The following is a 57,671-nucleotide window of genomic DNA, read 5'->3' as shown; positions in this document are numbered from 1 at the left end:
ACGTCCCGGCCTCCGCGAAGGCCGACGCGACACGCCTCCACGCCGCGCTCGTCCACGCGACGACCTGGGCGACGGCTCTCGTAGACCCCGGCGTCGCCGCGAAGGCCCGGGACGTGGCGCGCGCGGGCCTCGAGGCGTCCGTCGCGAGCGCGACGGAGATGCTCGTCCCCCTCGCACCGCTCGCGGACGACGCGGGGATCGTGGACACGCTGGAGAAGAGGATGGAAGAGCTTCGAGGGGTGAAGAGCGAGCCGGCCGCGCAGGCCGACCCGGCCGCATGACGCTGCGGCGCCCTCTTCACCTTCTAAGAGAATCTCCCGGTCATTCTTCTTTCTTCGTCCCGAGCACCACGAGGACGATCAGAAGCAGGAGGACGATGAGGCCGATGACGATCGTCGTCGTGCGCGAGGAACCGGCGGGCGGCTCGGTCGCGGTCGCGGGCGCCGGAGCGGCCGATGCGGTCGTCGCTGGAGCGGCGGCTGCCGTCATGGGGGGAGCGGCCGTTTCGGGCGCGGCGGCGGCCGTCGAGGGTGCGGCGGCCGTCGTGGCGGCAGGAGCGGCGGGGCTCGCCGTCGTCTGGGCGAAGCCGGCGGACGCGGCGAGAAGGATCACGGCGAGGACGGCGGTGAGCGTGGAGCGACGTTTCATAGTCGGCAAAACTATCGGTCGCGCCGCGGGGCGTCAAGCGGCGTGGTGCGTGGCTTGAAGGGGGCCCGCGACCTCCTGCGCCTCGACGGGGCGGTTTTCCTCTCCGGCGCCGCGCTCATGGCCCTCGAGATCGTCGGGAGCCGCGTGCTCGCGCCGGTTTTCGGGACGTCGCTCTTCGTCTGGGGCGCGCTCATCACGACGTTTCTCGCGGCCCTTGCGGTCGGCTATGCGCTCGGCGGGCGCCTCGCCGACCGCCGGCCCGAGCCGGCGCTGCTCTCCGGCGTGCTCCTCGCGGCGGGCGCGCTCGTGATCGTCCTGTTCGCCGCGCCCGACGCCGTCCTCGCGGCCGCCAGCGGTGCGCCCGTACCGGATCGCTTCCGCGCGCTGCTCGCGGCCGCCGTGCTCTTCGCTCCTCCGAGCATCCTCATGGGCGCCGTCACGCCCTTCGCCGTGCGCCTCGCGGCGAAGGACCTCGCGCTCGTCGGGTCGGCCGCGGGCCGGCTCTCGGCCGTGTCGACGGTCGGCTCGATCCTCGGCGCGTTTGCGGCGGCCTTCTTCCTGATCCCGACGTTCCCGACGCGGCCGATCCTCTTCGGCATCGGGGCCGCGCTGCTCGTGTCGGCCCTTCTCGTCCCGGCGCCGCGTCTCCTGCGCCGCGCCGCGTGGGCCGGTTTCCTCGGGGCGGCGGGCGCGCTCGTCTTCCTCGTGGGGCCCGGCATCGCGAAGGCGCCCGGGCCCGCCGGCACGCTTCTCCTCGAGAAGGAGACGGCCTACCACCGCATCCGCGTCGTGGACCAGGGACTGCGCCGCGCCCTCTACTTCGACAATCGGCTCCAGGGTTACGCGCCGGTGCGGCCCGGCGTGGACCTCGGGATCGCTTACACGGACGGGCTTGCGCTCTCCCTCGCGTTCGCGCCGGACGCCCGGCGCGTCGTCATGATCGGGCTCGGCGCCGGGATGCTGCCGACCCTCCTCGCCACGCGCGCCCCCGAAATCGCCTCGACTTCGATCGAGATCGACCCGGAGGTCGTCGCGGTCGCGCGGAATTACTTCGCTTTCGCGCCGGACGCGAACGACCGCGTGATCGTGGGCGACGGCCGCCGCGAGCTGGAACGCCAGGTGGACGGCGCCGACGTGATCGTCGTGGACGCCTACTACTCCGACAGCCTGCCGTTTCACCTCGTCACGAAGGAGTTCGACGCGCTCTGCGCAAGAAAACTCGGTCCCGGCGGCGTCCTGGCCGTGAACTTCGGTGGCGACCTCACGGGCAACCGCAATCAGCTCCTCTGGGCCGCCGTGAAGACGCTGGGCGAGGTTTTTCCCCGCGTCTATGTGTTCTCGAGCGAGCTCAAGGCCGGCGCGGGGACGTTCCGCGGCAACGCGATCGTGGTCGCGACGCGCTCGCCCGAGAGGGTGGACCCCGGCACGCTCGCCGACCGGGCGAAGGCCGTCGCGGAGCGCCTCGGGCGTCCGCCCATTTCCGAGTGGGCCGCACGCCTCTACGAAGGCGAGATCCGTACGGCCGACGTGCCCGTTCTCACGGACGCCTACAGCCCGACGGACGCCCTCCAGCACCTCGCGCGATGAGGACGACCGCCGCGGCCGCCGCGCTTGCACTCCTCGCCGCCGCGTGCGCGAAGGCACCGGCGCCCTCCCTGCAGGCCCGGCTCGCGGCGCGGGCCGAGACGTCCACCGCCATCGAGGCCGATGCGCGGGCCCTCGCGGCGCTCGGAGCGCGCGTGACCGGCAGCGCCGCGTGCGCGAAGGGAGAGGAGCTCGCGGCCGCGCGTCTCGCGTCTGCCGGCCTTTCGCCCGTCTTCGAGACGTACCCGCGTCCCGAGGGCGCGGCCGTCGACGCGCCGGCGCGCAACGTCCTCGCGGACATTCCGGGCACGGACAGGGCGCGCGGGCTCGTCCTCCTCGCGGCGCACCTCGACGGCGTCGCGGTGGGGGAGGGCGCGGCGGACGACGCCGTCAACGTGGCGGTGCTGCTCGAGGCGGCGCGCACGCTGAAGGCGCTCGCGCCCGCGCCGCGCCGGACGATCCGCTTTGCGTTCTTCACGGGGGAGGAACAGAAGATGGCGGGCTCGTCGGCGTACGTGGCGGCACACGCCGCCGAGCCGCACGCCCTCGCCGCGGTCTTCGACCTTGGCTCGGGTCGCACGAAGGGTTTCTACATGAACGGGCGCAAGCAGGAGATGCGCGCCCTCTTCCAGCGCGCCCTCGCCCCCGACGATCGCTGGCGGGCCATTTTCGGGACGTACCAGATCTGGGCGGGCTGCGACGCCTTCCCGTTCGTGAAGGCGGGCATCCCGGTGCTCACCGCGTTCCAGATCGACCCCGGCTACGCCGCCCTGCACCACACGGCGGCCGACACGGCCGGCCGGCTCGATTTCGCGGCCGCGCGCGAAACCGCGGCGCTCGCGACGGCGCTGGCATGGGGGGCCGCGGACGACGCCGGGCCGGACCTCCCGCGGCACACGCCGGACGAGGTCCGGGAGCTGCTGGCGAGGCACCGGATCGCGCCTTAGTGCGTCGTTTCGCCCATCCGGGTGGCCCGGAGCTGCACGAGCTCGGCCTTGAGGCTCTCGAGGTCGCCGAGAAGGCTTTCGAGGTCGGCGGGCGGGATGCCGCTCAGCGCCGGAGAAGTCAGGAGTCCCTGGACCTCGTCCAGCTTCGCCTCGGCCAGGGAGAGGGCCTCCGCGACGTCCTTGCCGGACATGTCGAGGAAGGCCTCCCCGACAAGGGAAGGCACGGAAACTGCTGCTTTTCTCAGGCGGGTGCCTGCGTCCGTCCCCTTGGCCCCAGCCGCCTCCACGGCCGCGTAGACCGTGTGGGCGAGGGTCATTCCCCTCTTCCAGAGCGGGAGGTTCTTGTATTCGCCGGCCATCCTGCCCCTTTATACGCCCGGGGGCTCCCGGACGTTCCCCCCGGACTGATGGGTTTGCTTCATATGAGGTCGATTTGACCCGGTGCTAGGCTGCCTCGCCGACGGCTCCGCCGCAAAATTGAGAGGCGCCGGGGAAGGAACCATTCATGCGACGCAAAGTGACCGTGATCGGGGCAGGAAACGTGGGCGCGACCGTCGCCCAGCGCATCGTGGAGCAGAACCTGGCCGACGTCGTCCTCGTGGACGTGGTCGAGGGCGTCCCGCAGGGCAAGGGACTGGACATGTTCCAGTCGGGCGCCGTCGAAGGGTTCGACATGAAGATCGTCGGCACGAACGGCTACGACGAGACCGAGGGCTCCGACCTCGTGATCGTCACGGCCGGCCTCGCCCGCAAGCCGGGCATGTCGCGCGACGACCTGCTGAAGAAGAACGAGGAGATCGTCAGCTCGTGCATCGCGAAGACGACGCGCGGCTCGCGCGACCTCAAGGTCATCGTCGTGACGAACCCGCTCGACGCGATGTGCGAGGTCGTCCGCCGCGTCACGAAGCTCCCGAAGCAGAACGTGATCGGCATGGCCGGCATCCTCGACAGCGCCCGCATGCGCGCGTTCATCTCGATGGAGCTCGGCGTCTCGATGTCGAACATCCACGCGACCGTTCTCGGCGGCCACGGCGACACGATGGTCCCGCTTCCGCGGTACTCCACCGTCGCGGGCGTCCCGATCACCGAGCTCATGACCCCCGAGCGCGTCGCGGCGATCGTCAAGCGCACCGCGGGCGGCGGCGCCGAGATCGTCAACTTCCTCAAGACCGGCTCGGCCTACTACGCGCCGTCGTCGGCGGCCGTCGAGATGGCCGAAGCCATCTTCAACGACCGCAAGAAGATCCTCCCGTGCGCCGCGTACCTCGAGGGCGAGTACGGGATCAAGGGCCTCTTCGTGGGCGTGCCCTGCGTGCTGGGCGCCGGCGGCATCGAGAAGATCGTCGAGCTCAAGCTCACCCCGGAGGAGTCCGCCGCTCTCCAGAAGTCCGCCGCCTCCGTCCAGGAACTCGTCGGACTGCTGACCGTCTGATCCGTCGCCCGAATCCGAGGGGAGGAGAACCGCTCGAATGGCTGCGCCCACACCCTTCCTGAATTCCTCGGTTGGAAAGAAGATCGTCATGGCGATCACCGGGATCGTCCTGTCGGGCTTCGTTCTCGGCCACATGGCCGGCAACCTCCAGGCCTTCCTGCCGAACGGGCCGGAGGCGCTGGACCACTACGGCGCGTTCCTGCGGGAGCTGCTGCACGGCACGGGCATCTGGTTCGTCCGGGGCGGTCTCCTCCTGGCGGTCGGGCTCCACATCTGGGCGTACCTGACGCTCACGCAGAAGAGCTGGGCCGCCCGCCCGAAGGGCTACAAGGTGAACGACTTCGAGGAAGCGACCTTCGCCTCGCGCTCGATGCGCTGGACGGGGCCCATCCTCGGCGCCTTCATCGTGTTCCACCTCATGCACCTGACGATCGGCAACGTGCACCCGCGCTTCGTCGAGGGCAAGGTTTACCAGAACCTCGTCACGGGCCTGGCGCCGGTGCCGGTCGCGCTCTTCTACGTTCTCGCGATGGGCTGCCTCTCGTTCCACCTCTGGCACGGCGCGTGGTCGATGCTCCAGACCCTCGGCCTCTCGCACCCGAAGTACCTCGGGGCGCGGAAGGCCTTCGCCGTCGTCTTCACGATTCTCGTCGCGGGCGGGTTCGTTCTCGTGCCACTCGCGGTTCTGGCGGGGGTGCTGAAATGATCGAACTGAAGTCGAACGTCCCCGACGGCCCCCTCGAGAACAAGTGGGACAAGCACCGCTTCGACATGAAGCTCATCAACCCGGCGAACAAGCGGAAGTACTCCGTCATCGTCGTCGGGTCGGGCCTCGCGGGTGGAGCGGGCGCCGCGTCCCTCGCCGAGCTTGGCTACAACGTCTCCTGCTTCTGCTACCAGGACAGCCCGCGCCGCGCCCACTCCATCGCCGCGCAGGGCGGCATCAACGGCGCCAAGAACTACCAGAACGACGGCGACAGCATCCGCCGGCTCTTCTACGACACGGTCAAGGGCGGCGACTTCCGCGCACGGGAAGCGAACGTCTACCGCCTCGCGCAGGTCTCCGTGGACATCATCGACCAGTGCGTCGCGCAGGGCGTGCCCTTCGGCCGCGAGTACGGCGGCCTCCTCGCGAACCGCTCCTTCGGCGGCGCGCAGGTCTCGCGCACCTTTTACGCGCGGGGCCAGACCGGGCAGCAGCTCCTCCTCGGCGCCTATCAGGCCCTCGAGCGCCAGATCGGGCTCGGGAAGGTCAAGATGTACAACCGGCACGAGATGCTCGAGCTCGTCGTGATCGACGGGCGCGCACGCGGCATCGTGACGCGCGACATGGTCACGGGCGCCGTCGAGTCGCACATCGCGGATGCCGTCGTCCTCGCGACCGGCGGCTACGGCAGCGTCTTCTACCTCGCGACGTACGCGAAGGGCTGCAACGCGACGGCCATCTGGCGCGCCTACAAGAAGGGCGCCGCGTTCGGGAACCCCTGCTACACGCAGATCCACCCGACGTGCATCCCCGTCACGGGCGACCATCAGTCCAAGCTGACCCTCATGTCCGAGTCGCTCCGCAACGACGGGCGCATCTGGGTCCCGCTCAAGAAGGGCGACAAGCGCGCCGCCGGCGACATCCCCGAAGCCGAGCGTGACTACTACCTCGAGAGGAAGTACCCCTCGTTCGGCAACCTCGCGCCCCGCGACATCGCGTCGCGTGCCGCCAAGCAGGTCTGCGACGAGGGCCGCGGCATCGGCGAGACGGGCTTCGGCGTCTACCTCGACTTCGCGGACGCGATCGGCCGCCTCGGCGAGGACACGATCCGCGAGCGCTACGGCAACCTCTTCGACATGTACGAGCGCATCACGGACGACAACCCCTACAAGGTCCCGATGCGCATCTACCCGGCCTCGCACTACACGATGGGCGGGCTCTGGGTGGACTACAACCTCATGTCCACGATCCCGGGCCTCCACGTGGCGGGCGAGGCGAACTTCTCCGATCACGGGGCAAATCGTCTTGGAGCCAGCGCGCTCATGCAGGGCCTCGCGGACGGCTACTTCGTCCTCCCGTACACGATCGGCAACTACCTCGCCTCGACGAAGAAGGACTCCATCGACACGAAGCACGCGGCGTTCCGGGACGCCGAGGCCGCCGTGAAGGCGAGGACGGACCGGCTGCTCGCCGTGAAGGGCAAGCGCACGGTCGACAACCTCCACCGCGAGCTCGGCAAGATCATGTGGGAAGGCTGCGGTATGGCCCGCAACGAGGCCGGCCTGAAGGCGGCGCTCCAGAAGATCCCCGCATTGCGCGAGGAGTTCTGGAAGAACGTCACGGTCGTCGGCAGCGCTGGCGAGCTCAACCAGACTCTCGAGAAGGCGGGCCGCGTGGCGGACTTCCTCGAGCTCGGCGAGCTCATGTGCCGGGACGCCCTCGCGCGCGAGGAGTCCTGCGGCGGCCACTTCCGCGAGGAATACCAGACGGCGGACGGCGAGGCCCTCCGCAACGACGAGAAGTTCTGCCACGTGGCCGCCTGGGAGTACGCCGGAGAGGGCAAGACTCCGATCCGCCACGTCGAGCAGCTCGAATTCCAGAACGTCCACCTCGCCACGAGGAGCTACAAGTGAAGCTCACGCTCAACGTCTGGCGGCAGAAAGACGCGAAGTCCGAAGGGAAGTTCGTCACCTACGACGCCGCGAACATCAGCCCCGACATGTCCTTCCTCGAGATGCTCGACGTCGTCAACGAGGGCATGATCCTCAAGGGCGAAGACCCCATCGCGTTCGACCACGACTGCCGCGAGGGCATCTGCGGCATGTGCGGGATCGTCGTGAACGGCAATCCGCACGGCCCGCGGCGCGGCACGACGGCCTGCCAGCTCCACATGCGCACCTTCAAGGACGGCGACACGATCACGCTCGAGCCCTGGCGCGCGACGCCGTTCCCGATCGTCAAGGACCTCATCGTCGACCGCTCGTCGTACGACCGCATCATCCAGGCGGGCGGCTTCATCTCCGTGTCGACGGGCAGCGCGCCCGACGGCAACGCTGTGCCGGTCAAGAAGAGCTGCTCGGACCGCGCGATGGACGCAGCCGCGTGCATCGGCTGCGGCGCCTGCGCGGCTGCCTGCCCGAACGGGTCGGCGATGCTCTTCGTGGCCGCGAAGGTCTCGCACCTCGCGCTGCTGCCGCAGGGCCAGCCCGAGCGCTACGAACGCGTGCTCTCGATGGTCGCGCAGATGGACGCCGAGGGCTTCGGCACCTGCACGAACCACGGCGAGTGCTCGCGCGCCTGCCCGAAGGAGATCAAGCAGGAGTTCATCGCCCAGCTGAACCGCGACTTTCTCAAGGCCAGCCTCATGTCGCGGCCGAAGGTCGCGGAGAGCGGTTCCGGCTAGACCGTCCCTGGAAACCCGACGACCCACGCGCGGCGGGCGGCTTCGGCCGCCCGCCGCTTTTCGTTCTCGGCCGGCGCTATTCGAGCCGGCAGTCGTGCAGGCTGTAGCAGCAGTACTGGCCGCCCGTGCCGTCCGGCGTGCACACCTTGCCGCCCGGCGGGATCGGGTTCTTCGGCTGCGTCTTCTTGACCGGCTTCTTCTTCGGGGGAGCGATGAGCCCCGGAGGCGGCGTGGGTTCGGGCTCTGCGACCTCGACGACCTCGGCGAAAGGCGCAGACGCCTTTTCCTGCATCTGCCTCGTGACGACGAAGAGCTTCTGTCCCGGCGGGCACTTGAACCCCGCGGGCGGCGGCGTCAGGACGACCTTGACCGGACCCAGTTTCGGGCTCGCGAGGCAGGCGTATCCGGCTGCCTGCGAAGGGTCCCCGGACGCGAGCAACGGTCCGGCGGAGCTGGCGATGAGGACGAAGGTGGCGGCGGTCGAGAGGTTCATTCCCATGGCTGGTGTCTCCTTCATCCGGGAACGCGCAGCCGGGGTCGGACCGGGGTCACGGCCGTGAGGGAAGGAACGCCCGGATTGCGCTTCTCCTCCACAGAGCCCCCTTCGAGGAGGAGTCCATGTCAATCCGTCGCGCGACCAGCGTCCCCCTGTTGGCGTTTCTCGTCCTGTTGGCCGCGCTGGCCGGGGCGCGGCCGGCCGCCGGGCAGACGTACACGGTCCTCTATCCCTTCCGGGCCTCCGTGAGGATCACCTCGAGCCTCGTCGAGGTGGCTCCGGGGGAGTTCTACGGGACGACGGACCGAGGTGGCGCCTGGTCGCAGGGCTCCGTCGTCAAGGTGACGACGGCCGGAGTCGTGACGACCCTCCACTCGTTCGACAGCAACACGGACGGCGAGAGGCCCCTGGCAGGCCTCGTGTACGACGCCGCGGGCGACTTCCTCTACGGGACGACGACCTCCGGGGGCTTGAACGGGTTCGGAACCGTCTTCCGGATCAGTCCCGACGGGATCACGTTCGAGAAGGTCCTCGACTTCGCCGGCGTCACGGGTCCCACGTCTCCCGAGGCGGCCCTCATCAAGGGGAGCAGCGGGCTGTTCTACGGGACGACGCGCTACGGGGGCGCGGACGGCTTCGGGACGGTCTTCTCGCTCGACGTCTCCGCGTCGCCGGCCACGCTGACAACGCTCTACTCGTTCTCCGGAGGCGTGACGGACGGAGCCGGCCCGGTCGCGAGCCTCCTCGAAAACAGAGGCTTCCTGTACGGGACCACCGCCGAGGGGGGAACGGCCGGATTCGGGACGGTCTTCAAGCTCTCCACTTCGGGTTCGATGGAGTGGGTCGCGTCGTTCGACGGGACGAACGGCAGTTCCCCGCGGGGAGACGTCGTCGAAAAAGGAGTCGACTTCTTCGGAGCGGCCGGGAGCGCCATGTTCAAGGTGACGAACGCCGGCGTGCTCACGAAGGTCCACGACCTCGCGAGCGGCCAGGTTTCGCACGCCGGACTCACCCTGGGCACGGACGGGTTCCTTTACGGGACGTCGCCTGTCGGGGGGGCGAATTCCCGCGGGTCGGTCTTCCGGTTCGACCCCTCCACGATGCCCGTCGTCCACCAGATACTCCATTCCTTCAACGGAACGAACGGCTCGTCCCCCACGACCGGTCTCGTGAAGGGAGCCGGCGGGAAGCTCTATGGGACCACGTCGGAAGGCGGCGCGGGCGGCTACGGTGCGTCGTACGCCGTCGATCCCGCCGAGGCGCCTCCTCTGAACTTCACGGTCTTCTACGCCGACGCGGGAACAGAGGGAGCGGGCCCGTTCTCGCCGCTCTACCGGGACGGGAGCGGCTTCCTCTATGGCACGGCGTCCGTCGGCGGCAAAAGCGTCGGTGGCGCGATCTACAAGCTCGACTGCGCGACGCCCCCGTGCACGCTGGCGACGCTCCGGGCCACGCAGGACCTCGGCATGGGTCAGGACTTCTCGGGCGTCGTGCCGGGCCTCGGCGGCTTCCTTTACGGGACGGCCAAGGACAGCAACAGCGTCTACAGGATCGACACGCTGAACGGCTCCGGCTTCCAGAAGCTCTACACCTTCACCGGGTCACCGGGAAACTTCCCGAACGGGAGCTTCCCGATCGGAGTCATGGAGCGCGGCGGAATCCTCTACGGCGCGACGGCCTCGGGCGGCGCCTCCGACAAGGGAACGCTCTTCGCCCTCGATCCCGTGAGCCCCTCAAACCTCGGCTGGTCGACGCCCTTGTCCGGCACCGACGGCCGCTATCCGACGTCCCAGCTCGTCGCCGGCGCCGACGGGAAGCTCTACGGCGTGACCAACGGGGGCGGTGCTTCCGACAAGGGGACCCTCTTCCGGGTGACGACCGGTGGCACGCACGAGCTGCTCCATTCCTTCTCGGGACCGAACGGCGCCGGCCCGTGGGCCGCGCTCACGGCGGCGGGGCCGGGGGTCTTCTTCGGGACCACGTCGGCCGGCGGCGCCAACGGCGTCGGAACGTTCTTCCGGCTCGACGCGACGACGACGCCGGTTGGCATCACGACGCTGCGCGACTTTGCGTCGGGCGAAGTGGAAGGGGTTTCCGTCCTGACGCTGGGGAGCGACGGGAACTTCTACGGGACCTCGCAGGGATGGGGCGCCAACAACTTCGGCTCGGTCATCCAGCTGGCCCCCAGCGGCGCGCTCCGGATCCTCCACTCCTTTTCGGGGGCCGACGGGGCTTTCCCGCGTGGCGGCGTCCTCAGGCTGGGCGACGGGACGCTCCTCGGCACGGCGGAGATGGCGGGACCGAATGACGGCGGCGTCGTCTTCCATCTCAATCCCGCCTCCTCGACGGCCACGGCCGTCGTCTCGGGCGGCGGCACGACGTGCTCCGGCGGCAACGTGACGCTCTCGGCGACCCTCACGGGAACGGCGCCCTGGAGCCTGACCTGGTCCGACGGCTTCCCTCAGGTGGTGTCCGTCAGCCCGGCGACGCGGGTGGTGGCGCCGGCCGTCTCGACGATCTACACGCTGACCGCCTTCTCCGACGCGTTCGGTGAGGGAACCGTCTCGGGGAGCGCGACGATCACCGTTTCCGGCGTCGCGCCTTCGGCCGTCATCACGGCGCCGGCCTCGGCCCCGCCGAACACGGCCGGCCTCGTCGCCTCCGTGCCCGACGCCGGCTTCGGCGCCACGTACGCGTGGACGGTCACGAACGGCACGCCCGTCAGCGGGCAGAACGCCCGGATCTTCACGTTCACCGCCGGGAGCGGCGGGTTCGTCGCGCTCTCCGTCACGGTCACCACCGGCCCGACGTGCGTGGCGACCGGCTCGGCCGCTACGGCGGTGGGCCTCACCCCCTCTCCGTCCCTGACGTTCACGCATTTCTCCGGAACGACGGGTGGCGTGGGCGCAACGGACGCAACGGGCACGGCGTCGCGCCTGCAAAACCCGAAGGGCCTCGCTTTCGACGGATCGGGAAACCTCTACGTCGCCGACGCCAACGCGATCCGGAAAGTCTCGCCGACCCTCGAGGTGACGACCTTCGCGGGCCGCACGCGATTCGCGGGCGCCGTGGACGGGTCGAGGGGCGACGCAAGGTTTTTCGAGACCCGCGGCCTCGCCGTGGATACAACCGGGGGGTACGTCTACGTGGCCGACGCCGGGAACCACACGATCCGGAGAATTACCCTGACGGGCGCCGTCACGACGTACGCGGGCCTCGCCGGCGCGTACGGCGGGGCGGACGGAACAGGCACGTCGGCGCGCTTCAGCGGTCCGAGCGGGCTCGCGCTCGACAAACCGCGGGACCTCCTTTTCGTTTCCGACTCTCTCAACCACACGATCCGGAGGATCGACCTTTCGACCGGGGCCGTCTCGACGTACGCCGGCGTGGCGGGCTCCACCGGGAGCAGTGACGGCACCGGAGCGGACGCACGCTTCCTGTATCCGTACGGCCTCGCGGTGGACGCGGCGGGAAACCTCTACGTGACCGATTCGGGAAACGCCACGATCCGGAAGATCGTTCCGGCCCCGGGCAACGTCGGAGCGGTCACGACGCTGGCGGGAAGCGCGGGCGCCTATGGGTTCGCGGACGGCACTCTTACGTCCGCGAGGTTCCAGGAGCCGAGCGGAGTCGTTTCGAACGCCGCCGGCAGCGTGCTTCACGTGGCCGACGTCTGGCACCGGACGATCCGCCGAATCGACGTTCAGGGCAACCTCGTCTCCACGATCGCCGGCAAGGCCAATGCCCCCGGGGGCGGCGGCTTCGAGGGAAGCGACGACGGCACCGGAGACGTGGCGCGCTTCGTCACGCCGGGGGCCCTCGCGCTGGACGCCGCCGGGAACGTCTGGGTCGCCGACACCGGCGGCCCGGCCCTGCGCAAGCTCACGACCCCTGCCGGCGTCGTGACGACGCCGGTCGCCCTCGCGGCCGCGCTCGGCATCACGGATAGTCCGGCGCGGTTCCGGAGGCCGGGGGGCGTCGTTGCGGACCCGTCCGGAAACATCTACGTCGCCGACACGTGGAATCACACGATCCGCAGGATCGATTCGGGTGGCGGCGTCACGACGCTGGCCGGCCTCGCGGGGACGTACGGAAGCGCGGACGGGTCCGGGAGCACGGCGCGGTTCCTCTACCCGCGGTCCCTCGCTCTTCACGGCGGAGATCTCTACGTCGCCGACATGAACGCAAACACGATCCGGAAGGTGACGGCCGGGGGCAACGTGGTGACGCTGGCCGGCGCCTACCTCGAGGTCGGAAGCGTCGACGGGCAGGGAAGCCTCGCGCGTTTCGCCAGCCCGAGGGGCGTCACGGTCGACGCCTCGGGCAACGTCTTCGTTGCGGATTCGGGGAACTCCACGATCCGGATGGTGACGTCGTCGGGCATGGTGTCGACGCTCGCGGGCAAGGCCCTCGAGTTGGGATCGAACGACGGCGGGCCGGCGAGCGCCCGGTTCAACGGGGCTCGCGGTGTCGCCGCCGACGCGTCCGGCGCCGTCTACGTGGCGGACACGTACAACTGCACGATCCGCAGGATCGTCCGGAGCCCTTCGGTCAACGTCTCGACGTACGCGGGCCAGGCCGGTGTCTGCGGCGGAGCGGACGGCGCGGCGGGCGCCGCCACGTTCACGTACCCGGAGGCCCTCGCGGTGGATCCCTCCGGGAACGTGTGGGTCGCGGACACGGGCGGCCTGAGGATCCGGCGGATCGACGCGAACACTCGTGAGGTGACGACGCCCGGGAGCCTCTGGAGCACGGCCGAGAACACCCTCGGCGCCGACGACGGGACGGGGGTCTTCGCCCGGTTCCTCTCCCCGCAGGGCATCGCCGTCGACCCGTCGGGGAACCTCCTGATCGCGGACGCCGGGAACCACGCGATCCGGATCGGCCGGCCGGCGCTCGCCGTCGCGGCGACGATCGACTCGGCCACCGGCAGCGTCGGCGCCGTGCGGCTGCTCGGCTCTTCGGCCGCGGCGACGACGTACGCGTGGGAGGTCATCCGCCGGCCTTCGGGCTCGACGGCGGCGCTTTCCTCGACCTCCAGCCGCACCCCGACGTTCACGCCGGACATCGCGGACCTCTACGTCTTCCGCCTCACGGCGAGCGACGGGACGAATGCGAGCATCACGCTCGTCTCGCTCACGGCGTCGTCCGGCGGCGGATGCACGCCGCCGCCGGCGCCCGTCATCACGGCGCCGCCGATCGTCGGCGAGGACTCGCCGAACCGCACGGCGAGCGTCGCGAATCACGGGGGCTCGACGTACGCCTGGAGCGTCACGAACGGGACGATCACGGCGGGGCAGGGCACGAGCCAGATCACGTTCCGGTCGGGCGCGGCGGGGACGCTCGTCCTGACCGTCGTCGAGACGAATGCCGGCTGCTCGTCGCCCCCGGCGACGGCGAACGTGACGGTCGCGCCGGCCGGGCAGGCGCTGCTCTTCTACCCCGTGTACCCGTGCCGCATGTACACCACCTTCGGCGCGAACGGGCCACCGCTCGCACCGGGCGAGATCCGGACGATCGCGCCGGCCGGCGCCTGCGGGATCCCGGCCTCAGCGAAGGCGCTCGCGGCCAACGCAACGGTGGTTGGGCCGACGGCGTCCGGGCACCTCGTGGTCTGGCCGGTCGGAACGGCGATGCCGCTGACGTCCAACCTGAACTTCAACGGGGGAAGAGCGCGGGCCAACAACGCGATCGTCACGATGCCGGGCACGGCGGCCTCGGGATTCTCGATCTTCAATGGCTCGACGGGGGCGACGCCGCTCATCCTGGACGTGTCGGGTTATTTCGAATGACGAGCCGGTCGAGCGAATCGCAATCCGCACCGACCAGGAGTTCAGGGGCAGGTGAGCTGGGCCGTGCCGGGGCCGGACGGGGACTTGAACGTCTTGAACGTGCAGGCTTTCTTCTCGACGGTCTGGCCGTTGTTCTGCAGCTCGACGAGAACCGGGCGGCCGAGACTGAAGCTGTGGTCCGCGTCCATCTGGCGCTTCCGGTTGGAGCGCTCGGCGCCCTTGGCGGCGGGATTGTCCCCGGGGAAGCTGCCGACGGCGACGCGCGGGAAGGTGAGGGTGTCGCCCGACGCGGGGAACGGGAGCGTGTAGGAACCCACGATCGTCGACCACGGCGTGATGTTGTTGTGCTGCTCCGAGACCAGGATCGTGATGGCCCTGCCGGCGAGGCTCGCGGCCGAGGTCTTCTTCAGCCGCACGCTCCCGATGCCGCAGAAGCCGTTCGCGCCGAGCAGGTTCCCGCTTCCGGGAACCTGCGTGTAGCCCGGCAGGGGCGCGCAGGGCGTCCACGACGAGACGAACGTCACGGCGTCGATCTTTAGCGGGAGCACGTACAGGTCGTGGCGCTTGTTCGTGGCCTGGGCTTCCTTGGTGGCCACCGGCGCGGCCGGCGCGACGCGCGCGGACCCGAGCAGCGCAAACGCGGCGCACGCGAGAAGAGATTTCCTCATCTGGACTCCATTCCGCGCCGCAGGCGCCCGCCGAAGTTTCTCGAGGGTTTCGCGCATCATAGGCGGAAACCTTGAGACAGGGAATCAATCCGCGACCGACTAGACTTCTGCGCATGAGAGCGGTGATCTCCCGCGACTCGAAACGGGCCGCGCTCCTCATCGCCGCGCTCGCGGCCGTGCCGTTCGCGGCGGCGCTCGGGGCGCCGTTCGTCTTCGACGACGAGGGCGAGGTCGTCGGGAGCGTCACTCCCCTCGCGACGTTCGGGGAGCGCCTCGTGAGTTTCGGCAGGCCGCTTCTGAAAGTCACGTACGCACTCGGCGCGTGGGCGCACGGTTCGTCGCCGCTCGGCTTCCGCCTCGTGAACGTCGCGCTGCATGCCGCGTCGGCCGTCCTCGTCTTCCTTCTCGCCGAGCGGTGGCTCGCGATGCGGCGCCCCGGCGAACCCGGCGCGGCACGGACGGCCGCGTTCGCGGGCGCCGCGCTCTGGGCGCTGCACCCGCTCGCCGCCGAGACCGTGACGTACGTCTCGGGCCGGTCGATGGGCCTGTCGACGCTTCTCGTCATGGCGTGTCTGGCACTCGTTGCCACGGACGGCGTCCCGTCACGCGGCCGCGCGCTGGGCGCGGCCCTCCTCGCATTCCTCGCGCCGCTCGCGAAGGAGACGGCGCTCGTCCTGCCGCTCCTCCTCGTCTGGTGGGAAGCGACGCTCGGCCCGCGGGACGTGCCGTGGCGCGACCGCGCGCGAAGCCTTGCGCCCGTCTTTGCGGGCACCGCCGGGGCGGCGTTCGTTCTCGCCCTCCTGCCGCGGCACCGCGAGCTCCTCGGATTCAGCCTCGCCGTCCGCCCGCCTCTCGAGGCGCTGCGCGGCAACGTGCAGGCCGCGCCCGCGATGCTCGGCCTCTGGGCTTTCCCGTGGCGCCTCAGCATCGACCCGGCGAAGCCGCTGGAGTGGGCCTGGACCGAAGCGCCGACGCTTCTCGGGCTCGCCTTCCTCGGAGCGCTCGCCGCGGTCGCGCTCTTGACGCGAAGACGCGCGCCGTTCCTCGCGTTCGCGGTCGGGTGGACGCTTCTCGCGCTCGCGCCGAGCAATTCCTTCGTGTGGAGGCTGGACCCGGTCGGCGTGCGGCCGCTCTACCTCGCGTCGGTCGGGCCGGCGCTCTTCGCCGCGGCTCTCGTCGGCGCCGCGCTCTCGGCCCGTCCGCCGGCCTTCGGCCGCGCGGTCCTCGCAAGCGCCCTCGCCCTCGCGTGCGCGCTCGGCGCGGGTCTCGCCGTGCGCAACGCGCGGTACCGCTCGCCCGCGGCGTTGTGGGAGGATGCCGTGCAAAAGGCACCCCGGAACGCGCGCGCGAAAAACAACCTGGGCTTCGCATACCTCGCCGCCGGAAGACTCGACGACGCCGAGCGGCTCCTCGAGGCGGCGCGGGAGGCGGATCCCGGAATGAGTCAGCCGGAATGCGGCCTCGCGGCCATTCGAATCCAGAGAGGGACGAAATGACAGGAATTCGACGTCTCCCGATCACTCCCGTCCTCGCCGTTCTTGCCTTCCTCGCGTTGGCTCCCTTTGCCGCGCAGGCGGCCACCCCCTGCACCGACTGCTGCCAGCTGCCGTGCGTCGAGGCCGAGATCCGCTACGCGCTGGAAATGAAGGAGTGGTACCGCTCGCAGACCGGCGCGGGCCGAATGACGTACGAGGCGTACGAGGCTGCCGAGAGGGCGAAGGCCGGGGAGCTGGCGAGGAAGCGCGCGAAGAGCGTCGGCGTACTGCCGGCGTGCAGCTGGAACGTCCCGGACCCCAGGGACCCGGTCGCCATGAGGTACTGGGCCGCGGTGGGCTGGACGATCAAGAGCGACGCGAACGGGAACATCGACTATGGCTATGGGCTCAAGACGAACCTGAAGGAGTGCACGCTGCGCGATGACCAGGTGAAAAAATACCGCGAGGTCACGCCCTGCAGTGGGATCGCGGACGCCGCCGAGAAGCACGAGAAGTTTCACGTGACGTCGTGCAAGCCGGGCCAGAACCGGACGGTCGCCCAGATCGCCCAGGACGAGGTAAAGGCATACGACGTGGAGCTGACGGAGCTCGACAACCTCAAGAAAGCCCTCGAGCAGGCCTGCAGCAAGCGCTCGTGCGAGACGAAACACGAGGGAGGGGACGTCAAGAAGCGGCTCGAGGAGGAGCTCGAGACGCTGAAACAACAGCTCGCGAGGAGAGGGGGCCGGAAGTGAAAGCCGCCCGCGCGATTGCAGTCCTACTCGTCCTTTCGTCGTCGCTCCCCGCTTTGGCGTCCGAGCGCGCGGTCTGGATTCCCGCGAAGGCCGGCACCGTCGCGACCTCGTGCGGTGACGTGAATTCTGCTCCCTGCACGGCGGCGCTCGAGGCGCTGGCGCGGAAGGCCGCCGACGACCTGACGCTCCTCGCGAACTCGGGCAAGCCCGAGTACCGGCCCTTGGCGCGCGACGCCGCGAAGATGCCGTTCCCGTCGCTGCGCGCTTCGGCAGCCTCCGCCCTCGGGCGACTCTCGCCCGGGCCGGAGGACACGCCGCTCCTCTCGTCTCTCCTCAACGACCCTGTCCCCGCCGTCCGGCGCTCGGCGAAGCGTGCACTCGACTTCAGCTCCGATCCGGCCGCGCGCCCGCTCGCGCAGCGCGCCCAGGGGCACGAAAGCGACGGACTGCGTCCCCAGGCGATCCCGACGGCCGAGCAGCTCAAGACGCCGCTCTACGCGGGCGCGCAGTACCTCTACTACGCGAGCAACAGGCCGTACGGGCAGAGCGAGTTCTCGACGGGCGACGCGGTCGACAAGGTCGCCGCGTTCTACGCGGGCAAGTACGGAAACGCGATGACGCTCGAACAGTTCCAGGCTGCCGCGAAAGGCAGCAAGAACGCGATGCCGGACATGGGATCGCAGGCGTTCCAGGACCAGATGCAGGCCGCGATGGACGCGCAGAAAGCCTACGAGGCGGCGATCAAGGCGGGCAAGTCGCAGCAGGACGCGTCGATGGCCATGGTGAACGCGATGCAGGCGAAGGCGCCCGCGGACTCGTCGAGGATCCGGAGCGCGCTCGAGAAGAAGGACATCTACGGCTCGCCCAGACTCTTCGTCGTCGAGAAGGGAATGATGCCGGGCGCCCCGAACCGGGTCGTCGCCGTGTACAAGGACCTTCTCCTCGGCAAGACCGGCATCGCGGTCTTCACGGCGCCGCTGCCGGAGGAGTGAGATGAAGAAAGCCGCTCTCGCCCTGCTTGCAGCCACGCTCTCGCTCCCGGCGCTCGCCGACGACGCCCTCGGAACGCTCACCGTGAAGGAGAAGACGACGATCCTCAAGGCGGTCGCCGCCACCGAAGAGACGGGCGCGGACGGCGAGAAGTGGCTCGTGATCCTCGCCTCCGATCGCAAGGTCGAGGGTGACCGCTCGGTCACGCGCCTCGCCGCGCTGGCGAAGGACGGCCAGCTCCACGCCGTGCGGATCCTCTGGCACGTCGGGAGCGACACGGTGCGCGCCGTTCCCTACGACGCGAACCTGCCCGAGAGCGGGCGGATGGGCCTCGAGCGCCCGACGCTCGACCTGAAGCGGTACGGGTCCGGCCGCGTCGAGGCCGAGTTCCAGTCGAAGATGGTCGGCCAGGAGTGGCACTTCCACGCGAACGTGAAGGCGGCCGTCGCGCCGGGCGGCACGCTCGAGCTCGAGCCCGAGGCCGAAGGGTTCGGCGCGGCGGCCCCCGGCGGCGACAAGAAGCTGGTCCTCGGGAAGCTCGGCTACGCCTTCAACGAAGAATCGTTCGGTCACGCGATCTCGGACGCGAACCTCGACGCCGTGCGCCTCTTCCTCGAGATCGGAATGTCGCCGAACGCGCACGCGAAGGGCGGGATCCACCCGATGCTGCTGGCGTCGATGGGCTGCGGCAACCCGGGGGGCGGCAAGCCGCGTTCCGAGGTCCTCGAGGCGCTCGTCCTCGCGCGCGGCGACGTGAAGGCGAAGGACGAGAACGGGTCGACCGCGCTCCTGTGGGCCGTCCAGGGCGGCTGCTCCGTCTCGTGCGTGCAGGCTCTTCTGAAGGCGGGCTCCGACCCGAACGTCCGCGCCAAGGGCGGCGCCACGCCGCTCATGTACGCGGAGATCTTCCAGCGCACGGAGATCGCGGAGGCTCTGAAGAAGGCGGGCGCGAAGAAGCAGGAGTGATGCGCGCCCCCGTCCTCGTCAACGGCGGGGGAGGGAACTGGCCTCCAGGTAAGCCCGGAACTGCTCCTTCTTCGCGACGACGTCGTCGTGCGGGAGCGGGGAGTCGATGAAAACCAGCCTGTTCTTCCGGAGGAGATCCGGCGTGACGGCGCTCTCCGGGACCGCGACGAACGGGAGGTCCCACGCGCGGAGATCGTCCATGAAGTCGAGCGACGGATCCCGCGTTCCGCCGTCCGCGGTGTAGATGTCGATCAGCTTGCCGGGGAAACGGTCGATCCAGTGCGCGAACTTCTCCGCCTGGCCGTAGAGCGCGTCGAACAGATAGACCTCGCGGACGTTCGCCGTCAGCCCGCCGCGCGTCAGGATGAACGCCATGACCCGGTACGCGCCGCTGTGGCCGGCGAGGACGATCGACCCGGGCTTCGTGTTCGCGACGACGCCGTGCGCCTTCAGCGCCCCGAGCACGTCGGAGACGAGGCTCGCGAAGACGCCCGTCTCCTCGAGCCTGCCGCCGAAGGAGTCGGGCGCGTTCCTCGGCCCCTCGGGGAGGACGAGGACCGCGTTCACGCCGCTCGCGGCGACCTGCTCGGCAACCTTGAACTGCTTGAACGTGTCGTCCACGTTGTTGCGCCAGCCGTGGAAGTAGAAGACGAGATCGGTGGCGTCTCCGGCGCGGAAGCCCTTCGGGACGAAGATCGCCACCGTGCGGTCGCTGTAGTGGACGTCGGCGGGGTACGCCTTCCCCTCGTACGTGTGGCCCGCCGCGCGCCTCTCGTGCGGGAACATCGTGTGGTCCGACGTCGTCACGATCGTCGTGCCGATGTCGGCGTAGCGCTCGGTCAGCGGCTGGGCGGTAGCGCCGCCCGCGAGCCCCGCGGCGAGGGCGAAGGCGAGGCGGATCCGGCTCAAGGTCCTTACCGCACCGGCATCGCCGGCCGCTTCGGCTTGACCGGTGGGTTCTTCTTCAGCTCCTCCATCACGATCGCGATCGCCCTTTCGAGCTGCGGGTCTCGGCCGGCGATGACGTCCGCGGGTGTCTGCTCGACCTCGACGTCCGGCGGGACGCCGACGTTCTCGACGCCGAAGCCTTCCTCCGGCGACCAGAACGCGAGGTTCGGCGCCGTGACGACGGCTCCGTCCATGAGCGTCGGGAACCCGAGAACGCCGACGAGGCCGCCCCACGTGCGCTGGCCCACGATCGTCCCGACCTTGAACTTCCGGAACATCCACGGCAGGAGGTCGCCGCCTGAGCCGGCCGTCTCGTCGATGAGCATGACCTTCGGCCCCTGGATGGACGCGCTCGGCGTCTTCATGTCCTCGCCGTAGCGGAACGTCCACCACGCGATCGGCTGCCGGAGCAGCGCCTCGATGTAGTAGTCCGCGACGCTTCCGCCGCCGTTGAACCGCTCGTCCACGATGACCGCGTCCCGGGACGCCTGCGGGTAGAAGTAGCGCTTGAAGTACGTGTGCCCGAGGCCCGCCGTGTTCGGGACGTAAACGTACGCGACGCGCCCGCCCGTCGCGGCGTCGACGTTCTTCAGGTTGCCCTCCACCCAGTCGCGGTTGCGGAGGGCGTTCTCCTCCGCCACGGGCACGACGTTGACGCTGCGCGAGCCCTTGCCGTCGGGCGACGGCCCGACCGTGATCTCCACGATCTTCCCGGACGTGGCCTCGAAGCGCGCGTAGAGGTTCTCGGGGGGCGCGAGGTCCCTGCCGTTCACGGCCAGGAGGTACTCGCCCGCCTTCACCTCGACGCCCGGCTCCGAGAGCGGCGCGCGGAGCTCGGGGTTCCAGTTCAGGCCGCCGAAGACCTTCTTGAAGCGGTAGCGCCCGTTCGCGATCTCGTAGTCCGCGCCGAGGAGGCCGCCCGGCACGGGCGTGGCCTCGGCGAACGAGTCGCCCGGCGTGTTCCGGTGATGGCCGACGGCGAGCTCCGAGCACATCCACTGGATGAGGCGGTTGAGGTCGCCGCGCGAGGAGAGATAGGGAAGAAAACCCGCGTACTTCGCCTTCATCGCGGCCCAGTCCCGGCCGTGCATCTTCGGGTCGTAGAAGTAGTCGCGGTTCACGCGCCAGGCCTCGTCGAAGATCTCGGGCCACTCGGCGCGCGGGTCGACGCGCACCGCGATCGCGTCGAGCTTGAGTTTGCCGTCGCCGGCGTCCTTGGCGTCCTTCGCGTCGGGCTTCTTGCCGGAGGAGGCGGCGATCGACCAGGCCTCCTTGAGCTTGGAGAGGATCTTCTTGCCGTCGAACGAGACGAAATAGTCGTCGGCCTCGGGGACCACGGTCTCGGTCTTGCGGTCCTTGAAGTCGAAGCGCTGGACGGACGTCTTGCCGTCGCTGCGGCGCTCGAAGAACAGCTGTCCCGCGCTGCCGGCCTGCAGGTTCGAGATCTCGGCCGGGTGGACGGGGAGGTCGACGATGCGGGACCCCAGGCCGTCGTGGTCGATCACGACGGGCTCGGGCTTCTTCGCTTTCGCGCCCTTCTCCTCTCCCTTTCCGGCCGCGTCGCCATCTTTGGAATCGGCGGGCCTCCCGCCCTCTTTACCTTTCAAAGAATCTTCTTCTTTGTCTTTCCCTTCTGTCTTCGCGTCCTTCGCGTCGCCCTTCTCCTCGTCGCTCTCTTTCGCCAGAGGAGAAGGGGTTCCTTTCTTCAACGTCGCGACGTAGATCGCATTCGTGACCCTCGCGTCGGCGTTCTGGAGCGAGAACCAGTTGCGTTGCGGGCCGGCGTCGGTCGAGGCGAGGAAGTAGATGAACTTACCGCCGCGGTCGAACACCGGGTCCGACACGTCCGAGAGGCCGTCCGTGAGCGCGAACGACTTGTTCTCGTCCACCGAGTAGACGAACGCCGCCCGGATGTACGTGGGACCCGACAGCGTGTAGGCCACCCAGCGCGAGTCGGGCGACCACGAGCCGCGCAGCATCTTGTAACGGGTGGGCGCGTAGAGGCGCTCGCTGGCGATCTTCTTCGGCGAGCCGCTTGCGATGTCGACGAGCCAGAGCGTGAGGGAATTGTCCGTGAGGACGATCTTCTTTCCGTCGGGGGAGAAGACGAGGTCGGAGTAGAAGCCGGCGCCTGGGACCTTGAGCGCCTTCGGTGCGCCCTTGCCGTCCTGCGCGCGCACGACGATCTCGTTCTCGCCGCTCTCGTCGGAGACGTACGCGATCGACTTTCCGTCCGGCGACCAGGCCGGCGCGGACTCGTGGACGGAGGCCGAGTTCGTGAGGTTGCGCGGGTCGCCCTTCTCGGCGGGCACGGTCACGATCTCGCCGCGGAAGTCGAACGCGGCGCGCGCGCCGGAAGGGGAGAGGGCCGCACCGCGGATCCACTTCGCGCCCCTGGCCCAGCGCGGGCGAGTCCCCAGGAGGTCGCCGGCAACCGCGATCGACAGGTCGGTCGTCTTCTTCGCGGCGGGGTCGAGGAGATGGAGCGTGCCGGCCTGCTCGTAGACGAGGCGCCCGGCGGCAGCCGCGACGTTCAGGACGGGGAAGTCCCTGTGGTCGGTGACCTTCGTGAGCGCGCCCGTCTTCGGGTCGAACGCGTAGAGGTTGAACTCGCCGTCTCGGTCCGAGCGGAGGTACACGGTGCCGCCGAGCCAGACGGGGTCCGCGTCGTTGCAGCGTGACGCGGGCTGCGCGACGCGCTGGATCGCGTTCGTCGCGACGTCGAGGAGCCACACGGTCGAAACCGTGCCGCCGCGATAGCGCTTCCACTGCAGGTGCGCCGGGGCGTTCGGGTTGTAGGCGATCGTCCGGCCGTCGGGCGAGTACGCCGCGCGGTTCGCGTACGGGATCGGCAGGGCGGTTTCGAGGCCGCCGCCGACGGGCACGGTGTAGAGCTGCGTGTGACGGTTGTTCGAGGCGGCGCGCGGCGAGGAGAAGAGGACGGACGCGCCGTCGGACGTGAAGCCCTGCACGACGTCGCGGCCGGGGTGCCACGTGAGGCGCTTCGGCACGCCGCCCGCGGCCGGCACGACGTAGACGTCGAGGTTGCCGTCCAGCTCGGCGCTGAACGCGAGCAGCGAGCCGTCCGGGCTGAACGCGGGGCGCAGCTTGACGCCCGGGCCGGACGTGATGCGCTGGACGGCGCTGCCGTCGTGGCGACAGGTCCAGACGTCGTTTCCGTAGACGAATGCGATGCGGTCGGCCGAGAGCGCCGGGTCCGTGAGCATCTTCGACGGACCCGCGGGAGGGGCCGCGAACGCGGCGGACGACAGCAGGAGAGACAGGCCGGCGGCGGCGAGACGGACGCGCATGGGGAACCCCCTCAGCGACGGTTCAATCGCGGGTGAGGGATTCTGGCACGCCGCGCTCAGTGGGCGGGCAGGCCGAGAGGCGCGGGCGCCGGAGCCTCGGCGCCGGAGGCGACGGCCTCGAACGCGGCGCCGAGCGCCGCGGCGACGTGGCGCGCGTCCATCGTCTGGATCTCGCGCCGCTCGAGCATGAAGACGAGCTTCCCGTCGCGGAGGATCGCGATCGACGGCGAGGACGGGGGATAGCCCGTGAAGTACGCGCGGGCGCGCGCGGTGGCCTCGACGTCCGCCCCGGCGAAGACCGTGAGGAGCGTTTCCGGAGCCTTCGGGTGACGGGCGGCGAGCGCGACGCCGGGCCGCGCCTGCCCGGCCGCGCAGCCGCACACCGAGTTCACGACGACGAGGGCGGCGCCCTTCGCGGTCAGGGCGGCGTCCACGTCGCCGGGCGTGCGCAGCTCGGCGAAGCCGGCGCGGGTCAGCTCGTCGCGGAAGGGCTGAATGGCGATGGGGTCGTACATGGGCCCACCATACGATATTTTGCGACCGCGTCTCAGTTTGATGCAGCCGCATCATGGCAGCGGCCTCTCTGCGACCCGACACTTGGTCCCGCGAAAGCGATTGAGACTCGATCTCAAATACGCTAGAGTCGGATCAGGAGGCCCCATGACACCGCGCGTTCCCGCCCTCGTCCTCGCCCTGCTCGGCGCCACCGCAAGCCCCGTCCTTGCCGGTGGCGGGTCGGTCGAGTCCGCTCCAGCCGTCGAAGTTGGCGCGGCAGCCGCCGGGGATCCCGGGGATTCGAGCATCCGCGCGAAGGGGGCGGTCACCGTGACGGCGCCGCCCGAGGGATACGCCGTCGGGGAGACGGCGACCGCCACGAAGACCGACACGCCCCTCCTCGACGTCCCGCAATCCGTCACGATCGTGGCCCGGCCGCTCATGCAGGACCAGCTCATGACGTCGATCGGCGACGTCGTGCGGTACGTCCCGGGCGTCACGCTCCACCAGGGGGAGAACAACCGCGACCAGATCGTCATGCGCGGCAACAGCTCGTCGGCCGACTTCTTCGTGGACGGTGTCCGCGACGACGTCCAGTACTACCGCGACCTCTACAACCTCGAGCGCGTCGAGGCGCTGAAAGGGCCGAACGCGATGATCTTCGGCCGCGGGGGTGCGGGCGGCGTGATCAACCGCGTCACGAAACAGGCCGGCTTCACGGCGCTCCGGGAAGTGGACCTTCAGGGCGGCTCCTACGGGAACAAGCGGGCGAACGCGGATTTCGATGCGCCGCTCTCGAACGCGGTCGCCCTGCGGCTGAACGGCCTCTACGAGGACTCGGGAAGCTTTCGCAACAACGTGGACCTCACGCGCTGGGGCTTCGCGCCGTCGCTCGCGATCCTCGCCGGGGAGGCGACGTCCGTCACCGTCTCCTACGAGCGGTTTCACGACGGGCGGACGGCCGACCGTGGGATCACGTCGTACCGGGGCGCGCCGGCCGATGTCCCCGTCGCGACGTACTACGGCAACCCGGACGACAGCAGCGTGCGCGCGGACGTCAACCTCCTCTCGGCCGCCGTCGAGCACCGGGCCGCGGGTTTCACCCTCCGCAACCGCACGCTCTACGGCGACTACGACCGCGGCTACCAGAACTACGTGCCCGGCGCCGCGTCGTCCGACATGAGCGCCGTTCTTCTCACGGCCTACAACAACGCCACGAAGCGGCAGAACCTCTTCAACCAGACCGACCTCACGTCGTCTTTCGCGACCGGGCCGATGAAACACACGCTCCTCGTCGGCGCGGAGCTCGGCCGGCAGCTCACGGACAATTTCCGCAACACGGGCTACTTCAACAACACGTCTCTCTCGATCTCCGTTCCCTTCGCGAGCCCGCAGACGACCGTGCCCGTCACGTGGCGCCAGAGCGCGACGGACGCCGACAACCACCTCGTGACGAAGCTCTTCGGCGCCTACGTGCAGGACCAGGTCGAGCTGACTCCGGCGCTCCAGCTCCTCGGCGGCGTGCGGTTCGACCGCTTCGACCTGACGTACACGAACAACCGCAACGGAGACGAGATCGGCCGCGTGGACAACCTCGTCTCCCCGCGCTTCGGGGTCGTCGTGAAGCCCGCGGCGCCGGTCTCGCTCTATGCGGGGTGGACCGTGTCGTGGGTGCCGGGCTCGGGCGACCAGTTCTCGTCCCTCACGAACGTCACGCAGCAGCTCGAGCCGGAGAAGATCGTCAACTACGAGGTCGGTGCGAAGTGGGACCCGTCATCCGTCCTCGCCCTCACGCTCGCCGTCTACCGCCTCGACCGGACGAACACGCGCTCGACCGACCCGAACGATCCGACGCGCATCGTCCAGACGGGCAGTCAGCGGACGAACGGGATCGAGATCGGCGCGACCGGGCGGATCACCGGCGCGTGGAGCATCGCGGGCGGCTACGCGTTTCAGGACGCGTTCGTGACGAGCGCGACCGTGGCCGCGCGGGAGGGCGCGATCGTGGCGCAGGTGCCGCGCCACACATTCTCGCTCTGGAACCAGGTGCAGGTCCACCCGAAGGTCGGCGCGGCGCTCGGCGTCGTGGCGCGCTCGGCGATGTACGCGGCGATCGACGACGCCGTGACGCTGCCCGGCTGCGCCAGGCTCGACGCCGCGGTCTTCGTGACGGTCGCGACGGGCGTGCGCGTCCAGCTGAATGTCGAGAACCTCCTCGACCGGCGTTACTACGCGAACGCGGACAGCAACACGAACATCTCCCCCGGCTCGCCGCGCGCCGCGCGCCTCGGGCTCATGGCGCGGTTCTGAAAGTCCCCCGGCCTCAGAATCCCTTCGGGCGCTCGCCGCGCACGCCGAACGCGCGCTCCAGCGCGAGGCCGGCGCGGCCGATCGTCCCTTCGTCGAAGAGCCGTCCGACGAGCGTCACCCCGTGCGGGACGCGGCGCTTCGGCGAGAACTTCGGGAGCGGCCGGGCCGGGTCCGGCGCCCAGTCGCTGCGGGCCTGGTCGACCTGGACGAAGCCGGCGGGCAGCGTGAGCGACGGGTGGCCCGTGAAGTTCGAGATGGTCATCATCTCGTCGCGCAGCGACGGGACGAAAAGGACGTCCACCTTCTCGAACAGGCGGGCCATCTCCTCGGCGACCTTGCGGCGCAGCCGGTCCGCCTGCACGTAGTCGACGGCCGAGAGGAAGCGGGCCTGCCGGAACGTGTTCGGCCAGGCGTCCGGCACCTGCATCTTCAGCTGGTCGAGGCCGCCCGAAAGCGTGAGCTCCTCGAACGCGGCCGCGGCCTCCGCGAAGAGGATCGTGTTGAGCGACCCGTAGGGCCAGTCGGGCAGGCTCACCTCGACGCCCGTCATCCCGATCAGCCTCGCCGTGCCGAGCGCCGCGCGGTCCACGTCGGTGGCCTCTTTCATCCAGCCGGGGAAGTAGCCGACCTTGAGCCCCGCGACCGGCCCGTCGGCTTCGAAGTCCAGCCGGCTCGGAATTCCCGAGACGTCTCCCGGGTCGGTGCCCGAGATCGCGGCGAGGACGAGGAGCGTGTCCTCCACGCCGCGCGCCATCGGGCCGAGCTTGTCCATGGACCACGAGAGCGTCATGGCGCCGGTGCGCGCGACGCGCCCGAACGTGGGCCTGAGGCCCGTGACGCCGCAGCGCATGGACGGGTCGATGATGGAACCCTCCGTCTCGCTGCCGATCGCGAAGCCCACGAGGCCCGCGGCCGTCGCGGCGCCCGGGCCCGCGCTGCTGCCGCCCGAGCCCTCCTCGGGCGCCCACGGGTTCTTCGTCTCGCCGCCGAACCACACGTCGTTCAGCGCGAGCGCGCCGAGGCTCAGCTTCGCGACGAGGACGGCGCCCGCCTCGTGGAGGCGCCGGACGACGAACGCGTCCGCTTCGGGCACGCGGTCCCTGTAGGGCTCGGCGCCCCAGGTCGTCCGGATTCCCTTCGTGTCGAGGAGATCCTTCACGCCCCACGGAATCCCGTGGAGCGGGCCGCGGTATCTCCCGGCCGAGATCTCGGCATCGGCGCGCTGCGCCTGCTCGAGCGCGAGCTCGGGCGTCAGCGTGATGACGCACTTGAGCTGCGGGTCGTAGCGCCGCAGGCGGTCGAGGTAGATCTTCGTCAGCCGCTCGGAAGAAAGCGCCTTCGACTCGATCCAGCGCGAGAGCGCGGAGACCGGCGCGAACGCGATGTCCTCGTCCCGCTTCGGGAGCGGGCCGGGGACGGACGCGCTGCGCACGAAGACGCCGCGCGCGGGGCCGGCGGACCGGCCGGGCAGCACCGGGTTCCACTGCGAGGCGGGAGCGAGGGACGGCTCGAGGACGACTTTCCGGGGGCCCGTGCGCCGCTCCATCGTGCCGGCCATTGCGGCGGGCCAGTTGCCCGCCGCCTGAGCGCGGTCCTTCGGCGAGAGCGTCACGCGAACGAGTTTTTCCGCCTCGGCGATCGTCGTGGGCGTGATCTCGGGGCCCACCGGGGGCGCCGTGCCGAACGCGGGCGGCGTGCCGGCGGCAGGCGTGGTGGCGGGAGGCGGCGTCTGGGCGTCGGCGCGCGCGCCCACGGCGAGGCCGGCGACTCCGGTGGCGGCGGCGGCGAGGAAATCGCGGCGGGATTTCGACATGCCCGTACTTTACGCGGGACTCGGTCGGCGCCGGCCGGGCCGGTAACATGGGCCATCGATTCAGAGCGCATTGACCCGCCTCCGGCGCCCTTCCGCCCACGCGAGCTGGTGCTGCCGCTCGGAATCGTGCTCGTCCTCGGCGCCGCGGCGCTGCGCGGCGGGCCGCGCGCCGTGGACGACGCGTACATCACGTTCCGCTACGCGCGGAACCTCGTCGAAGGCGCCGGGCTCGTCTACAACGCAGGGGAGCGAGTTCTCGGCACGTCGGCGCCGCTCTTCGCGCTGATCCTCGCGGCTCTCCGGACCCTCACGGGCGCCGCGATCCCGGCGCTCGCGTTCGTCCTCGGCGCCGCGTGCCTTCCGGCGTGCGCCGTCGTCGGCTACCGCCTCGCGCGGCGCGCCGCCGGCCCGCTCCTCGCGGCACTCTTCGTCGTCGCCGCTTTCTCGCCACACGCCTCTCTCGAAGTCTTCGCGTCCGGAATGGAGACGCCGCTCTACCTTCTCGGCCTTCTCGGCGCCGTCGAGCTCGCGTGCCGCAGGCGGGACGCGGCGGCGTTCGCGGTGGCTTCCGGGCTCTTCTTCCTGCACCCCGACGGCGCCGCCCTCGTTCCGGCTCTCCTCCTCGCCCTTCGCGCGGCGCGCGGGCGCTGGCCGTGGCGGGGTGTCGCGCTCGGGCTCGCGCCGGCGGCCGCGGGCGCCGCCGCCCTGTGGGTCGCCTTCGGCTCGCCGCTGCCGCACAGCGTGACGGCCAAGCGCCTCGCGTACGCGATGCCCCCGGGCCACGCTCTCCTTCGCCTCGAGGAGACGGTTCTGGACACGCTCGTCGCGTACGCGACGCCGCTGGCGCCCGTCGCGATCGTGCTCCTGGCCGTGGGCGTGCTCGCGCTTCTCCTCGCGTTCGGGCGGCGGGCCCTCGCGAATCCGCCCGTCCTCGCGCTGGCGCTCTTCGCGGGCGCTTACGTCGCGGCCTTCGCGCTCGCGAACCCTCTCGTCTTCCCCTGGTACCGCCCGCCGCTCGCCCTCGCGACGGCGTTCGTGGCGATCGCCTGCGCGGCCCGGCTGCCGCGGCCGGCGCGCGCGGGCGCTGCCGCGCTTCTCGCGGCGGCCGCGTGCGTCCACGTCGCGACGTTCCGGCCCTACGATCCCTCGGGGCGCGAGGCGGTCTACACGCGCGCGGCCGCGCTCCTCGCCCTCGGGCCCGGGGACACGGTCGCCGCGCCGGAGATCGGCGCCCTCGGCTGGGCGACTCCCGCGCGCGTTCTCGACACGGTCGGGCTCGTCTCTCCTTCGGCCCTGCGATGGCTCGACCGGCCGCTCGCGGAGGGCGGGTCAGTCCCGCCGCGGCTGCTCCGCGAGACGGACGCGGCCGCGCTCGTCGCGCTCGACCGCTTTCTCGATCCCGCGCTCGCGGCCGACCCCGGCGCGCTCGCGCGCTGGACCGAGGTCGCCCGCCTCCCGGCGCACGCGTTCGGATCGCCGGGAACGGTGCGCGTGTTCCGCCGGGTGCGCTGACTCAGCCCCTGACGATCGCGAAGACCGTGTTCCCGAACGGCGCGAAGCCGGCGGCCTCGTAGACGCGACCCGCGCGCGCGTCGGCCGCCGAGAGGAACGCCACGGAGACCCCGCGGAGGAACGCCTCGCGGAGGGCCGCGTGCGTGAGCGCTCCTGCGAGGCCGCGGCGCCGGTGGGATTCGAGCGTGCAGATTCCGGCGAGCTCGGTGAGGCCGTCCTGCGGATCGAGAAACATCGAGACCGCCACCCCCTCGCCGGCAAGGCGCCCCACGAAACACAGTCCCCGGCCGAGGCCGTCGCGCAGCCAGAGCGCGTCCTGGTCGGAGACCGCGGCCGCGTCGCCAAGGCCGAATGCGCGCCGCTGGATGGAGATGAACACCCGGAACGCGTCGAGCGGCGACGTTCCCGAGAGCGTCTCGACCTCGAGCCCGGCGGCCGGAGGAACGTCGCGGAGTGTTTCGGGCGTCGCGACCATGAGCTGCGGGCGGGCCTCGATCTCGAAGCCCGAGGCTTCCAGGGCGCCTGCGAGCGCGGGAAAGACCGCGCCGACGAACTCGAAGCGCGGCTTGCGCCCCCGCTTCGCGAACTCGGCCTTCAGCTCGGCGAGCGGCGCCGCGAGGGAGGCGGCGTCGCCGGGCGCTTCGTCCGGGATCGCGTAGTTCAGGTAGGGGAGAGCGTCCGACGGGTGGAAGTAGAGCGTGAACGGCGGCACCGGGACGGCGTCGTACTGCTGCCGCGCGACGGCTCGCATGTGCGCCTGCAGGCGTTCGGGCGTCGCGGTGCGGGGACCGGCTTCCATGTCGTCATTCTAGGGACACTCGTCGGCGGGCCTCGCGGCTGGTAAGGTTCGCGCGGTTCCACGAGGAGGTCCCGTGACGAAGCTCCGAATCCCGCGACTCGCTCCGGCCGCCGCCGCGCTCTTCGCGATGGCCGCCCTGCGGGCCGAGACGCCCGCTCCGAAGCCGCCCGCGCCTAAGAAGATCGTCCTCGTGAGGACCGGCGCGCTCGTCGACGTCCTCGCGGGACGCGTCCTTTCCGGTCAGAACGTGCTGATCGAGGACGGGATCGTGAAGCAGGTCGGCCCCGGGATCGCGGCCCCCGCGGGCGCGTCCGTCGTGGATCTGACGAAGAAGACCGTCCTGCCGGGCCTGATCGACGTCCACACCCACATCACGTCGCAGCCCGAGGACTACTACGCCGACCGCTTCCGCAAGTCGCCGATCGACGTCGCCGTCACGGCGCACGTCTACGCGAAGCGGACGCTCGAGGCGGGCTTCACGACCCTCCGCGTCGTCGGCAGCGCGGAGTACGTCGACGTCGCGCTCAAGAACGCGATCGACAAGGGCCAGGTTGCCGGGCCGCGCCTGAGGGTCGCGGGCCTCTCCATCGGGTCGACGGGCGGACACGGGGACCTCACGGGCTTTTCGCCGTACCTGAAGTTCGAGCGCTTCTCGGGCGTCGCCGACGGCGTCGACGCCGTCCGCAAGCTCGTCCGCCAGAACGTGAAGTTCGGAGCGGACGTCATCAAGTTGATCGCCTCGGCGGGAGTCCTCTCCGAGGAAGAATCCGTCGGCGCGCCGCAGTACTCCCTCGAGGAGATGAAGGCGATCTGCGAGGAGGCCGCCATGTGGGGCCGTAAGGTCGCGGCGCACGCGCACGGAACCGAGGCGATCAAGCGCGCCATCTCGGCGGGCGTCGCGTCGATCGAGCACGGGAGCCTGATCGACGACGAGGGCATCCGCATGATGAAGGAGCGCGGGACGTTCCTCGTCGCGGACGTCTACAACGACGACTGGATCCTCGCGGAGTTTGCGAAGATGGGCTATCCCGAGAAGATCATCGAGAAGGAGCGGTCGGTCGGGCGCCTCCAGCGCGAGAACTTCGCGAAGGCCGTGAAGGCGGGCGTGAAACAGGCTTTTGGGACGGACGCGGGCGTCTACCCGCACGGCCTGAACGCGCGCCAGTTCCGTTACATGGTCGCGGGCGGCCTCACGCCGATGCAGGCCATCCAGGCCGCCACGACGAACGCGGCCGAGCTGCTCGGCTGGGAGAAGGTCGGCGCGATCGCGCCCGGACGATTCGCGGACCTCGTCGCGGTGGACGGCGATCCGCTGAAGGACGTGACCGTCCTCGAACGCGTGTCCTTCGTGATGAAGGGCGGAGAGGTCGTGGTGTCGCGATGAACCGGATCGCCCCGCTTGCCGTGCTGCTCGCGCTCTCGGGCCGTGCCCTTGCCGCCGATCCCGCGCCCACGCCGCTGCCCGTGCCGGCTCCGGACGCCGGGACGGTCTTCCGCGGAGCGTCGGTCTACACGGCGTGGGACGAGACGCCGCGGAAGCTCGCGATCCTCGTGAAGGACGGAAAGGTCGTCTCCGTCGGTTACGAGGCCGACGTCCGCGCCGCCGCGCCCGCGGCGGGCGTCGTCGACCTCGCGGGCGCCGTCCTCGTCCCCGGCCTCACGGACGCGCACGGCCACCTGCGCTCGCTGGGCGCGCTTCACCGGATGATCGACTGCCGCGGCCTCGCCAAGGAGGAGATCCTCCTGCGCGTCCGCGCGCTCTCGGCCTCGACGGCCCCCGGGGCGTGGATCCGCGGCCGCGCGTGGGACCAGAATCGCTGGACGGACAACGCGTTCCCGACCGCGGCCGACCTCGAGCCCGCCGCGCCGAAAACGCCCGTCGTCCTCGCGCGCGTGGACGGGCACGCGCTCTGGGTGAACGCCGCCGCGCTGAAGGCCGCTGGAATCACGAAGGCGACGCCGGACCCGCCGGGCGGACGCATCGAGCGCCTGAAGGACGGGTCGCCCGCGGGCGTCCTCGTCGACAACGCGATGAGCCTGGTCTGGAAGGCGATTCCCCGGCCCGGTCCCGACGAGGCGCGCAAGGACTTCGTCGCCGGGCTCGAGGCCTGCGCGAAGGCCGGGCTCACGGGCATCGGGGAAGCCTCGGGCTCCTCGCTCGCCGACCTCGCGATCCTCGAGGGCCTCGCGAAGGAGGGCAAGCTGCCGGTCCGCGTCTACGCGACGGTCGGCCCGGAGGCCCTCGACGCCGCGCTCGCTCGCGGGCCCGTCTCCGCGGGGCGGTTCACCCTGCGGGCCGTCAAGCTCTACGCCGACGGCGCGCTCGGCTCGCGTGGAGCGGCTCTCCTCGCCGACTATTCCGATTCGCCGGGCAACCGCGGCCTCGACGTCACGCCGCCCGAGGCGGTCGCGAAGCTCGTCGAGAAGGCGCTCCGCGGCGGCTTCCAGGTGTGGACGCACGCGATCGGCGACCGGGCGAACCGCACGACGCTCGACGCATACGAGAAGGGCCTCGAGGCCGTGAAGAGCGCCGACGCGCGCCTGCGCATCGAGCACGCGCAGATCCTCGCTCCCGGCGACGCGGAGCGCTTCGGAAAGCTCGGGGTGATCGCGTCGGTCGAGCCGACGCACGCGACCTCCGACTGGGTCTGGGCCGAGGGCCGCCTCGGGAAGGAGCGCGTGAAGGGCGCGTACGCGTGGCGCACGCTCCTGAAGGCGGGGACGAAGCTCGCGGGCGGCAGCGACTTCCCGGTCGAGTCGGAGGACCCGCTGCTCGGGATCTTCGCCGCGGTCACGCGGCAGGAGACAAACGGCAAGCCGCCCGGCGGCTGGCACCCGGAGGAAGGCCTCGGGCGCGCGGAGGCGCTGCGCCTCTTCACGTCCGACGCCGCGTACGCGGAGTTCGCCGAGAAGCGCCGCGGGCGGATCGAGCCCGGCTTCGACGCGGACTTCACGGTCCTCGACCGCGAGATCTTCGCGCCGGGCACGCCCGCCGGCGAGATCCTCAAGGCGAAGGTCGTGATGACCGTCGTCGGCGGGGAGATCGTCTACCGGGCGAACTAGGCCGCGGGCGCCGCGGGCGGAGCCGGAGCCGGCGGCGCGGGAGGCGCAGGGGCCGGAGCCGGCGGTTTCGGCGGCTCGCCGTTCGGGTACGCCTCGGTCGCGCAGTAGTAGCACTTGATCTTCGGCTGCGCGACGTCGTCGAGCACCCAGTACCAGAACTTCTTGCCGCACTTTGCGCAGGTGAAGAGTTTCCGATCGCCGTTCATGCCGCCGATCCTACCCGTTCGGCAGGCGCTTCGCGCTGCGCCGGATCAGGAACCCGAGGGCGGCGGCAAGCGCTGCCGTGAGCACGAGCGACCCCTCGGGCCCGAACGCGCCGCCGGAGAGCAGCGGACGCCCCGCGCCGGCGAAGCCGGTCGCGACGAGCGGCGTCGCGAGCGACAGGCCACTGACGGGCAGTCCGAGAGCCGAGAGCGAAAAGTTCCAGAGCGCGTGGAAGGCCCACGCGCCGGCGAGGCCGCCGCCGGACCAGTAGAGCCAGCCGAGGATCGCGCCGGCGAGGCCGATGTTCACGAGCGCGAGCGGCGTCACGTGCGGGTTGCCGGTGTGCAGCACGGCGAAGCCGGCGGCCTGCACCGCGTTCGCGGCGAGGCCCGTGGCGAGCCAGCGCCGCCCGAAGCGGGGAAGGCCGGCGGCGTCACCGCGGCCCGGGAGCGCACCGCGCGCGAGGCGCATGGCGCCGAGGACGAGCGCCGCGAGAAGCGTCATCAACGCTCCGCGGAAAAGGAGCTCCTCGACGAGGGACTGGACGGCGAAGAAGGCGACCGATGCGGGAGCGGCAGCCGGGTTCGCGGGCGGCGGCGTCGGCGCGAACGCCGTCCAGTCCGGGGTCCCGGGCCGGAACGCCCCGGCCGCGAGCGGCGGCAGGAGCGCGGCTGCGAGAAGCACGAGCGCGACGGCGATCCCGGCGGCGGCGCCGCGCCACGCGGGGCGCGCGGGCTCGGGCAGGGCGCGCCCCGGGCCGCGGAGCAGGCCGAGGCGCAGCGCGAGAAGCCCCGCGAGGCCGAGGGGCAGCGCAAAGTAGAGGTCCCGCGACGCGAGGACGGCGTCCGGGAGAAGCGGGACCGGCGAGAAAAGCGTCAACCCGTGCGCGCTACTTCTTTTCGGCGGGCTTCTCGGCGGGTTTGGCCTTCGGCTGCGACCACGGCGGGACGATGCCGTTCATTCGGGCGTAGGCGATGGACTGGCCGAGGTGCTCGTGCTCGTGGTTCGCGACGGTCAGGTAGAGCCCGCGCACGGTCGAATCGCGGCCGAAGAACTTCACGGGCTTGTCGAGATCGGCGTCCTTCGTCGACGCGATGGCCGAACGCAGGTGCTCGAACGACTTCTTCATCTCCGCGATGACGGCCGCTTTTTCCGTGACGGACTTCTCCATGCCCGGCGAGATGCCCTCCGGGGCCTTCACGCCGTTGAAGCTCGGGAGCATGTAGTTCGCGCCGACGAGGTGCATGTAGACCTCGCTGACGGACCGGACTCCCTCGGCCGGCCGCCAGCCGAACTTCTCGGGCGGAGTCGCCTCGGCGAGCCCGAGGAGCTCCTTCTCGACGCCGTCCTGCTGGGCGTAGAACTCGGCGCGGAAGCCGGTGACAACGGTCTGAGCGGCGGCAAAGGACGTGGCCAGGACGAGGGCCGTGAGGACGAGGGCCGACGCGGTTCTTTTCATGGCGGGGTCTCCTTTGAGACGGCATCTTATCCATCCGCGTAGAATTCGCGGACTCGAGGCATTCCGCCCGAAAAACGAACCGTGGAGGACTCACCGATGTCGAAGATCCGGTTTTCCGCCGCCGCCCTCGCGCTCGCGGCCGCTCCGGCGCTCGCGCAGCTCGCGACGCCGATGCCCAGCCCGAACGCCTCCGTCACCCAGACGATCGGAGTCACGAAGGCCGAGGTCGTCTACAGCCGCCCGTCCGTCAAGGGCCGCACGATCTGGGGCGACCTCGTCCCGTACGACAAGGTCTGGCGCACCGGTGCGAACGCGGTCACGAAGATCTCGTTCGACACGGACGTGACGGTCGAGGGCCAGAAGCTCCCGGCCGGCGCCTACGGCCTCTTCACGATCCCGGGCAAGGCCGAATGGACCGTCATTTTCAACAAGCAGTCGACGGGCTCGCCGGCCGACTACGCGGCGGACAAGGACGTCCTGCGCGTCAAGGTGAAGCCGACGGCGCTGGCCGAGAACAAGGAGTTCCTCACGATCTCCTTCCCGTCCGCGACCAACAGCGGCGCGACGCTCACCATCGCGTGGGAGAAGCTCAAGCTCTCCCTCGCGATCGGCGTCGACACGAACGCCGCGTTCCTCCACAAGGCGAAGGTGGCCGTCGCGGACGCGAAGGTGGACGACTGGCGCACGTCGCTGACCGCCGCCCGCGGCCTCTACGACATGAAGTACGCCCCCGAGGACGCCGCGAAGTTCCTCGAGCGGTCGATCTCGACGAAGGAGACGTTCTCGAACCTCTCGCTGAAGGCGAACGTCCTCGCCGGGCAGGGCGACAAGAAGGGCGCGATCGCGGCGGGAGAGAAGGCGCTCGCGGCCGGCAAGGCCGCCGAGCAGAAGCCCTCGCCCGAGGCAGTCGCCGACCTCGAGAAGTCGATCGCGGGCTGGAAGAAATAGGGAGCTAGCGCGACGCGGGCGCTCCCGGCGCCCGCGTCGCGAGGTCGGCGCCCGCGCCCGCAGAAACCAGATTGACGAAGAGTCTGTAGGCGCCGGGCACTCCCGCCGGCAGCTGCCGGAAGAACGCGTAGCCCGTGTACACCCAGGCGCCCTTCCCGACGCGGCCGTAGAGGAGCCCGCCGGGCTTGTCGCTCTCGCCCGGGTCGTGCGTCGCGAGGACCGTCTCGTACTTCGGGTCCCACGACCCCGCGAAGTAGAGCCCGCGCTCCTGAACCCAGCCGTCGAAATCGGCGGGGGCGAGCTTGTTCGGGAAGTTCAGGAGCGGGCTGTCCGGCTTCGTGAACGTGACGGGGGCTTCCTCCACCGTCACGCGGTCGCGCGAGAGCTTGATCGGCCAGGGCCCGAGCTCGTCCGTGACGAGGTCGCCGGTCGTGTTGTACTGGACGACGACCGTTCCGCCGCCTTCCGCGTACGCCTCGAGGCGTTTGACCGCCTGCTTGAGGCGCGGGCGCGTGTTGAATGCGCGGATGCCGGCGACGACCGCCGAGTAGCGCGAGAGGTCGCCCGTCTCCAGCTCGTCGTCCGAGAGAAGCGTCACGGCGTAGCCCATCTGTCTGAGCGCATCGGGGCCGGCGTCGCCCGAGCCCATGACGTAGCCGACCGGGAGGCGCGGCGCCTTGACGTCGATCCGGAGGACGCGCGCCTCCGCCGCTGGGAACAACGTCTGCACGGGAATGTGCGGATAGTCCACGCGGACGATCGCGCGCGAGCCGGATTTCCCGGCGACGGTCGTCTCGGCGGTCAGCGTTCCGGCGGCGTGGCCGGACGGAGGGGTCAGGGTGAACGCGACCGCCTTCTCCTCCCCGCGGGCGGCGAGCTCGAAGGGGACCTCCGAGGGGGAGACGTGGAACCCTGCGGGAGCCTTCAGGCGAAGCGAGCCCGAGACCTTCGGCGCCCCGGCGACGAGCGTCACGCGCACGGTCTTGGCGGCGCCGCTCCCGAACGCGTAGACCTTGTCGTCGAAGTTCGCGGTGACGGGCGGCGTGATCTCGAACGGGCGGTAGACCTCGCCCTTGACAGGATCCGTGCGCCGGAAGACGACAGGCGTCTCGAACGGGATCGAAGCCCCTGCGACCTGGACGGTGAACCGCGCGACGAGAGGCGGCGCGTTCTCGGGGCGGCCGACGAGCGTCGGGTCCGGGACGGCGTAGAGGCCCTTGCCCGCCGGCGCGCTCAGCCAGTACGGCTGCGTGATCGCGGCGTCCGGGGGCAGCGCGACCGTCGCCGTCCCGCGCACGGGCCCGTTCGGCGCGAGGGCACCGCCGGCGAGCGGCGAGGCGGCGTGCGTGACTTCGACCTTCTCGAGCGTCGCGGGGACGCTCGAGCGGTTCAGGATCATCGTCGCGACCTTGACCTCGGCGCCCGGCGCGGCCGACACGTCGGCCGCGATCGCCTCAGTCCACAACCCGAGACACGCCCGGATCGCCTCGACGACCTCGGCGCGCTTCGCGGCGAGGAGCGGATCCAGAGAGGAAGACGAAGATTCGGATTTCTTAGAAGGTGAATTGGGCGGCTCACTTGCCGCTTCGCTCATCCGCCCGAGGGCGGTCCAGGCCTGAACCAGCGCCGGGACGGAGGCGGCCGGATCCGTTTCGCGGAACCCCTCTTCCACCTTTCTAAGAATCTCTCCGACCTCTTCTCCCCTCTCTCCGTATCTCTTCCAGCTGAGATCCACGCCTTCGAAGAGGTCGCTCGTCGCGGGTTCGCCCGCCGTCAGCTTGAAGTCGTTCATCCACGTGCCGCGGCGCTCGGCGGCGCCGAAGCCCTGGCTCTTGTGCATGGAGCGGCTCTGGCCGGCGATCTCCGTGTACGAGCGGCCGAGGAGCGCGTTGTAGGCGCCGAGGTCGATCGCGATCTGCCCGGCCGCGGCGGTGCGGGGCGCGTCGGCGCCGAAGCGGAAGACGTTCCAGAAGATCCGCCTCGCCTGCCAGGTTCGGACCCACTTGAGCTGTTCGGGGAAGCGCTTCGGATCTGCGGCGGCCGCGAACGCCTCGCCCGCGAGGATCGCGGATGCCGTGTGGTTTCCGTGCCCGCCCTCGCCGGTCGACGGGAAGCGCGTCACGATCACGTCGGGCCGGAAGGACCGGATGATCCAGACGACGTCCGAAAGGACCTGTTCGTGCCCCCAGATCGCGAACGTCTCCTCGGGGTTCTTCGAGTAGCCGAAGTCGATCGCGCGCGTGAAGAACTGCCGGGCGCCGTCGATCCGGCGCGCCGCGAGGAGCTCCTGCGTGCGCAGGACGCCGACGAGCTCGCCGGTCTCGTTGCCGATGAGATTCTGGCCGCCGTCGCCGCGCGTGACCGAGAGGTAGCCCGTCTCGAGGAGGCGGCCCTTCGCGCCCCACGCGAGAAACGCCGTGTTCTCGTCGTCCGGGTGGGCCGCGACGTAGAGGACGCTGCCGACGACGTTCAGCTTCTTCAGCTGGAGGGCGATCTCCGCGGCCGAGAGCGTCTCGGAGGGCGCGGCGGCTCGGGCCGCTCCGGAGGCGAGGAAGAGGACGGCGGCGGCGAGGAAGCGGAGCGGGCGGCGCGTCATGCGCCGCATTCTAGAGGGGGAGTCTCAATCCGCCTCGTGCTTCCCGAAGGTTTCCTGAACGAAGAGCGTCCCGGCACAGGCCACGAGGAGCGTCCCGAGCGCAGCGAGGAACGCGGCGTGATAGCCCGCCGCCGGGTAGCGCCGGGCGCCCTGCTCGATGACTCCGAGCCAGTGGGCGTCCAGGATGCGGCCGAGCACGCTCTGCATGACGGCCGCCCCGAGAAAGCCGCCGGCGTTCACCGTGGCCGTGGCGATTCCGGAGAAGCGCGGCGGGTTGACCTCCCGCGCGAGAACCCACGTGAGCGTGAAGCTGCTCGCCGTGAGGCCGACGAGGAAGCAGAGCGGGCCGAGGAGGACGCGCGGAGGGCCGCCGGCCGGGACGGCGATCGCGGCCCAGACGGCCGTGTAGGCGAACGTGAAGAGGACGTACGGCAGCCGGCGCGCGCGGAGGACGCGATCCGACAGGTACCCGGCGGCCGGCGCGCCGAAGACGACGCCGAGCCCGACGAGGGAGACGAGCTGCGCGGCCTCCTTCGCCGAGAGCCCGTAGACGTCGCGCATCCACGGGACGGCCCAGAGACCCGAGAACGAGATGAGCGTCCCGTACTGGCAGAAGAAGACGAGGAACATCGGCCACGTCTTACGGTTGCCCCAGACGGTGCGGTAGCCCTGCGCGACGCTCAGCTTCGGCACGGGGCCGCGCGGCACGGGCGGAGGGAAGCCCGCCTCCTCGGGCCGGTCGCGGACGACCAAGAGCGTGAGGAGCGCCAGGGCGACGGACAGCGCCGCGACGCCGCCGAACGTCGTGCGCCAGCCCGCGAGCGACACGACGAGGGCGAGAGGCGCGGCGGCGAGTAGGCCGCCGAGGTTGCCGGCGACCTGCGTCAGGCCCGACCACGTGCCGAACTCGTCGGGCCGGAACCACGCCCCGATCTGCTTCAACGTCCCGATGAAGACGACCGAGGCCCCTACACCGACGACGACGCGCGCGCCGTAGGCGAGCGGCAGCGCGTGCGCGGCGGCGAAGACCGCGCCGCCCGCGCCCATGACGAGCGCGCCCGCCGCGACGGCCCTGCGCGGCCCCCACGCGTCGACGGCCGCGCCGACGACGAACTGCATCGCGGCGAACGCGTAGAGGTAGAGCGCCGCCATCGTCGCGACCTCCACGCCCGTCGCCGTGAAACTCCGCATGAGGTCCTTCGCGAGGACCGCGGGCGCGATCCGGTGGAAGTACGACACGACGTACACGAGGGCGAGGACGCCCCAGACGAGGAGGCGGCGCGAGCGAAAAGCCGCGGAGATGGCGATCCTCCTTGGCGTCAGGGCATCCAGTCGAAGCGGACCGGCGGGGCGATTCTCCTCCGTCCATCGGCGGCACGGAACGTGACCTTGAGATCGTGAGCGCCCGCGGCGACGCCCGAAGCGTCGAGCCGGGCCGCGTAGCCCGCGCGTGAGGCGTCCCCGACCTCGGGAATCGCGGCCGCGACGTCCGGGCGTGGCGTGCGCTCGAGCGCGAGAACGCGCGCGAGAACCCCGTCCACGCGGAACTCGACGGGCTCGACCGCGCCGCCGCCGCGGAGCTGGCACCAGCCGCGGACGTCGAGCGTCCCTTTCAGGGCCGCCCCGTCCGTCGGCGCGTCGACCGCCACGGGGATCGACGCGTCGTACCGGACGACCTCGTCGTCGCCGCCGCCCGGCCGCGTTCCGACCGAGAGCCTCTTCGGCGCAACGCCGATCCGGGTCTCGAGGAGAAACCCGAGCGAGATGCGGGCGAGAAGCGGGTCCGGGCGGCCGAAGGCCCTCTCGTACGCGAGCCCACCCACGCGCCGGTCTGCCGTCAGCACGACGTCGCCTTCCGCCGCTGCGACGGCGCGGTCCGGCGCGATCTCGCTCTGCGCGCGTCCCGGCAGGAAACGCGAAACGTGCATCCGGAGCTCGGGGTCGTGGACGAGCGTCCCGCGGTCGTACGGGGGACGGGCGGCGGCGCGGACGACGGAGGCGGAGGGGCTCGGCGCCGCCGCGGCGACGACAGGTGGAATCGCCACCCAGGCGCACGCGGCGACGAGGGCCGTGGAAGCTGTCGCGCCGAGGCGCGGGGCGCGGAGGGCGAGCGCCGCGAGTCCGCACGCGGCGAGCCCCGCGACGCCCCCGAGCAGCAGCGCCCCGTAACGGGGAGCGCCAAAGAGCGTGGAGACGGGCACGTTCACGAGAGCCCACGGGAGGACGAGAAGGAGTATCCGCGACGCGGTGCGCCGGCGAAGCAGGGCTCCCGCGGCCGCCGCCGCGCCGACCGCGGCGAAGAGCGCATTCGAGCCGAACGGGTCCACGAGCCAGCGCCTCCAGAGGGCGAACGACAGAAGATCCTCCGCCGAGAGGGCCGAGCTGCGACGGAGGTCGGCCGCCTGGATGAGGAGCTGTTCGCGGAACGGCGCGAATCCACCCGATCCGCGGACCGCTGGCAGCCAGACGGCGGCGCTCAGGAGGGCGGCGGCGCCGAAACCCGTGAGGAGCAGCGCGCGGGCGCGCGGCCCGGACTTCACGCATGAAAGAGCCGCCCAGACTCCGAGCGGCACGAGGGCGACGGCGCTCTGGGGCCTCAGGCCCGCGGCTGCCGCGGCGACGACGAAACCGGCGGCGGCGCTGCCGGCCGAGCGCCGCTCGGCTGAGGAGAGGAGCAGGGCGGCCGACGCGAAGACGGCCGCCGCGGCTGGGGCGTCGCTGAATCCACGCACCCCGAAGAGCCACACCGACGGAATGACGGCGTAGAGGAGCCCGCCGAGACACGCGAAGTCGGCGTCGAGACCGGCGGCGGCGAGAAACGCCGCGAGCGCGGCGGCCGCGAGGATGCCTGCGGCCGTGCCCACGAGCGCGAGGGATCGGTACGGATCGACGCCCACGCCGTGGATGAGCGCGGCTGTTTCCACGAGCAGCGGGTAGCCCGGTGGGTGCGGCCGGTGGACGCGCAGGTCGATCCCGTGCGCGACCGCGTCCGAGAGGAGCACCTCGTCCCAGTGCCACGCGTCCGTCGCGATCGTCGCGAACCGGGCGGCGGCGAGGAGCGCGAAGACCGCGAGCCACGCGCGCGCCCGGAAATGCGGTGCGAAGGACGTCACACGCGCAGTCTATTTCGAGTCCGCGGGGCCGAGCGGCGGTGCTTTCTTCTCCCGGCGGAACTCGCTATCGTGAGGCAGGCATTTCGTGTCGGGCTTTCGCTACTGGCAGGCGCGCGTTCGCAACGGACTGCGCAAAGTCGCTTCGGGCCTCAGGCCTTTCAACGAATCGGTCTGGCCGGGAGTCCGCAACGACCTCTTCCTGGCCCACGAGTCGCTCTACAGGCTCGCCTCGCCGTTTGCCGCGGGCGCCCGCGTCCTCGATGCGGGCTGTGGCACCGGCTACGGTGCGGCGGTGTTCGCGGAAGCGGGCGCGAAATCGGTGCTCGCGATCGACCTCGACCCGTTCAGCGTGCGGTTCGCGCGCCGCCGGTTTTCGCACCCGGCGATCTCGTTCGAGAGGGCGGACTGCGAGCGCCTTTCGCTCCCGCCCCGGTCGTTCGACCTCGTCTTCAGCTCGAACGTGCTCGAGCACCTCGAGCATCCCGAGTCGTTTCTGGAATCCGCCGTCGGTGCCCTCTCGACGGATGGCGTGGCCGTCATCGCGGTCCCGCCGATCACGACCGAAGGCGTCCTCGAGGAGAACCGCGGGATCCACTACCACCGCTCGAACTTCACGCTCGCCGAGTGGGCCGCGCTCCTGGCGCGCTTCCCGTGGTCGCTAACGCTCTACCACCATCGCTTCGTCGGGTCGGGCCCGCCTCCCGACTTCACGTCCCCGTTTCCGTCCCCGCGTTCGGCGTCCGACTACGCGCTGGTCGAGGGGACGGTTGAGGAGGCGTACCGGGACTGCCCGTACACGGCGGTCTTCGTCGGCCGGCGGGGCTCCGGGTAGCGGCGCGCCGGAAACCCGGGAATCACGTCATTTCATCGCGGCCCGCACGTCTTCGAGGTAGTGGTCGATCGACTCGATCCGGATGAGGCCGATGCGCGGGTACTCGAAGTCGGCGATCACGTAGATGATGAAAGCGACGCCGACGGCATACGCGAGGACGTGCAGCCAGCTGCGAGCCTCGCTCGCGCCCATCTCGTAGCCCGCGAGGAGCGCACACCCGAACGAGACGACGAAGAGGACCGCGTATACGATCTTCGGCGGGTGCATCTCCGTGGCGGCAAGGCGCGTCGTCGTGATGTCGATCATCGCGTTGAGCGCGGGGAGGAGGACGATCGTGGCCTGCGAGGGGGCTTCGCGGCACGCGGCCACGGCCCCCGCCCAGATCTCGTTCTGGATCGCGGTCGAGCGTGCGAACTCGGCGCGGGCGCCGTCGAGATCCAGGTCGGCGACCTTCCGGTACATGAGGATGCGCGAGTCCGTGTAGCGCCGGAACGCGTCGCGCAGCGCGGGCTGGAAGGCGGGCGGCAGGACGTCGAGCCGAAGCCACGCGGTCCCGATGTCGTTCGCCTCCTCGACGATGAGCGCCCGGCGGGCGTCGAACCGGGATGCGGCGCCCGAGAACGTGAACGCGAGGAGGAGGCCGAGGACGCCGAACGCGACGGTCTCGACCGTGCCGAGGCCCGCGGGCCGGTGCGCGTCGGGTCCGGAAAGGGCGCGGCGCCCGATCCGGATGCCCGCCTCGAGGCAGCCCAGGGTCAGGAGGAAGGCGGCGCCGAAGAAGAGGAGCGCTCCCATGGTGTTGCTCATCCTACGAGAATACCGGGGAGGAGCGCGAGGGCGCCGCGCGTGCGGAACACCCAGCCTAAAAGGAGAAGGCCGATCGCGGCGATCCAGCTCCCGGCCACGCGCACGGCAATGCGCGCCGCGGGGGCCTCCAGCGACACGACGAGCGCCGACGCGAGCGCGATCATCACGAACCCCACGGCGGAGATGCCGATGAGACCGAGGGCGCCGGGGCCGGTGCCCGCGAGCGCGGGCCCGTTCAGGAACCCGTGAGCGAGGCCGAGGCCGGCCGCGAGCGCCGCGACCGCGCCGTCGGGGAGCTTCGCATCGGCCGCGACGAGGATGCCGAGGAGAATGAACGAGAGCGCCGGTAGCGGTGCGGCGGCCGCGGCCGCGCCGCCGAGCCTCAGGCCGAGGAGGCCGCCGGCGAGCCACGCGACCGGCAGGACGAAGAGCGCGAGGCGGCCCGCGCGCGCGCCCCGAAGCCCGGCGTAGAGAGCGAGCGCGAGGATCGGGACGAGGTCCTCGGGCGTCAGCAGCAGGTGGCCGATCCCGTCGTACACGGGCCCGAGACCCGTCGTCACGAGGTGGGCGTCCGCGCGTGCCGGGATCAAGAGAGCGGCGAGGAGCGCGAGCGCTCCCGCGCCCGGTACACGCGTCCTCATCGAATCGCCTTCCAGAGAAATCCGAATCCGGCGATCGTCACCAGAGTTCCCGCAACACGCAGCGCGATGCGGCCCCAGGACCAGCGGTGGATGAGGCCGACGGCGATGCCCGAGAGGTGGAGCAGGCCGGTCGCGACGACGAACCCGATGCTGTAGAGGATCCCGCTCTGCCCGGGCGGCAGCTCGGTGCCGTGCGCGTGCCCGTGGAAGATCGCGAAGAAGCCGACGAGCGCCGCGGCGACCGCGAGGGGCGGCCGGGCTTCGCGGGCGACGGCGAGACCGAGGAGGACCGCAGAGAGCGCGATCGCGATCTCGACGCCCGGGAGCGGCACGCCCGCGAGGCCGAGGAACCCGCCGAACGCCATGACCATCGGGAAGACGACGGGCAGGAGCCAGACGGCGGGGGCGCCGAGCTGCGCGCCCCAGAGGCCGACGGAGACCATCGCGAGGACGTGGTCGAGGCCCGAGACGGGGTGGCGGAAGCCGGAAAAGAATCCGGCCGCCTCGCCCGCCTGGATGTGCGCGCGGGCGGGGGCCATCGCGAGAGCGAGGACGAGGAGCGCGAGGAGGCCCTCCGGCGACGGCCGGCGCCGGGCGCTCATCGCGCGCCTCCGAAGAGCATGACGGTGCGCTGGATCGTCCAGTACGCGCCGAGCGACCCGACGGCGTACCCCGGCAGCGCCTCGGCCCAGCGCGGCCAGCGGATGGCGAGCGTCCGGAACGAGCGCTCGAGGAGGAGGATCACGGCGACGAAGAACATCTGCCCGATCTCGACGCCGACGTTGAAGAGAAGGAGGGCGAGCGGGATCTCCGCCTTCGGGAGGCCCATGGCCGTCAGGCCGCTTGCGAATCCGAACCCGTGCAGGAGGCCGAACGCGAACGCGACGACCCAGGGGTGGCGGATCGTGAAGCTCGTCTCGCCGCGCCACGTCCGCACGATCTCGGGCCCGAGGAAGAGGATCGAGAGCGCGATGGCGGCGTTCAGCGGCGGGAGGGGCGCCGACGCGAAGCCGAGCGTCGCCACCGCGAGCGTGAGGCTGTGGGCGATCGTGAAGGACGTGATCGTCTTCACGAGCATCCAGCGGTCCGAGACGATGAGGAGGAGGCCAAGGACGAAGAGCAGGTGGTCGACGCCCATGAGGATGTGCTCGACGCCCAGCTTCAGGTACGAAAGCGCGCGCTGCGTGCCGGTGGTCGATCCCCCGAGCGTGACGGACGGCGCCGCGGGGCCGACGAGGTGGCTCTCGAGGCGGCCGTCCGCGTGCCGCACGCGCACGAGGACGTCGGTGGCCGTGGACGCGAGGCCGTCGATCGCGATCGTCTTGCCGGCGACGCCGCCCTCGCAGCGCAGCGTGCCGCGCACGAGGATCGCGCTCGTCGTGAGCTGCTGGCCGCCGGAAGTCGCGAGCGCGCAGCCCGGCGGCAGGACCGGCGCGATGTGGATCTCGGTCTCGCCGCCGTAGGGCGCCTTCCAGAGGAACGCGTAGACGCCGGGCGACTTCTCCTCCATCTCGAGGAAGCCGGGGCGGTTCTCGTGGCTGTGGGCGGGCAGCGCCGCCGCGAGCACGGCCGCGAGGACGAGGCCGGCGCGCGCCCTCACTTCTTCTCCGGCGCCGTTTCGATCACGACCTTCGTCTTCGCCAGAAGGCGCGCGTAGAGGGCCTCGAGTTCCTTCGTCCTGCGGTCGGCGGTGTAGTCGCGCTCGACGGCCGTGCGCACGTCCGCGAGCGCGGGCGCGCGTCCGGCGGTCCTTTCGAGGACGAGGACGGCGTGGACTCCGAAGCCCGACGGGACGGGCGCTGTCCAGTGCCCCGGCTCGATCCTCACGACGGCGTCCGCGAACTCGCTCCCGAAGACGCGCGCGATCTCGCCCTTCGGCGCGAGCGGCATGTCGGGGGGAAGGAGCAGGCTGTCGCCCTCGGCCTCGGCGCCGGGGCCCTTCTTCTCGAGAGCGGTCGCGAGGCGCTTCGCCTCGGCTTCCGCGGCGGCGGGTCCGCCGCGCTTCTCCGGCGTCAGGCAGACCTGCCGGAACGCGACGCGCTCCTCGGCGCGGTAGAGGTCGGGGTGGGCGGCCAGCCACGCGGAGAGTTCGGCCTCGCTCGGGGGAGAAGCGTCGATGCGGTCTTCGGCCAGGAAGTCGACCTTCTGCTTCAGGCGCCGGCGGATGATCGTGTCGTCGCGGTCGAGGCCGGTCGCCATGGCCTCCCTCACGGCGATCTCCTCGCGGACGTAGCCGTCGACGAGGCCCTTCAGCTCCACGGCGGTCGGCGGCCGCTGCCACGTGCGCGCGAAGCCGGCGGCGAGGGACTCGAGCCGCGCGCGCGTCACGACGATGCGGCCGGACGCGGCACCGGCGCCGCCCTTCCACGCGAAGAACAGGAACAGCGCGGCGCCGATCGCCAGGAAGTGCGCGAGGGGCTCGCGCAGCAGGCGATTCACGCTATTTCTTTGCGACACCCTTGAGGAAGATCGTCTCGGTAGACGCGTCCTCCGTCGTGAGCGCGCCGTCCTCGCGGAGCTTGATCTTCGCCGCCGGGGTGATCTCGCCATCCCCCTTGCCGTCCGCGTCGAGGATGAGGACGGCGAGCGTGAGGTCGTAGCCGGGCTTGGGCTGCTTCCCCGAGAAGTCCGACTTGAGCGCCGCCAGCGGCTCCGCGGCGACGACGGTCAGGAGCCGGCCCGAGCCCATGGGGCGGGCGAACGCGTATTTCACCTTGACCGTGTTCTTGGGGGCCTCGATCACGCCGATGTCCTTCATGCCGAGGAGGACCTTGCGCGCGGCTTCGTGGCCTCCGCTCTTCAGCGCGGCGGCGATCGCGTCGCGCTCGGCAGGCGTCGAAAAGCTCGTGTACGAGATCGTGACCGGCGCCTTGAGCACGCTGCCGCCGGCGCTCTTCGATTCGGCGCTGGCGGTGAAGGTCTCGGCGGCGGAGGCGGAGCCCGCGAGGGCGAGGAGGAGGAAGCTGGTGATCGTCTTCATGTCGTGATTCTCCCTTATGTGCGGTTTACTTCTTCGGCGGGTAGTTCGCGAACATCTGCGCCGCGACGTCGCGCAGCTTCTTCTCGCGGTCTTCGGCGGTGCGGTTCGGGTCGGTGTTCAGCGTGTCGCTCGCGACGCCGCGCCAGACGAGCTCCTTCTTCTTCGCGTCCACGAGGTCGATCATGAGCGTGCCGACGGGGATCTCGGTCACGGTGGTGGTCGCCATCCCCATGCCGCCGTAGCCGTACCAGCCGTAGCCGTAGCCCCAGCCGGTGTTGTACGTGTTGATCTGCGTCTCCTTCGAGAGGCGCGGGTGCGCCGCGACCCAGAGATCGCCGCCGGAATCGACCTTCTTCAGGCCTTTCGCCGCGAGCGTGTCCGAGAACACGCCCTCGATCCGCTTGCTCCAGAGCGAGTCCTTGAGCTCGCCGGTGTCCTTCCACGTGAACGTCTTGTAGGACGAGAAGTCGGCGGTCTTGTCGTAGTCCGTCGAAACCGAGAGGGTCGAGCAGCCGGCGGCCGCGAGGACCGCGACGGCGAGCAGGGCGAGCGTGCGTTTCATCGTTTCGTCTCCTTCATCCAGTGTTCGAGGATCTCACGGACGTCCACGCCGGTGGCGCTTTGGAAGATTACGGGAAGGTCTTCGGTTCGGAAAGGGTGCGGCGCCCGCAGGAGAGCACGGAGACCGTCCTTGAGGCTCTTCGCCCCGCCCGATGCCGCGCGGATTTTGTCGTCCATCTCGGCGGCCATGAGCGCGCCCCGCGAGAACGTGCTCCTGCCGATCCGGAAGTCGGCCGAGTAGAGGAACGAGGCGGATCTCGAGAGTTCGACGAGCGGCATCCGGCGGATGAACGGCGGCGCCTCGTCGAGGATCGCCCTCAGCCGCCCGAGCGTTCGCGTGCGGAACGCGGCGCCCTCGGCGGGCGGCATCCCGTCCGCGAGCGCCTGGACCGCGGCGTACCGGCCGAAGCCCTCGTTGAACCAGATCGTGTCGAGGACGGGCGGCGCCTCCCACGTGTGCGGGGAGTAGCCAGCGCCGTACGCGCGCTTCGGGATCCAGCTGTGCGCCATGTGGTGCGCGTAGTTCACGAGCGTCTGGTCGCGCTCGTCCGCGCTCGTCTTCGCCGTCGTCGCGCGCTCAGGGGACAGGCTGAACGTTCCGCTGTCGACGTGCTCCTGGCTGAAGCCGTAGCCGTGGCCCGCGAGGGGCTCAAGGAGTTCGAGCTGGACCGTGTACTGGCGGAACGGCGCGTCGCCGAAGTACGCCTGGACGCGATCCAGCGCCGTCCGGGCGAGCGCGCTCTCGAGGGAGAGGTCGGCCTCGCACTCGACGTAGGCCGCGAAGACGAGCGGGATCACGCCCAAAAGGCGGGAGAGCTTCATGTCCGGACCCATGAGGACCTGCGAATCCGCGAGCGTGTCGTAGTCGGGAGCCCGGCCGGAGGCCTTGCCGGCGAGCGCGGGCACGGCGGGCGCGAGCGTCGTGAGGACGGCCCAGCCCTCGGGCGCGCGGATCTCGAGAGACGCGGGCCGCCGCTCCTCGCCGTCGACGTACCCGAAGATGGAGTAGCCGAGGAACCCCGCGTAGCGCGGCCTGACCTTCGAGGTCGCGACGGCGTCGTGGATCTCGCGTTCCATCCGCGCAACGTCGATCTCGTAAACCACGCGCGCGACGCGCTGGCCGGCCTTCCCGAGGGACCAGCGTGGGCCGTACGGGTCGCGCGCGACGACAAGCGTAGTCCCGTCCGGCGAGACGCCCCTCACGTTCTCGATGGTGCCGTCGTACAGCACGAAGGCGTAGCCGCCCGGGTAGTTGCGGGGCACGACGAGTGCGGCCGGGGCCGGGACGGGAACGGGGAGCGCGATCTCGACGCGGATCCGGCCCGAGGCGACAATGTCCGTCGCGTCGAGGACGTACGCGACGGCGTCCTCCGCCCTCATGGAATGGGGAGAGGCGCCGAGGAAAAGGGCGATGCCGAACGCGACGCCGAGCGTGCGGGCGCTCAAACGGGCGGCCTCTTCCGATGCCACTCGGTTCGCTCCTGCACGGCGGCGCCGAGAGACACGAGCCTCTCGTCCGAGAACGCGCGGCCCGTGAACTGGAACGCCGTCGGAAGGCCGTTCTCGCCGAAGCCGTTCGGCACCACGAGCGCAGGCTGGCCCGCGAGGTTGCCGGCGCCGATGACGCCCGGCCCGCCGCTGATGCCGGGGTAGACCTTTTCGAAGTCGGGCCCGATCGGGTACGAGACGCTCGCGCGTGCCGGCGAGACGAGCGCGTCGTACTTCGCATAGAGCGCGTCGAGCGCCTTCTTCACCGGCGCCCGGAGGCGCATGGCCTGGATGTAGTCGACGGCGAGCGTCATCGAGGCCGCATAGCCGCCCCACCGGTCGTTCGGGACCTTCAGCTCCTTCGCGCGGCCGCTCTCGACGAGATCGCGAAAGGCGCTCGCGCCCTCGGCCGAGACGATCGTGCCGACGGCGGGGCCGTACGGGAAGTCGGGGAACTCGACGTCCGGGACGACGTCGCAGAACGTTCCGAGAACCTTGAGCGACTCCTCGAAGTTCTTCCGCACCTCGGGCTGCGTCTTCTCGAACGAACCCTTGATGACGCCGATCCGCGGACGTTTTCCCTTCAGCGCCGGTGCCGCGGGCCGGAACGGGCGGTTCACGGACGTGGCGTCCATCGGGTCCCGGCCCGCGATCGCCGCCAGCACGAGGCCGCAGTCCTCGGCGCTCCGGCACATCGGGCCGAGCTTGTCGAGCGTCCAGCAGAGCGCCATCGCCCCGTGCCGGCTCACGCGTCCGTACGTGGGCCTGAGCCCCGTCACGCCCGAGAACGCCGCGGGCGTGACGATGGAGCCGGACGTCTCCGAGCCGATCGAGAACGCGACGAGGCCCGCCGCCGTCGCGGCCCCCGGACCCGAGGAAGAGCCGCCCGACCAGAACTGCGTGTTCCAGGGCGTCCGGCCCGGACCGGTGAACGACGCGTCGGCGTTGTTGTAGCCGAAGCCGCCCGCGAGCTCGACCATCGCCAGCTTGGCGACGAGGACGGCGCCGGCGTCCCGGAGTCTCGTGACGACGGTGGCGTCGAAATCGAAGACCTGGTCGCGGAAGGGCTGCGCGCCCCACGTCGTCGGGATGCCCTTGGTCGCGAGGAGGTCCTTGGCGCCGTACGGGATCCCGTGCAAGGGCCCGCGCCACTTCCCGGCCGCGATCTCGGCTTCGGCGGCCTTCGCTTCTTTCAGGGCGAGGTCGCGCGTGACGGTCACGACGGCTCCGAGCTTCGGCCCGATGCGCTCGAGCCGGTCGAGGTATCCCTCCGCCAGCGCGACGGGCGAGAGCTGCTTTGCCTTGATGCGCTTCGAGAGGTCGGCGACGGAGAGGAAGAAGACGTCGTCGGCGAGGGGCGCCATCAGCGGCCGCCTTCCAGGTGCGGCGACGAACACGACGTCGGGCTCGTCCGCGTTCGTGAGCTTCACCTTCTTCATCGCCTCGGCGCCTTTGAGCCTTCCGTCGATGGCCTTTGCGACGTCCCCGAGCTGCTCGCCGGACAGGTGCTTGCCCCAGCGGATCCGGACGACCTCCGTGAGCGCCTCGGCCACGGAGGACGGGGCTTCGGGGGTCGGGACGGGCGTCGGCAAGGGCGTCGCCGCGGGCGGAGGCGCCGCGGTCTGGCCGAGGGCGGCGGCCGGGAGGAGGGCGGGGGCCGCGGCCGCCACCGCGAGAGTCTTCGCAAACGCTCGTCGCGAGCTCGTACGGGGACGTTCGGGCATCTTTTTCCCCTCCTTCGCAGAAAATCTTCTCTTCTGAATCTATCTTGATTCGGAGGGTCCCGCTCCCCATACTCCGCGCGTCATGACGTCCATCGCCCTGGCCCTCATCGCGTCGATCCTTACCGGGAATGAGGCCATTGGCCTCGTTCTCGTCAAGCGCACGCGGGCGAGTGGGCGAGGGGATTAGCCGAGAAAGGCGAACGGAACCCCCCAAGCCCGCTCATCCGAGCGGGCTTTTTCGTTTCAGGGGCACTAAGAATGAAGGAAAGGAGCCGGGATGCCCGAGGGCGCCGAGGGAGGACGGAGACGCTGGACGGACGGGGTCGACGCCGGTCGAAACCCGTACCGCGAATACGACGCCTGCGGCGTCGGCTTCGTCGCGCACCCGCGCCAGTCCTCGCACCGCGTCCTGCGCCTCGCGCTCGGCGGCCTCTCCCGTGTGGCCCACCGCGGCGCCACGGGCAGCGACCGGACGGGCGACGGCGCTGGAATTCTGACGCGCATCCCCGAGCCGATCTTCCGGCGCGACGCGGCGCGACGCGGGATTTTCCTGGCCGAGGGCGCCCCGATCGGCGTCGGGACGTTCTTCTTCCCTCGCGGCGGAGAGGTGAAAGCGGCCGCTCTCGTCGAGAAGACCTTCGCGGACGAGGGACTGCCGTTCGCGGGCTGGCGCGACGTGCCGGTCCGGACGGGCCGCCTCGGGGGCTGGGCCGGGACGTCGCGGCCGTCCGTCGTGCACGCGCTCCTGACGCCGCCGCCTCTCGCCGACGCGGACGAGTGGGAGCGCCGCCTGTACCTCGCGGGCCGCGTCGCCGCGCGCCACGCCCGGGCCGAGGGGCTCGACGGTTTCTGGGTCGTGTCGCTCTCGCACCGGACGCTCGTCTACAAGGCGCTTCTCACCGGGACGGAGCTGAAGGCGTTCTACCCGGACCTCGAGGATCCCGACTACGCGACGAGCGTCGCCGTCTTCCACCAGCGCTACTCGACGAACACGCTTCCGAGCTGGGCGCTCGCGCAGCCGTTCCACCTCCTCGCGCACAACGGCGAGATCAACACGCTCTGGGGCAACCGCAACGCGATGCGCGCGCGCGAGCCCGAGCTGTCCTCGCCGCTCTGGGGCGACCGCCTCCGGCGCTTGCTCCCGGTTCTCACGGACGAGGGCAGCGACTCGACGAGCCTCGACGAGGCGCTCGAGCTCCTCGTGCGCTCGGGGCGCGACCCGCTGCACGCCCTCACGATGCTGATCCCGGACGCGCCGCAGGGGCACCTGCCGGAGGCGCTCCGCGCGTTCTACGACTTTCACGCCGGTCTTATCGAGCCGTGGGACGGCCCGGCGGCCGTCGCGTTCACGGACGGCATCGTCGCGGGCGCGCACCTCGACCGCTCCGGCCTCAGGCCCCTGCGCTGGAAGATCGCGGACGACGGCCACGTCGCCGCCGCGTCCGAGGCGGGAATCGTGGATCTCGACCACGAGCACGTCGTCGCGAGCGGCCGCCTCGGCCCCGGCGAGACGATCGCGGTCGACACGGCGACCGGCGAGATCCTCCTCGACGCGGACGTGAAGTCGCGCCTCGCGCTGCGCCGTCCGTGGGGGGAGTGGGCCGGGCGCCACGTGAGGCACGTGACCCCTTCGCCGCGCCCCCGGGAGGCCCTGCCGGAACCCGAGCTTCTCCTCCGGCAGGCGGCGCACGGGTGGGGCGTGGAGGATCTGCGCTACGTCCTCGCGCCTTCGGCGGCCGGGCAGGAGCCCGTCTTCTCGATGGGCGACGACGCGCCGATCCCGCCGCTCTCGAAGTCGCCCCAGCCGCTCTACGCGTTCTTCCGCCAGCGCTTCGCCCAGGTCACGAACCCGCCCATCGACTCGCTGCGCGAGACGGCGGTCATGTCGCTGCGCATGGACCTCGGGAGGGGCGGCTCGCTCCTCCTCGAGGAGCCGGGCGACGCGCACTTCCTGAGTCTCGAGCACCCCGTCCTCCTCGAGGACGACGCCGCAGCGATCCGCGCGGCCGCCGAGTTCGGGCCGGTCGTCCTCGACGCGACGTGGGAGGCGGCCTCCGGCGCCGAGGGCCTCGTCGCCGCGCTCGACGCGCTCGCGGTGCGTGCGGAGGAAGCCGTGCGCGCGGGCGCGGAGATCCTCGTCATCACGGACAAGGGTATGACCCGGGAGCGCGCGGCGATCCCGGCGCTCCTCGCGCTCGGCGCCGTACGCGAACACCTGCTGCGCGCCGGCCTCCGCTACCGCGTCGGCCTCGTCGTCGAGGCCGGCGACGCGCGCGACGTCCACCACCTGGCGGTCCTGCACGGCTTCGGCGCCGAGGCGGTGCACCCGTGGCTCGCGCTCGCCTCCGTCCGCGCGCTCGCGGCGAAGGACGGAATCGAAGGCGACGCGGCGGCCGCATTTCGCGCGTCGGCGGAGAAGGGCCTGAGGAAGGTCCTCGCGAAGATGGGGATCTCGGCTCTGTCGTCCTACTGCGGCGGGCAGGTGTACGACGCGCTCGGCCTCGGTCCCGAGGTCATGGAGAAGTGCTTCCGAGGGACGGCGTCGCCGCTGGGCGGCCTCGGCTTCGCCGAGATCGCCGAGGACGCTCTATCCGCGCACCGGGCCGCGTTCGAGGGCGTCGCGCTGCCGGACCACGGCCGCGTGCGGTACCGCAAGGACGCCGAGGAGCACGCGTGGGCGCCGCCCGTCGTCGTCTCGCTGCAGAAGGCCGCGAAGGGCTCGGAGGAGGCGTGGGCGGAATTCCGGACGAAGGCGGACGCCCGCGCCCCGTCCGTCCCTCGGGATCTGGTCGGCTTCGCCCCGGCGGCTCCCGTCGGCGTCGAGGAGGTCGAGTCCGCTTCCGAGATCGCAAAGCGCTTCATCGTCTCGGCGATGTCGCTCGGGGCGCTCTCGCCCGAGGCGCACGAGACGCTCGCGATCGCGATGAACCGCCTCGGCGCGCGCTCGAACTCCGGCGAGGGCGGCGAGGACCCCGCCACGTGGACGGGCTCGGGCGCCGAGCGGCGGGACAACAAGATCAAGCAGGTGGCCTCGGCGCGCTTCGGCGTGACGGCGGAGTACCTGGTCCGCGCCGACGAGCTGGAGATCAAGGTCGCGCAGGGCGCCAAGCCGGGCGAGGGCGGCCAGCTGCCCGCGCACAAGAACTCGCCCCTCATCGCGCGCCTGAGGCACGCGGTGCCGGGCATCGCCCTCATCTCGCCGCCGCCGCACCACGACATCTACTCGATCGAGGACCTCGCGCAGCTCATCCACGACCTGAAGGAGGTCAACCCGAAGGCGCGAATCGGCGTGAAGCTCGTGTCGGAGGCCGGCGTCGGGCGTGTTGCGGCCGGCGTCGCCAAGGCGTTCGCCGACTACGTCCTCATCGCGGGCCATTCGGGCGGCACGGGAGCCTCGCCGCTCTCCTCCATCAAGCACGCCGGCTCGCCGTGGGAGCTCGGCCTCGCCGAAACGCAGCAGGCGCTCGTCGAGAACGGCCTCAGGCGCCGGATCGAGGTGCGCGTGGACGGCGGCCTGCGCACGGCGAAGGACGTCGTGATCGCCGCCTGCCTCGGCGCCGAGGCTTTCGGCTTCGGGACGGCGCCGCTCGTGGCGGCCGGTTGCGCGATGGCGCGCCAGTGCCACCTCAACACGTGCCCGACGGGCGTCGCGACGCAGCGCGAGGACCTCCGGAAGAAGTACCGCGGGACGCCCGAGATGGTCATGGCGTACTTCCTTCACCTCGCGGAGGACGTGCGCGAGCTCCTCGCGTCGCTCGGCGCGCGGACGATCGACGAGATCGTGGGCCGCGCGGACCTCCTGACGCGCATCGAACGCCCCGAGTCGCCCCGGTCGCGGCTCCTCGACCTGTCGCTGCTCCTCCAGAGGGCCGGCGACGAGGCATCCCCTCGCCGCCGGATGCAGCTGCGCAACGACCGGCCGCGCACGGGGCCGCAGTTCCCGTCCCTCGACAGCGAGCTCGCGCCGCACGTCGCCGTCAGCCTCGGCACGGGCCGCGCCTACTCCGGGACGTTCGAGGTGCGCAATCACAACCTCTCGGTCGGCACGCACCTCTCCGGCGAGCTCGTCCGGACGTTCGGGTCGCTGCCGCCCGGCGCCGTGCGCCTCAAGTTCCGCGGCCCGGCGGGGCAGAGCTTCGGGGCGTTCGCGATCCGCGGCCTGACGCTCGAGCTCGAGGGCGAGGCGAACGACGGCGTCGGCAAGGGCCTCTCGGGCGCCGAGATCGTGATCCGCCCGTACCCGCGCGCGGGGTACATCGCGCGGGCGCGGGAGCAGGCCCTTCTCGGCAATGCGGCGCTCTACGGCGCGACGGCGGGGCGCCTCTTCGCCGCGGGCCGGGCGGGCGACCGCTTCGCCGTGCGGAACTCCGGCGCCGTCGCCGTCGTCGAGGGCGTCGGCGCGCACGGCTGCGAGTACATGACGGGCGGGACGGTCGTCGTCCTCGGAAGGACGGGCGCGAACTTCGGCGCCGGGATGACGAACGGCCTCGCCTACGTCCTCGACGAGGACGCGCTCTTTTCGACGCGCTGCAACACGGAGCTCGTCACGGTCGACGCGCTCTCGCCCGCGGACGACGCGGCGCTCGTGCCGCTCCTCGTCGCGCACGCCGAGCGGACCGGCAGCGGGATCGCGCAGGCGATCCTCTCCGGCTGGCCAGCCGCCCGCTCGGCGTTCCGCCGGGTGACGCCGAAGGCGGCGCCGCCTTTGGCGCAGCCGGTCCCGCAGGCCGCGCCGGCACGCGGAGAAGAGAAACCGTCCCTGGCCCGGCCGGCGTAGAGTCAGGGTGAACACTCGACTTCGCCCCGCAGCTCTCGCGTTCGCAGCTGTCTTCGCCTCTGCCTGCACAGGAGCCCCGCCCATGTCGCGTCTATCGCCCTGCCCGGCCACGCCGAACTGCGTCCTGTCCACGGCGACGGACGAGGCGCACCGCATCGCGCCGTTTCCGTTCACCGGCCCGGCGGCCGACGCTCTCGCCCGTGTCAAGGCGGCGGCACTCTCCTTCCCCCGGACGAGGGTCGCGGAGGAGGCGCCGGGGTACGTCCGCCTGACCTTCAAGAGCGCGCTGTTCGGCTTCGTGGACGACGTGGAGCTCGAGGTGGACGAGGCCGCGAAGGTCGTGAACGTCCGCTCGGCCTCGCGCGTCGGGCGTTCGGACCTCGGCGTGAACCGCAAGCGCGTCGAGGCCATCCGGGCGAAGCTCGGAGGCTGACGGCGCGGCGCGCTTCGCGCCCGGGGGATTTCTTAGAAGGGTAAGAGGGGAGTGGGCGGCGGAGTGCGCGCTCCGCCGAAACCTGCTGCGGGGCCGACCGTATTACCTTCTAAGGAGATCTCTATGAAGGGTGTTCGCGCCGCGGCCGTTCTCGTCGCGCTTCTTGCCGCCGGGGGTTCGTCTTCCGCGTTTTCCCAGCAGCCCGGCTATTCCGGCCACGGCGCCGAGAGCGTTCCGGCCTCCGTCGTCGCGAAGTACGCGGCGCCTCCTCTGGACGGGGCAGTCTCGCGGCGCATCCAGACGATGCTCGACGTCCGCTCGCCCGGCCTCGGCATCGTCTCGCCGGATGGCTCGAGCCTCTATTTCGGCTGGCGCATCACGGGCACGTCGCAGGTCTTCCGCCTGAACGCCCCGAAGGCGTTCCCCGTGCAGATGACGGGCGGCGAGGACCGGACGTCGATCGACGCGGTCACGCCGGACGGCAAGTGGCTCGTCCTGTCGCGCGACGTCGGCGGACAGGAGAATCCCGGCCTCTACCTGCAGCCGGCCGGCGGCGGGGCGCTGAAGACGGTCCAGAAGACGGAGAAGGTCCAGACGTTCCTCGACTTCGTCTCGGAGGACGGGAAGGACCTCTACTTCCACGCGAACGACGTCGCGGCCGACAGCTATGCGATCTACCGCTACGACCTCGCGTCGGGGACGAAGACGCTCGTCTTCGGGGAGAAGGGCCTCTGGGCGGTCGCGGATCACGCGGGGACGGGCGCCGGCCTGCGCCTCCTGCTCGTGAAGGCGACGGGCTCGTTCTCGACCGAGTACGCCGAGTACGTGCCCGCGACGAAGGCGTTCACGCCGCTTCTCGGTGCGGGCGAGGCGACGGAGTGGGACGCGGCGTACGCGGCCCAGCCGGACGAGCTCCTCGTCCGGACGAACAAGTTCTCGGACTTCCGGCGCCTCTACCGCTGGAAGAAAGGCGGCGACGCGACGGCGAAGAGCTTCGTCGAGGTTCTCGCTCCGGCCGGGATGGACGTCGCGGGGTTCTCGATCGACCTCCCGCGCCGCCACGTCTACGCCTCGCTCAACGACGGCGGGTACTCGCGCCTTAAGGTCCTCGACGCGAAGACGTTTGCCCCGGTGGATCTCCCGCTCCCGAAGGACGCCGACCAGGTCTACGCGGGCTCGGCCACGCCGGACGGGCGCTTCGTCACGATCGGCGTCGAGACGGCCCAGGCCCCGCGCACGAGCTACGTCTGGGACTGGGAAAAGAAGATCCTCACGCAGTGGGTCCTCCCGTCGGCGCCCGAAGTCGATCTCCCGGCGTTCGTCTCCGCGAAACTCATGACGTACCCGGCGAAGGACGGCACGAAGATCCCGATGTTCGTGCGCTTTCCGAAGGGCTGCGCGCCGGGGGAGAACGCCGCTCAGGATCCGTGCCCCGTGATCGTCGAGTTCCACGGCGGGCCGGAGGCGCAGGCGACGCCCGGCTTCTCGCCGTACGCGCAGATGTTCGTCGACGCGGGCTTCGTCTACGTCGAGCCGAACGTGCGCGGGAGCGACGGCTACGGCAAGACGTGGCTGGACGCCGACAACGGGCCGAAGCGCCTCGACGTGATCTCGGACATCGACGACGCCGGGAAGTGGATCCGCGCGAACTGGGGCCGCAACGGGAAGGCGCCGAAAGTGGGCGTCACGGGCGGCAGCTACGGCGGGTACGCGAC

Annotated in this window: 45 protein-coding genes (2 of these 45 cut by a window edge); 21 read left to right on the top strand and 24 right to left on the bottom strand. The window is 71.0% G+C overall.

The features are described 5' to 3' along the window. Positions 1 to 281, top strand: partial view of a hypothetical protein gene (locus tag IPL89_15945; protein MBK9064665.1) — the 3' portion only. 94 nt of this gene lie to the left of the window's left edge; 281 of the gene's 375 nt are visible here — the last part of the coding sequence; its start codon lies off the left edge, out of view; the stop codon is at positions 279 to 281. Between the two features lie 40 nt (positions 282 to 321). Here the strand turns inward: IPL89_15945 and IPL89_15940 are convergent, their stop codons facing one another. Further along, complete coding sequence (locus IPL89_15940) at positions 322 to 648, bottom strand: hypothetical protein (GenBank protein MBK9064664.1); 327 nt, start codon at positions 646 to 648, stop codon at positions 322 to 324. Between the two features lie 45 nt (positions 649 to 693). Between IPL89_15940 and IPL89_15935 the strand changes: the two genes are divergently transcribed. Both IPL89_15935 and IPL89_15930 read left to right on the top strand, forming a co-directional pair. Beyond that, positions 694 to 2,235, top strand: a complete 1,542-nt coding sequence (locus IPL89_15935) for a fused MFS/spermidine synthase (GenBank protein MBK9064663.1) — start codon at positions 694 to 696, stop codon at positions 2,233 to 2,235. Continuing rightward, a complete protein-coding gene (locus IPL89_15930; GenBank protein ID MBK9064662.1) occupies positions 2,232 to 3,179 on the top strand; it encodes a Zn-dependent exopeptidase M28 in 948 nt (315 codons plus the stop codon). Before IPL89_15935 ends, IPL89_15930 begins: the two co-directional genes overlap by 4 nt. On the opposite strand, the gene IPL89_15925 is transcribed toward IPL89_15930, so the two are convergent. Further along, positions 3,176 to 3,538, bottom strand: a complete 363-nt coding sequence (locus IPL89_15925; GenBank protein ID MBK9064661.1) for a four helix bundle protein — start codon at positions 3,536 to 3,538, stop codon at positions 3,176 to 3,178. The two genes, IPL89_15930 and IPL89_15925, sit on opposite strands and share 4 nt — an antisense overlap. Positions 3,539 to 3,684: 146 nt before the next feature. On the opposite strand from IPL89_15925, the gene mdh reads away from it, so the two are divergent. Genes mdh through IPL89_15905 form a run of 4 tightly spaced genes read left to right on the top strand, consistent with a single transcriptional unit; the run spans position 3,685 to position 8,000 of the window. Then, positions 3,685 to 4,611 (top strand): malate dehydrogenase, encoded by a 927-nt coding sequence (gene mdh / locus IPL89_15920; protein MBK9064660.1) that lies wholly within the window; start codon positions 3,685 to 3,687, stop codon positions 4,609 to 4,611. 37 nt (positions 4,612 to 4,648) lie between these two features. After that, complete coding sequence (locus IPL89_15915; GenBank protein ID MBK9064659.1) at positions 4,649 to 5,317, top strand: succinate dehydrogenase cytochrome b subunit; 669 nt, start codon at positions 4,649 to 4,651, stop codon at positions 5,315 to 5,317. Beyond that, positions 5,317 to 7,230, top strand: a complete 1,914-nt coding sequence (locus IPL89_15910) for a fumarate reductase/succinate dehydrogenase flavoprotein subunit (protein ID MBK9064658.1) — start codon at positions 5,317 to 5,319, stop codon at positions 7,228 to 7,230. The genes IPL89_15915 and IPL89_15910 overlap by 1 nt, the downstream gene beginning before the upstream one ends. Further along, positions 7,227 to 8,000 (top strand): succinate dehydrogenase/fumarate reductase iron-sulfur subunit, encoded by a 774-nt coding sequence (locus tag IPL89_15905; protein ID MBK9064657.1) that lies wholly within the window; start codon positions 7,227 to 7,229, stop codon positions 7,998 to 8,000. Before IPL89_15910 ends, IPL89_15905 begins: the two co-directional genes overlap by 4 nt. 76 nt (positions 8,001 to 8,076) lie before the next feature. Here the strand turns inward: IPL89_15905 and IPL89_15900 are convergent, their stop codons facing one another. Further along, positions 8,077 to 8,499 carry a hypothetical protein gene (locus IPL89_15900; protein MBK9064656.1) on the bottom strand — a complete coding sequence of 141 codons (423 nt, stop codon included), beginning with the start codon at positions 8,497 to 8,499 and terminating at the stop codon, positions 8,077 to 8,079. Positions 8,500 to 8,618: 119 nt separating this feature from the next. On the opposite strand from IPL89_15900, the gene IPL89_15895 reads away from it, so the two are divergent. Next, on the top strand, positions 8,619 to 14,288 hold the full coding sequence (locus IPL89_15895; protein MBK9064655.1) for a hypothetical protein: 5,670 nt from the start codon (positions 8,619 to 8,621) through the stop codon (positions 14,286 to 14,288). A 41-nt stretch (positions 14,289 to 14,329) separates the two neighbouring features. Here the strand turns inward: IPL89_15895 and IPL89_15890 are convergent, their stop codons facing one another. Beyond that, positions 14,330 to 14,956, bottom strand: a complete 627-nt coding sequence (locus IPL89_15890; GenBank protein MBK9064654.1) for a hypothetical protein — start codon at positions 14,954 to 14,956, stop codon at positions 14,330 to 14,332. 113 nt (positions 14,957 to 15,069) lie between these two features. Here IPL89_15890 and IPL89_15885 point away from each other — a divergent pair, with 113 nt between their 5' ends. The 4 genes from IPL89_15885 to IPL89_15870 are packed head-to-tail and all read left to right on the top strand — an operon-like array spanning position 15,070 to position 19,142. Continuing rightward, entirely contained in the window at positions 15,070 to 16,452 is a 1,383-nt protein-coding gene (locus IPL89_15885) for a tetratricopeptide repeat protein (GenBank protein MBK9064653.1), read from the top strand. Then, entirely contained in the window at positions 16,449 to 17,186 is a 738-nt protein-coding gene (locus tag IPL89_15880; protein ID MBK9064652.1) for a hypothetical protein, read from the top strand. The genes IPL89_15885 and IPL89_15880 overlap by 4 nt, the downstream gene beginning before the upstream one ends. After that, a complete protein-coding gene (locus IPL89_15875) occupies positions 17,183 to 18,178 on the top strand; it encodes a HEAT repeat domain-containing protein (GenBank protein MBK9064651.1) in 996 nt (331 codons plus the stop codon). Before IPL89_15880 ends, IPL89_15875 begins: the two co-directional genes overlap by 4 nt. A 1-nt stretch (position 18,179) precedes the next feature. Continuing rightward, on the top strand, positions 18,180 to 19,142 hold the full coding sequence (locus IPL89_15870; GenBank protein MBK9064650.1) for an ankyrin repeat domain-containing protein: 963 nt from the start codon (positions 18,180 to 18,182) through the stop codon (positions 19,140 to 19,142). 18 nt (positions 19,143 to 19,160) lie between these two features. On the opposite strand, the gene IPL89_15865 is transcribed toward IPL89_15870, so the two are convergent. Genes IPL89_15865 through IPL89_15855 form a run of 3 tightly spaced genes read right to left on the bottom strand, consistent with a single transcriptional unit; the run spans position 19,161 to position 23,916 of the window. Then, positions 19,161 to 20,051 (bottom strand): hypothetical protein, encoded by an 891-nt coding sequence (locus tag IPL89_15865; protein ID MBK9064649.1) that lies wholly within the window; start codon positions 20,049 to 20,051, stop codon positions 19,161 to 19,163. Between the two features lie 5 nt (positions 20,052 to 20,056). Continuing rightward, the gene (locus IPL89_15860) at positions 20,057 to 23,401 is read right to left on the bottom strand and encodes a PD40 domain-containing protein (protein ID MBK9064648.1); all 3,345 of its coding nucleotides are present in this window, start codon (positions 23,399 to 23,401) and stop codon (positions 20,057 to 20,059) included. A gap of 56 nt (positions 23,402 to 23,457) precedes the next feature. Continuing rightward, positions 23,458 to 23,916 (bottom strand): BrxA/BrxB family bacilliredoxin, encoded by a 459-nt coding sequence (locus IPL89_15855; protein MBK9064647.1) that lies wholly within the window; start codon positions 23,914 to 23,916, stop codon positions 23,458 to 23,460. 145 nt (positions 23,917 to 24,061) lie between these two features. Between IPL89_15855 and IPL89_15850 the strand changes: the two genes are divergently transcribed. Beyond that, positions 24,062 to 26,206: a TonB-dependent siderophore receptor gene (locus IPL89_15850; protein ID MBK9064646.1), complete on the top strand. Its 2,145-nt coding sequence runs from the start codon at positions 24,062 to 24,064 to the stop codon at positions 26,204 to 26,206. Between the two features lie 13 nt (positions 26,207 to 26,219). Here the strand turns inward: IPL89_15850 and IPL89_15845 are convergent, their stop codons facing one another. Beyond that, complete coding sequence (locus IPL89_15845; GenBank protein ID MBK9064645.1) at positions 26,220 to 28,019, bottom strand: amidase; 1,800 nt, start codon at positions 28,017 to 28,019, stop codon at positions 26,220 to 26,222. A 108-nt stretch (positions 28,020 to 28,127) separates the two neighbouring features. Between IPL89_15845 and IPL89_15840 the strand changes: the two genes are divergently transcribed. After that, positions 28,128 to 29,531, top strand: a complete 1,404-nt coding sequence (locus tag IPL89_15840) for a hypothetical protein (protein MBK9064644.1) — start codon at positions 28,128 to 28,130, stop codon at positions 29,529 to 29,531. 1 nt (position 29,532) lies between these two features. On the opposite strand, the gene IPL89_15835 is transcribed toward IPL89_15840, so the two are convergent. Next, positions 29,533 to 30,330, bottom strand: a complete 798-nt coding sequence (locus IPL89_15835) for a GNAT family N-acetyltransferase (protein MBK9064643.1) — start codon at positions 30,328 to 30,330, stop codon at positions 29,533 to 29,535. 127 nt (positions 30,331 to 30,457) lie between these two features. On the opposite strand from IPL89_15835, the gene IPL89_15830 reads away from it, so the two are divergent. Together IPL89_15830 and IPL89_15825 are read left to right on the top strand one after the other, a co-directional pair. Next, positions 30,458 to 31,714, top strand: a complete 1,257-nt coding sequence (locus tag IPL89_15830) for an amidohydrolase family protein (GenBank protein MBK9064642.1) — start codon at positions 30,458 to 30,460, stop codon at positions 31,712 to 31,714. Further along, the gene (locus IPL89_15825) at positions 31,711 to 33,393 is read left to right on the top strand and encodes an amidohydrolase (protein MBK9064641.1); all 1,683 of its coding nucleotides are present in this window, start codon (positions 31,711 to 31,713) and stop codon (positions 33,391 to 33,393) included. Before IPL89_15830 ends, IPL89_15825 begins: the two co-directional genes overlap by 4 nt. Here the strand turns inward: IPL89_15825 and IPL89_15820 are convergent. From IPL89_15820 to IPL89_15810, 3 genes are read right to left on the bottom strand one after another with little or no spacing between them, the layout of a single operon-like run. Then, positions 33,390 to 33,599: a hypothetical protein gene (locus IPL89_15820; GenBank protein MBK9064640.1), complete on the bottom strand. Its 210-nt coding sequence runs from the start codon at positions 33,597 to 33,599 to the stop codon at positions 33,390 to 33,392. The two genes, IPL89_15825 and IPL89_15820, sit on opposite strands and share 4 nt — an antisense overlap. A 10-nt stretch (positions 33,600 to 33,609) precedes the next feature. After that, on the bottom strand, positions 33,610 to 34,476 hold the full coding sequence (locus tag IPL89_15815) for a CPBP family intramembrane metalloprotease (GenBank protein ID MBK9064639.1): 867 nt from the start codon (positions 34,474 to 34,476) through the stop codon (positions 33,610 to 33,612). 10 nt (positions 34,477 to 34,486) lie between these two features. Continuing rightward, positions 34,487 to 35,056, bottom strand: coding sequence for a DinB family protein (locus IPL89_15810; protein MBK9064638.1), 570 nt, complete (start codon positions 35,054 to 35,056; stop codon positions 34,487 to 34,489). 96 nt (positions 35,057 to 35,152) lie between these two features. On the opposite strand from IPL89_15810, the gene IPL89_15805 reads away from it, so the two are divergent. After that, positions 35,153 to 36,004, top strand: a complete 852-nt coding sequence (locus IPL89_15805; protein MBK9064637.1) for a DUF2911 domain-containing protein — start codon at positions 35,153 to 35,155, stop codon at positions 36,002 to 36,004. Positions 36,005 to 36,008: 4 nt separating this feature from the next. On the opposite strand, the gene IPL89_15800 is transcribed toward IPL89_15805, so the two are convergent. The 3 genes from IPL89_15800 to IPL89_15790 form a co-directional block, all read right to left on the bottom strand. Beyond that, positions 36,009 to 38,600, bottom strand: a complete 2,592-nt coding sequence (locus tag IPL89_15800; GenBank protein ID MBK9064636.1) for a PIG-L family deacetylase — start codon at positions 38,598 to 38,600, stop codon at positions 36,009 to 36,011. Positions 38,601 to 38,624: 24 nt separating this feature from the next. Beyond that, positions 38,625 to 39,848, bottom strand: a complete 1,224-nt coding sequence (locus IPL89_15795; GenBank protein MBK9064635.1) for an MFS transporter — start codon at positions 39,846 to 39,848, stop codon at positions 38,625 to 38,627. Between the two features lie 71 nt (positions 39,849 to 39,919). Further along, complete coding sequence (locus tag IPL89_15790; GenBank protein ID MBK9064634.1) at positions 39,920 to 41,713, bottom strand: hypothetical protein; 1,794 nt, start codon at positions 41,711 to 41,713, stop codon at positions 39,920 to 39,922. An 85-nt stretch (positions 41,714 to 41,798) separates the two neighbouring features. Between IPL89_15790 and IPL89_15785 the strand changes: the two genes are divergently transcribed. Further along, on the top strand, positions 41,799 to 42,545 hold the full coding sequence (locus IPL89_15785) for a class I SAM-dependent methyltransferase (GenBank protein ID MBK9064633.1): 747 nt from the start codon (positions 41,799 to 41,801) through the stop codon (positions 42,543 to 42,545). Between the two features lie 27 nt (positions 42,546 to 42,572). Here the strand turns inward: IPL89_15785 and IPL89_15780 are convergent, their stop codons facing one another. From IPL89_15780 to IPL89_15740, 9 genes are all read right to left on the bottom strand, one after another. Continuing rightward, on the bottom strand, positions 42,573 to 43,352 hold the full coding sequence (locus IPL89_15780; GenBank protein MBK9064632.1) for a DUF4239 domain-containing protein: 780 nt from the start codon (positions 43,350 to 43,352) through the stop codon (positions 42,573 to 42,575). Next, a complete protein-coding gene (locus IPL89_15775; GenBank protein MBK9064631.1) occupies positions 43,349 to 43,993 on the bottom strand; it encodes a HupE/UreJ family protein in 645 nt (214 codons plus the stop codon). The genes IPL89_15780 and IPL89_15775 overlap by 4 nt, the downstream gene beginning before the upstream one ends. Beyond that, a complete protein-coding gene (locus IPL89_15770) occupies positions 43,990 to 44,595 on the bottom strand; it encodes a HupE/UreJ family protein (GenBank protein ID MBK9064630.1) in 606 nt (201 codons plus the stop codon). The genes IPL89_15775 and IPL89_15770 overlap by 4 nt, the downstream gene beginning before the upstream one ends. Further along, positions 44,592 to 45,503, bottom strand: a complete 912-nt coding sequence (locus IPL89_15765) for a HupE/UreJ family protein (protein ID MBK9064629.1) — start codon at positions 45,501 to 45,503, stop codon at positions 44,592 to 44,594. The genes IPL89_15770 and IPL89_15765 overlap by 4 nt, the downstream gene beginning before the upstream one ends. Positions 45,504 to 45,589: 86 nt before the next feature. Further along, the gene (locus tag IPL89_15760) at positions 45,590 to 46,432 is read right to left on the bottom strand and encodes a peptidyl-prolyl cis-trans isomerase (protein MBK9064628.1); all 843 of its coding nucleotides are present in this window, start codon (positions 46,430 to 46,432) and stop codon (positions 45,590 to 45,592) included. A gap of 1 nt (position 46,433) precedes the next feature. Beyond that, on the bottom strand, positions 46,434 to 46,973 hold the full coding sequence (locus IPL89_15755) for a hypothetical protein (protein ID MBK9064627.1): 540 nt from the start codon (positions 46,971 to 46,973) through the stop codon (positions 46,434 to 46,436). Positions 46,974 to 46,998: 25 nt separating this feature from the next. After that, positions 46,999 to 47,535, bottom strand: coding sequence for a DUF4136 domain-containing protein (locus tag IPL89_15750; GenBank protein ID MBK9064626.1), 537 nt, complete (start codon positions 47,533 to 47,535; stop codon positions 46,999 to 47,001). After that, positions 47,532 to 48,980 (bottom strand): hypothetical protein, encoded by a 1,449-nt coding sequence (locus IPL89_15745; GenBank protein ID MBK9064625.1) that lies wholly within the window; start codon positions 48,978 to 48,980, stop codon positions 47,532 to 47,534. The genes IPL89_15750 and IPL89_15745 overlap by 4 nt, the downstream gene beginning before the upstream one ends. After that, positions 48,977 to 50,386: an amidase gene (locus IPL89_15740; protein ID MBK9064624.1), complete on the bottom strand. Its 1,410-nt coding sequence runs from the start codon at positions 50,384 to 50,386 to the stop codon at positions 48,977 to 48,979. The genes IPL89_15745 and IPL89_15740 overlap by 4 nt, the downstream gene beginning before the upstream one ends. 637 nt (positions 50,387 to 51,023) lie before the next feature. Here IPL89_15740 and gltB point away from each other — a divergent pair. The 3 genes from gltB to IPL89_15725 all read left to right on the top strand — a co-directional run. After that, positions 51,024 to 55,523 (top strand): glutamate synthase large subunit, encoded by a 4,500-nt coding sequence (gene gltB / locus IPL89_15735; GenBank protein MBK9064623.1) that lies wholly within the window; start codon positions 51,024 to 51,026, stop codon positions 55,521 to 55,523. A gap of 82 nt (positions 55,524 to 55,605) precedes the next feature. Next, the gene (locus IPL89_15730; protein MBK9064622.1) at positions 55,606 to 55,956 is read left to right on the top strand and encodes a DUF1499 domain-containing protein; all 351 of its coding nucleotides are present in this window, start codon (positions 55,606 to 55,608) and stop codon (positions 55,954 to 55,956) included. Positions 55,957 to 56,079: 123 nt separating this feature from the next. After that, on the top strand, positions 56,080 to 57,671 hold the 5' portion of the coding sequence (locus IPL89_15725; protein MBK9064621.1) for a S9 family peptidase. Its footprint extends 409 nt past the window's final position; only the first 1,592 of its 2,001 coding nucleotides appear in the window; the start codon lies at positions 56,080 to 56,082; its stop codon lies beyond the right edge, outside the window.

This window comes from Acidobacteriota bacterium (genome assembly GCA_016716715.1).
GTDB lineage: Bacteria > Acidobacteriota > Thermoanaerobaculia > UBA5066 > UBA5066 > Fen-183.
The sequence above is the reverse complement of the archived record's forward strand: the minus strand, read 5'-3'. Positions and strand labels throughout refer to the sequence as shown.

What these genes read in the sequence shown, in the direction of transcription:
- IPL89_15750 (MBK9064626.1), bottom strand. Translation starts at nt 47,535, where the DNA reads ATGAAACGCACGCTCGCCCTGCTCGCCGTCGCGGTCCTCGCGGCCGCC.
- IPL89_15940 (MBK9064664.1), bottom strand. Translation starts at nt 648, where the DNA reads ATGAAACGTCGCTCCACGCTCACCGCCGTCCTCGCCGTGATCCTTCTC.
- IPL89_15855 (MBK9064647.1), bottom strand. Translation starts at nt 23,916, where the DNA reads ATGTACGACCCCATCGCCATTCAGCCCTTCCGCGACGAGCTGACCCGC.
- IPL89_15805 (MBK9064637.1), top strand. Translation starts at nt 35,153, where the DNA reads ATGTCGAAGATCCGGTTTTCCGCCGCCGCCCTCGCGCTCGCGGCCGCT.
- IPL89_15930 (MBK9064662.1), top strand. Translation starts at nt 2,232, where the DNA reads ATGAGGACGACCGCCGCGGCCGCCGCGCTTGCACTCCTCGCCGCCGCG.
- IPL89_15775 (MBK9064631.1), bottom strand. Translation starts at nt 43,993, where the DNA reads ATGAGGACGCGTGTACCGGGCGCGGGAGCGCTCGCGCTCCTCGCCGCT.
- IPL89_15830 (MBK9064642.1), top strand. Translation starts at nt 30,458, where the DNA reads ATGGCCGCCCTGCGGGCCGAGACGCCCGCTCCGAAGCCGCCCGCGCCT.
- IPL89_15890 (MBK9064654.1), bottom strand. Translation starts at nt 14,956, where the DNA reads ATGAGGAAATCTCTTCTCGCGTGCGCCGCGTTTGCGCTGCTCGGGTCC.
- gltB (MBK9064623.1), top strand. Translation starts at nt 51,024, where the DNA reads ATGCCCGAGGGCGCCGAGGGAGGACGGAGACGCTGGACGGACGGGGTC.
- IPL89_15900 (MBK9064656.1), bottom strand. Translation starts at nt 8,499, where the DNA reads ATGGGAATGAACCTCTCGACCGCCGCCACCTTCGTCCTCATCGCCAGC.
- IPL89_15915 (MBK9064659.1), top strand. Translation starts at nt 4,649, where the DNA reads ATGGCTGCGCCCACACCCTTCCTGAATTCCTCGGTTGGAAAGAAGATC.
- IPL89_15835 (MBK9064643.1), bottom strand. Translation starts at nt 30,330, where the DNA reads ATGGAAGCCGGTCCCCGCACCGCGACGCCCGAACGCCTGCAGGCGCAC.
- IPL89_15925 (MBK9064661.1), bottom strand. Translation starts at nt 3,538, where the DNA reads ATGGCCGGCGAATACAAGAACCTCCCGCTCTGGAAGAGGGGAATGACC.
- IPL89_15765 (MBK9064629.1), bottom strand. Translation starts at nt 45,503, where the DNA reads ATGGAGGAGAAGTCGCCCGGCGTCTACGCGTTCCTCTGGAAGGCGCCC.
- IPL89_15880 (MBK9064652.1), top strand. Translation starts at nt 16,449, where the DNA reads ATGACAGGAATTCGACGTCTCCCGATCACTCCCGTCCTCGCCGTTCTT.
- IPL89_15730 (MBK9064622.1), top strand. Translation starts at nt 55,606, where the DNA reads ATGTCGCGTCTATCGCCCTGCCCGGCCACGCCGAACTGCGTCCTGTCC.
- IPL89_15800 (MBK9064636.1), bottom strand. Translation starts at nt 38,600, where the DNA reads ATGACGCGCCGCCCGCTCCGCTTCCTCGCCGCCGCCGTCCTCTTCCTC.
- IPL89_15870 (MBK9064650.1), top strand. Translation starts at nt 18,180, where the DNA reads ATGAAGAAAGCCGCTCTCGCCCTGCTTGCAGCCACGCTCTCGCTCCCG.
- IPL89_15885 (MBK9064653.1), top strand. Translation starts at nt 15,070, where the DNA reads ATGAGAGCGGTGATCTCCCGCGACTCGAAACGGGCCGCGCTCCTCATC.
- IPL89_15850 (MBK9064646.1), top strand. Translation starts at nt 24,062, where the DNA reads ATGACACCGCGCGTTCCCGCCCTCGTCCTCGCCCTGCTCGGCGCCACC.
- IPL89_15895 (MBK9064655.1), top strand. Translation starts at nt 8,619, where the DNA reads ATGTCAATCCGTCGCGCGACCAGCGTCCCCCTGTTGGCGTTTCTCGTC.
- IPL89_15755 (MBK9064627.1), bottom strand. Translation starts at nt 46,973, where the DNA reads ATGAAGACGATCACCAGCTTCCTCCTCCTCGCCCTCGCGGGCTCCGCC.
- IPL89_15860 (MBK9064648.1), bottom strand. Translation starts at nt 23,401, where the DNA reads ATGCGCGTCCGTCTCGCCGCCGCCGGCCTGTCTCTCCTGCTGTCGTCC.
- IPL89_15780 (MBK9064632.1), bottom strand. Translation starts at nt 43,352, where the DNA reads ATGAGCAACACCATGGGAGCGCTCCTCTTCTTCGGCGCCGCCTTCCTC.
- IPL89_15845 (MBK9064645.1), bottom strand. Translation starts at nt 28,019, where the DNA reads ATGTCGAAATCCCGCCGCGATTTCCTCGCCGCCGCCGCCACCGGAGTC.
- IPL89_15820 (MBK9064640.1), bottom strand. Translation starts at nt 33,599, where the DNA reads ATGAACGGCGATCGGAAACTCTTCACCTGCGCAAAGTGCGGCAAGAAG.
- IPL89_15770 (MBK9064630.1), bottom strand. Translation starts at nt 44,595, where the DNA reads ATGAGCGCCCGGCGCCGGCCGTCGCCGGAGGGCCTCCTCGCGCTCCTC.
- IPL89_15825 (MBK9064641.1), top strand. Translation starts at nt 31,711, where the DNA reads ATGAACCGGATCGCCCCGCTTGCCGTGCTGCTCGCGCTCTCGGGCCGT.
- mdh (MBK9064660.1), top strand. Translation starts at nt 3,685, where the DNA reads ATGCGACGCAAAGTGACCGTGATCGGGGCAGGAAACGTGGGCGCGACC.
- IPL89_15740 (MBK9064624.1), bottom strand. Translation starts at nt 50,386, where the DNA reads ATGGCGCCCCTCGCCGACGACGTCTTCTTCCTCTCCGTCGCCGACCTC.
- IPL89_15810 (MBK9064638.1), bottom strand. Translation starts at nt 35,056, where the DNA reads ATGAAAAGAACCGCGTCGGCCCTCGTCCTCACGGCCCTCGTCCTGGCC.